Here is a 57671-nt window from a genome sequence, read left to right as displayed (position 1 = left end):
AAAAGGGATCTATGTTTACCAGGTATTCTGAATCTGCTGTAACATTCTCTTTTAAAGAGGCAGTATAACCATATGTACTTGGAGACCTAACCCAGTCTTCTCTATAAATATCCTCATTATCATACTTCCATGGTAATCCTGGGATAGCCACGGTATGATACAATCTGGGGTCTACATCATAATTATCTAAATTATTAAAATCGACATTGGTATCATTATAGCTCGAAAAAAGTGGTATACCCTCCTCGCTAACCTTAAATGCATTTACGAGGTTTTGACTGGGCTTATGAAAATCACAACACCCAATTCCCTGGGGTGTTGCTAGAACATCTGAATAATTCAGTCTACCATGAAGCGTCCCATCATTGTTAGAAAATTGAATAGAAAAAACCGCTTCAGTTCCATTCTCATAACTTCCCGGAAGAAAATTATGTGCAAAATCTGCTTCTAACTGATGCTGCCCAATCACTTGATCTGTAGCATCTAAAACCTGCTGTAGGGTTTGTTGATTAATATTTATAACGTTATGACTCTCATCTTGTTCATAAGCCTGATAGAGCCTTGTTTTCGCCAAATATGCATAGGCTGCCGTTTTATCCGCACGGCCAACTTCCGGCTGTTCTATTGGAAGACCTTCTGCTGCGGCTTCAAAATCAGTAGCGATGGCATTCCATAATTCATCATTACTTAAAAATCTATTCGAAATAGTTCCGTATTCCTCAACGGGAATGTCTTCTGTAATGTATGGCACATATTTGTACATGATTTTAAGCATGAAATAAAAATGGCCCCTTAAAAATTTCATTTCTGAAATCCGTGATTGCTTATCCGGGAACTCAGCCTCATCAATTTGATTTAAAGCAGCCAAAGCCTTATTAACCCTGGAGATAGCAATAAAACTGTTATACCAGAAGGCATCCAATTCTCCAAAATCTGGTCGAATATTTTCTGAGACTTCAAAAAAGTGAAATACTTGAATATCATTTGTACCACTACCTCCTTTATAGGCATCATCAGAACGTACATTCCCATATGGCCATAGGCTAAAAGGAATATCATAATGATCATTTCCCAGGGCAGCATAAGCTGATGTTACGAAGCCATCGATATTTTCAGGAGTCACCAATTGATCCTCTGATAAAACTGCATAAGGTTCCTCCTCCAGAAAATCTGAACAGGCTGAGGAGATCGTCAGAACCACTATGCCTAGTAAATATTTTAATTTCTTCATGATTAAGATTTTTTATTAAAGTGATAAGTTTAAACCTAGAGTTAGCGTAAGAGGCTGGGGATAACCCCATCCGGCATTTTCAGGATCAACCCCTGTAAAATCAGATGAAGTTATCATGAGTAAATTTTGACCACTCACGTAAAATCTGGCATTGCTGAATTTTAGTCTTTCAAGGAGATCTTCCGAAAGACTATATCCTACCTGTAGATTTCTAAGCTTTAGATATTGTCCATTCTCTACAAAATAGGTTGAAAAGCGGGATTCGGCATTTCTGTCTGTGGTAGTTAAGGCCGGAATAGAGGAATTGGAATTCTCCGGGGTCCAGGCATCCAAAAGTCGGGTGCCCTTATTCGACCCTACATCATCCACACTCCAGAAGTCTGTTTGGAATTTTCGACTATTTACTACATCAACCCTTCCAACTCCTTGCCAGAATGAGGTAAAGTCAAAGTTCTTATAACCTAAGGTGAAATTAAACCCGTAACTGAAATCGGGATGTGGCACTCCAATCCATGTTCGGTCATCATCTGTAATAACTCCGTCCCCATCTAAATCGCGATATCTGATACGGCCAAGACCTTTCCCTTGTTGTTCCGCAGAATTGAGCACCTCCTCTTCTGTAGAAAATATACCATCAGCAACATAACCGTACATTGAATTTATAGGCCTACCTAAGATATTATCCTCACCTCCATCTCCACCATAATTATTCTGAACTTCCTCTGGAAGATAAGTGATTTCATTTCTGTTCATTGAAATATTGGCTGAAATTTCATAACTGAAATCCCCTTCTGTTTTATCCCTGTAGGTCAATGCAAATTCCCAACCTTCATTTTCCATAGAAGCTCCATTCACCCATCTGTTTCCACCTTCACCAATTGTTCCTAAATAAGGAGGAAGTACTAGTATATCTTCAGTTTCTTTAAAGTAATATTCAATATTTCCAAATAGTTTATACCCAAAAAAACCAAAATCAAGTCCAACATTGGTTTGAGTAGTAGTTTCCCATTTCAGGTTGTCGTTCCCAATTTGAATGCCCCTGAAACCCGATGGCAATAAACCGGAACCTGCGCCTGTCAGGTCGTAAGCCGTTCCATAAGATGTTCCCCAGGTGGGATCCCCACCCGCATAATCTGATACGTATAAAGAATAAATAGCATTATTATCAATTTCCTGATTACCAGTTTGCCCCCATCCTAGACGAAGTTTTAAATCCGATAAAAATGAATAATTGTCTTGTATAAAGTTCTCTTCACTTATTCGCCAACCCGCAGAAAAGGCAGGAAAAGTTCCAAAACGATTATTTTCCCCAAATCTTGAAGAGCCATCACGTCGCAAAGTAGCAGAAAAGAGGTATTTTCGATCAAAGACGTAATCTAACTTACCGAAGAATGACAGTAAGCTATATGAAGTAGCAGAACCGCCATTATAGGCTTCTCCACTACCAGCATCCGGATACATATATTCCGGAGTTTCGAGTATAAAACCCTCTCTCCTTAAATTAATATTTTTATAATCATCCCTGAACATCTCTGTACCGGCAAGTAAGCTGAAATCATGGTCTTCCAGATTAAATTCATAAGTAGCTGTATTCGTCCAGGTCCATTTTAGACTTCTCCAGTCCTCAACATTTACCGCTGTCTCATTATTTTGTAAATAACCAGATTTATAACTTCTCTGAAGAGATCGTTTATAAAAATTGCTATAGTCCAAACCAAAATTCGTCCTTAAATGCAGATCTTCTATAATCTCTAAATCTGCAAAGGCATTTCCAAATACCCTATGATAATCATAACCATTGTCTTTATTATATTCCAATAAACGAACAGGATTTTGTCTGTCATTCATTCCTCCAACTGGTCCTCCCCAACCTTCTCCATCTACAGTTCGAACAGGAATAATTGGAGATGCTTTTAATGCAAGGTCAAGAACACCTGGATTAGTAACTTCGTGGGTTTTATTGAATGTAAAGTTTTCCCCTATTTCTAATCGCTCATCAAAGAATTTATAACTGCTATTCATCCGTGCCGAGATTCTGTTAAATTCCGTTGTCTTTACGATCCCTTCATTGTCATAATAGCCCAGGGAAAAAAGATAATTCCCTTTTTCGGTTCCATTAGTAACCGATAAATCATAGGATTGAGCAAAGCCTGTTTGGGAAATCTCATCAAACCAATCAGTATCTGAAGACCTTAAGGTCTGTTCCTCATCCAGGTATTCGGGCACAATTATATTGTTAAGTACCGCCTCACCATTATTATTATAATCCCAGTCAAACTGATATCTCAAATTATTAGTATTAGGATCTATACCATCGTTCACCTGTGATTGCCATAAAACCCGTCCATATTGCTCAGCGTTAAGAACTTCCTGCCGGTTGGCATAGGTGGAAGAAGACAAGTAGGTATTAAGATTAACCTGCATTCTTCCTTCTTTTCCCTTTTTAGTGGTAACTATAATTACCCCGTTAGATGCCCTTGAACCATAAATACTGGCAGAAGCGGCATCTTTTAAAACCTGAATAGATTCAATATCATTGGGATTCAACTCGTGCATACCAGCTTTAGTAGGGACTCCGTCAATTACATACAATGGGTCTGTATTGTTAAGAGTACCAACTCCACGGATTACAACCTGGGTATTAGATCCACTAGGAGAACCATCTGAAGTTATTTGAACTCCGGGAAGTCTTCCTTGCAAACCTCTTACGGGGTTTGGTTCTGGCTGTTTATTCAACTCATCCATATCAACTACAGAGACGGCCCCGGTTATATCAGTTCTCCTTTGAGATGTATATCCGGTTACAACAATATCTTCTAATTGCTCTGCATCCATAATTAACGAAACATCAATACTTGTTTGTCCATTCACTTCTATTCTTTGGGCCTGAAAACCCAAATAGCTGAAAACTAAAACACTTTGTGCATCAACATTTTCAATTGAATAATTTCCATCAAAGTCAGTTATTACACCTTTGGTGGTACCTTCCACCTGAATGGATACACCCGGCAAAGGCATTTGGTCATCCTGGGAAATTACTGTTCCCGAAATGTCTATTTCTTGTGCCCATACAGAAAGGGGTAAGAAAAAAAAGATTAATAGCTTATAATTCATGTGTTAGGATTTAATTTATTTGATTTATCTGAAGGTTTTCAAGGGTAAATTTATTATCGCCTTCAGCAGAAAAGTTATTAAAGGCCTGCTGCGGAAAAAAGATTTCGGTCATAACCGTGTGACCACCATCAAAGAAAAGTTCAATAGACATATTGTCTATTATTGCCCGAACTTCGAGATTTTCGGCATCCGAAAATCTTGGAGCAGTAGAAATCTTATTGGCAAAATTTTCGTTGAAATCCACTAATCCGGAATTACTTCTATCGATAAAGAATTCTTCCTTCCCGTGGTCGTAACCAAACTTCAAAACATCACCTTTTTCATTGCTAAGAGAGAATGTGTATTTCTTCTCCTGCAATTCTGGGATTTCAAAAAGTATTTCAGCTTGGCTTAAATCCAGATCTGCTGACGTAGCCAGGCTGGTGCTGTCCTTAATCTCTACCGAACTTTCTGAAATTCCTTCAGTACTATATTTTTCAAGTTCACGTACCGGCGTTGAAACAATTCGGTATGTATTCTCCTGTTGTGTAAGCTTAAGATCCCGTGGAAGGGTCATGGCACTCCTCCAGGTTTCGGTAGGAACTTCATTGGCGTATTGCCAGTTAGACATCCAGCCGATAAAAAGGTGGCGACCATCCTCTTCCGGAATATTTGACCAGGTTACCCCGGCATAATTATCTTTTCCGAAGTCTAACCAATAGTTGTGCTCTTCTCCCATGTTGGCAATAGATTCATCGGGAGTAAAAGTGGAACCATCAAAATCTCCAACAAAATACTGCGTGGCAGAGCCGCCGTTTGGTCCACCGGGATTAATGCTTACCAAAAGCACCCATTTTTCTTCATCGGTGTTATCTACTTCCATTTTGAAAAGATCTGGGCACTCCCAAACTCCGCCGTGGCCTCCCAGGTCCTGTCCGAAATCGCTTTCGTGTTCCCAATCTAGAAGGTTAGGAGATGAAAAAAAACTGATTCGATCCTGAACTGCCAGGGACATAATCCATTTATTTTCTTCTTCATACCAAATCACCTTAGGATCCCTGAAATCCCTGATTCCAGGATTACCCAGAACAGGATTATCTTCATATTTGGTCCAGGTTTCACCAGCGTCCAGGCTATAGCCGATTCCCTGGGTTTGAAAATCATCTTCTCCCTCCTGCTCTCTTTCAGCATTGTGATAGGTGAAAATCGCAATAACCGGCGGGGTTTCCCCGTCTCCCAGACCGGAAGTATTATCGTGGTCTACAACCGCACTACCCGAAAAAATAGTTCCGTTTTCATCGGGTTCCAGGGCAATAGGCTGCTCTTCCCAGTTTATCATATCGGTACTGGTGGCATGACCCCAGTGCATAGGCCCCCAAACATTATCATCGGGATTATGCTGAAAAAAGAGATGATAAGTCCCGTCGAGGTAAAACATCCCGTTAGGATCATTCATCCATCCAGATTTTGGTGTGAAATGGAAATCGGGACGAAAATCTTCGTCGGCCTGTACTACTGTATCATTTTCTGAGGGAGACTTCCCGGTCTCGCGATTTTTGCAAGACGTGAAGAGCATGCCTCCCAGGAAAAAGAAAAGTAAGCTTTGATAAATATATTTCATGATTTCTGCTTTGATTATTGATTTTTATATGAAAGTTCCCCGTTATCTTTTAATGCCAGTTCTTCGCTTAATTCTTCCAGAGATTTACCTTTGGTTTCCGGCATCATAAAGATCACAAAGAGAAGCTGTAGCACCATCATAAAGGCGAAAAATGCAAATACGTAACCCGCTCCAATAGTGGAAAACAGGAACGGTATAAGCGAAGGAATTATGGCCGCCAGCACCCAATGTGTTGAAGAGCCGAAAGCTTGTCCCGATGCCCGTAAATGATTCGGAAAAATTTCTGAAATAAAAACCCAAATCACTGCTCCCTGGCCAATGGCGTGTGCCGCAATAAACAGGAAGAGGAATATAGGCACCCAAAGTCCACCCCAATTAAGGAAAAATGCGGCTGCCACCAGTGAGAGAGAAATAATATAACCTATCGAACCTAAAAACATTAATTGCTTTCTCCCAAGCTTGTCTATTAAAAAAACTCCTAATAATGTAAACAGCAGGTTCACCACCCCTATTCCAATACTGCTTAATAAAGCTGTACTTGCACCAAGGCCGGCTTCTTCGAAAATTCTGGGTGCATAATAAAGGAAAGCATTTATCCCGGAAAGCTGGTTGAAAAAAGCCACCAAGAATGCCAAAATGAGCGGAAACCGATATTTTTTCATAAAAATGTTCTCTCCCGAAACTTTAGTCTCTGACTGCTGTTTTATTTCCTGCATTTTCGTCTCCAGGTCTGTATCGGGGTTTATCGACTGCAAAATATCAGCTGCTTCGGAATTTCTTGATCTGGAGATAAGCCACCTTGGGCTTTTGGGAATAAAAAGCACAAAAAGGAAGTAAATAAAAGCAGGAACTGCTTCAATTCCAACCATCCATCGCCAGGGTTCCTCCCCGGTATTTCTTAGTAAATAGTTAGAAAGAAAAGCGATTAAAATCCCTAAAACAATATTGAACTGGTACATAGAAACCAGCCTGCCTCGGTGTTTTGCGGGTGCTATTTCAGAAATATAAGTGGGAGCCGCAATAGTAGAAGCCCCAACCCCTAAACCACCAATAAACCGTAAAGCAGCAAAAGTGATAGGATCATTAGCAAGCGCCGATCCAAGTGCCGAAATAAAATAAAGCACTCCTATTATTAAAAGAGTATTTTTCCTTCCGAATTTATTGGTGGGAATCCCGCCAAAAATTGCTCCTACTACTGTTCCCCATAAGGCCATAGCCATTACTACCGAACCGTGGAAGGCATCGGAGGTCCCCCAAAGTGCCTGAAGTTGTTTATCGGCCCCGGAAATCACCACGGTATCAAATCCGAATAAAAAACCGGCTAAAGCTGCACTTATCGACCAGGCAAATATCTTGTTCATATCTCAATTTATTATCGTGATTACTAAAGTATATTTAAAATGACCCGGGAAATTCTAAGATCTAATCAAAAAGTTATAAAATCGTTAAGGAAGAGCAAATAAGCTTATAACTAACTGGATTAAAGCTGTTTATATCTTAGATTAAAAATTAACGATAACGTTATAGTTATAAATTTGATACACACTTTCCATTTTTGTTACCTTATATCAATAGAATTAAAAGGTAAAAAGTAACATTTTCTTAACTTCTATATTGTTTTGGAGAAACTCCGTATTTATTCTTGAAAGAAGTGGAGAAATATCCGGGAGAAGAATAACCTAATTGATAAGCAATTTCAGAAATATTCAGACTAGAATCCTGAAGCAAATTTTTAGCTTTAGCCAGTTTTTGGGAATTTATATATTCACTAATGCTTATTCCTAATATGGCCTTTACTTTTCGGTAAAGCTGAACCCTGGAAATGTGAAGTTGCTGGGCGAGGTCTTCAACGCTAAAATTGGGTTGGGCAATATTTTTTTCAATTAATGAATTTAAATCTTTGAGAAAATTCTGTTCAGAGGTGTTGAATTCTTCATCCTTAACCTCATCGATTTTATTGGTGTAGTAATACCGTAATTTTTCTCTGTTATATAACACTGAAATAATTGATTGCTCAAGAACTTCAAAATTAAAAGGTTTGGTAATATACATATCGGCACCCGCTTTCAGGGCTTTTAAACGGGATTCTTCGTCACTAAGCGCTGTTAAAATGAGCGTGGGAATATGGGAAGTTCGTAAATCGTTTTTAAGTTCGTGACATATTTCAAAACCGGATTTTTCAGGTAAATTCAGATCACAGATTATCACATCGGGAATTATTTCCAGGGCCTTTTCTATTCCGTCGGTACCGTCCGATAAATATACCCTGAAAAAAGGATGAAATTTTTTATATAAAAGTTGGGAAAGATCAGAATTATCTTCAATAATCAAAAGACACTCCTTGTTCTCATCTTCTACCGGTATAGGGAATTCAAGATTTTCAATTTCCTCATTAAGGATCGAATCCCCCTGGCCTGTTTTTAAGGATAATTCCTTTTCAGACACCTCATAATCTGTAAGGTGATCTTTACCTTTCTGCAGTGACACCTTAAATTCAGCACCTTGACGGGAAGTCACACTAATCTGTCCCTTATGTAATTCAACAAACTGCTTAGTGATATAAAGGCCCAGTCCCGAACTAACTTTTCCATTATTGGTAGCTTGGGTAAAAGGATCAAAGATGCGATGATATTCCTCCTTAGGAATCCCCAGTCCTGAATCTTTAATAGTGATCTCAAAAAGCTTTTCAGTTTCAGAAAGCTTAATAGAAATATTCCCGTTTTTGGGGGTAAATCTAAATGCATTCGAGAGAAGATTAAAAAAAACCTTATCCATCATATCCCTGTCTATATAAGCAACAGGATCTTTAACATTGGATGTAAGTTCAAGTGTAATAGATTTTCTTAGCGCTTCACTTTTGAAATCGGAATAAATACTTTCAATGAAATCGTGGAGATTTGTTCTTACCGGTTTTAATCTGAATGAATCACCTTCCAGTTTCCTAAAATCCAGCAATTCATTTATCAATCTTAATAAACGTTTGGAATTATTGATTATTAACTTGGTTTCATAATCAAAAGCTTTCAGACTCCCGGAAGAATTTTTCGCGATATTCTCTATAGAACTGGTAATTAAAGTAAGCGGTGTTTTGAATTCATGGGAAAGTGCGGTAAAAAAATTGATCTTACTTTCGTTAGATTCTTTTAGTTTCTGAGCAAAATCTTCGATTTGGTTTCTCTGCACTATAATTTTCTGGTTGTTCAACTCCAGCCTTTTCTTGCTTTTCTTGTTTTTATATAGAAGGTAAATACTCCAAAGCATTAGGAAAAAGAGAATAGCCGCCAGACCCATCATAATTTTCACAAGATTGTTCTGGGAATTATAGGTAGCAATTTGCTCTTTAATGGTGTATTGTTGGCGCGCAATATCGTTCTGTTGTTGGTTAATTTTATCAAATTGATTCTGCATTATCCCAACATTCACTGAATCGATAACCACAGTTCGCAAAATATTATTTTTGCCAACGCTGTCCCCGTCTAAAATTTGTTGCGCTAGTTTTATAGCTTCTGCACCCCCCGTGGGATAAAGTATTGTGGCATCCAAAATTCCCTCCTTCACTAATTGAATTCCTCCACTTGGTCCAAAAAGACCATCCACCCCTATAATTTTTATTTGGTCCTCAAGGGAGTAGTCCCGCGCTACCTCCCAGGCCCCCAAGGCCATTCGATCATTATGAGCAAAGATAAAATCGGGAATTACTTCATCTTCAAAAAGTGCAGCTAAAGCACTGGTAATAGAAGATTTTTCCCAATCGCCCTTAATCCTATGGGTAATTTTAAAATCTTTGGTGGCGTTTATAATATCTCTAAAACCCTTACTCCTCTCATGAGCCGGAGATGACCCTTCGGCACCGGTAAGCTCAAAAATTTCAGCACCGCTTTCCTCGCCAGATAGGATATACCGGGCTGCATTTGAACCAATTTCAAAATTATCGGCACCTAGATAGGCCGTATAATTACTGCCTTCAATCTTTCGGTCTATAATTATAGTGGGAATCCCGGCAACCATGGCCTTATCAATTACCGGAGTTATTGGTACGGACTGGATGGGAGAAACAATAAGGATATCTACCCCGGCTTCTATGAATTTTTCAATTTGTTCAATTTGCTTCTCAACATTGTTTCCGGCATCGCTTATTTCAAGTTCAATCTCAGGATGCATTGAGGCTTCCACCTGCATGGATCTATTCATTTGTTTCCGCCAATTATCGGTAGTCATGGCCTGGGAAAAGCCTATGGAATATTTCTGATTTTGGCTTTTATTATCGGTACAGGAAATTGAAAGGAAAAACAAGGCTATTAAAACAACCTTAAAAACATACTTCATATTAAACGGATATAAAATTAAATCAAAAACCAGCTCCCACGAAAAGCCGTAAGATAGAATTGAAAGGTATTGAATTTAATTTTTTTATAACAATTAAAATACATCCCTCTCAAATACGCTGATTTCAATGCGAAAAATAAAAAACAATCTCCCCCATTTAATTTATCAAATAATTTAAATTAAAACCACATTCCCGGCGAGACGGCTCTCTCGCTTCGCACCGTCGTCCGCCTAAAATATTTGAAACAAGTTGCATGAAAAAAGGTCTGGAGCAATCCCGACCTTTTTATTTGAATAAAAAAAGTAGTGCTACCAGTATATAATTAAGCAGCACTACTTATCATCAACCCCTAAATTAAAACTTAAGAATTATCATCTATTGTGGCATCGGGAGCATTCTTTTTTACCGATGCGATTCCGTTTTCCATAGCAGATACGCTAGTATACACCTCGCTGGTGCCTATTACCTGGCCATTGGTCGACTTCAGGTTAAATTTATGACCTGTGGATGTTTCTTTGCGTTCAAAGCGATCATCAGACTGGGAATTGGTACGAACAGATTCTATCCCATTCATACACGAAGGTTTTGCTTTGTAGCCTTCACTGCTTAAAATAACCTGGCCATTTCCGGCCTTTAGGTTAAAACGGAATTCCCCCGCTTTGTCTTTTTTAATCTCAAATTTACCCATAGTAGTAATTGGTTTTTAATATTCTTTTTAAAGATAATAAAATTGAGTAAATTAAAATCATTGCCAATGCTTTGATCCAAACTTACCAATTAGACTGTAGACTAAATCCGCTTCATATTCGCAACCAAAAAAAGCTACCGGCTAAAGACTACCAACTAACCAATCCGGCAAAACGGTTCTCTCGCTTCGCACCGCCGTCCGTCTGAATTTAGAAAAAAAAAATAAGCTTCCTTTAAAATACAACTATAACCCTACCTTATAAAAACTTACCTCTATACGGGGGATAAATTGTGTTAATTCTGTATTTTGGAGGGCACATCCTCGGAATCGAAAAAAACACAACAAGAATTACCATCACGAACAAAAATTATATAAAATGGATAAAACCCCTGAACAAAATCTAAAGGACCTTTCAATTACCTTAAATGAAGTTTCACAACCCATTGCAAGCTATGTAAACTGCGTACGAACAGGAAATTTATTATTCCTTTCAGGTAAAGGACCAATTAAAAAAGATAAAACCTATGTGACAGGAAAAGTAGGAAAAGACTTGACTGTTGAACAAGGAAATGAAGCTGCTCGATTAGTGGCAATTGATCATATTGCAGTTTTAAAAGACGAATTGAGAGACTTGAGTAAAGTAAAACGGATCGTGAAAGCTTTCGGTATGGTAAATTGCACCAGTGATTTCGTTGACCAGGCGAAGGTGATTAATGGATATAGCGATTTAATGTTTTCTGTTTTTGGTGAAAAAGGTCGACACGCAAGAAGTGCAGTAAGTATGCATACCTTGCCTCTGAATTTTGCCGTAGAAGTTGAATTAATCGTTGAAATTGAAGATTAAAATGAACATAAAGACTTATATAATTGACGCATTTACAACTGAGCTTTTCAAGGGAAATCAAGCAGCTGTTTGTTTACTTGAAAATGAACTGGATGAAACAACAATGCTCAATATAGCCAGGGAATTTGGGTTTTCGGAAACGGCTTTTGTTATAAAGCAAAACACAGCTTCCTTTTCCATTCGCTACTTTTCACCAGTAAAAGAAATTCCATTATGCGGACACGCTACTTTGGCTTCCTCCAAAGCAATTTTTACAGAGTTTAAAGAACTGTCCAGAATCATTTTCCAAACCCATTTTGGAGACACCCTGGAAATAAGTCAGACCAATGGAAAAATTGAAATGAAATTTCCTTTACACCAAATAGAGCCTACTGAGTATAATAATGAAATAAGAAAAGCTCTTGGATTAAATGAAATCTACAATTCCGGATATAATACATTTCACAATATGCTATTGCTGGAAATAGAAAGCAGCAGGGAACTCGAAAACCTACAGCCGAACTTTTCCGTCTTGCGTAATACTAAAACATCTCTAAGCGGAGTGCTTGTAACGGCAAAGTCTGTACGTGAAGACTTTGACTATGAATATCGATATTTCTTCCCCTGGTCTGGAGCAGATGAAGACCCTGTAACAGGTGGAGTTCAAAGTTTCTTGGCAAAATATTGGTCCGACAAACTAAAAAAAACAAAGATGAAAGCTTTTCAATGCTCAAAACGCACAGGAAGTATGGATGTTGAATTACTAGAAAATTCAGTACTAATTAGAAGTAATGCAGTCATATTTACATCAGGTATTTTGAACCTGACTTAATAAAAAAATAAAAACACTGCTAATAGAATAAAGGGCTCTGCCTATTCATTAATTTTCCAAATGAGTATTTTCCAAGAATTGATCAATACAGACCATTCCCAAACCACCATCATCATTCGTTTAATGGTAGGTGTGGTTTTTCTTTCAGAAGGCATTCAAAAATTCCTGTTTCCTACCATGCGTGGCCCTGGCTGGTTGCGGAGTCTGTTTAGGTCATCAAAGGAGCTGGTAAATGGTCGATGGACTTGATATTTCATAGCAGAAGTTAATAATGGAGAACGAACTAAAACGGGAGTTAAAAACACCGGGAGCCATTTTAATGGGCTTGGGTTCAATAGTTGGGACAGGCATTTTTGTAAGTATTGCCATTGCTACCCAAATTGCAGGTAGCGGCATTATTATCGCAGTCATAATCGCTGCTGTTCTTGCAGCTCTCAATGGCTTAAGCAGTGCACAACTAGCGGCCGCACACCCGGTGAGTCGAGGTACTTATGAATACGGAAACCGCTTCCTAAACTCTTATTTTGGATTTGCTGCCGGATGGATGTTTTTGATAGCAAAGTCAGCCTCTGCTGCAACAGCCGTATTGGGGTGTATCGGCTATTTATTTTATGCATTGGATGTAAACGCCGATCAAGTGCTCATCATAGGGGCAGGACTTTTGCTGCTTTTTCTGATGACATTACTTGTTTCCGGTGGCATTAAACGAAGCAATCAGGCTAACATACTAATTGTTTCAGCCACCCTATTAGGTCTCGCTTTGCTTGTAATCGTCAGCTTCTTTGTTAAGGGTTTTCCAGTTCAACCTATTATTGATTCTGTAAATGATACCTCCATTACTTCAATTCTATATGGGTCCGCCCTTATGTTTGTTGCATATACCGGTTATGGTCGAATTGCAACGCTGGGGGAAGAAGTATCCCAACCCCGTACTACCATTCCCAAAGCTATCATTCTGGCCATGCTAATTATTGTAATACTCTACCTTAGCGTTTCACTTACAGCCATTCAGGTGATGGGAGCCGAAGCATTTGGACAAACCGTCGAGGGAAAAGCAGCACCCCTGATGCTCGTTGCTCAGGCACTTTCAGTACCCATAATTGGATCTGTAGTCACTATCGCTGCCATTACTGCCATGTTAGGGGTATTACTTAATTTACTGCTAGGTCTGTCCCGGGTGATACTAAGTATGGCACGTAGAAAAGATCTACCCTCTAAACTGGGGAAAATAAATACCAGAAATCAAAGCCCTGCTATAGCTGTCTGGGTAACCGGAGGAATTATTGGCTTGCTGGTATTAAGCGGAGATGTTGTATTCACCTGGTCATTTAGTGCATTCACTGTATTGATCTATTACGCCATTACCAATCTTTCAGCTCTGAGGATGCCCTCAGAATTACGCTTATATCCTAGTTGGATTCCGGCTTTAGGATTATTTGGATGCTTGTTTCTCGCTTTTTGGATTGAGCCCACTTTTTGGATTGGTGGTCTTGTATTACTAGGTGCAGGTTTGATTTGGCATTCAATTGCTTTAAGATTGAAAGCCGCACACAAAAATTAATCTCTAACTAAATTCAAGAGATTTTCTATTGACGTTCACCTAAATCATACCCTCGACAGCAATATTTCCCACAGGCTTGAAGGGCTAGAATCTCCAGGAAGTAAATAAGACATTACCCTTTCCTAAAATCCCAGCGTCTAAAAACTAAAGACTAGTGAGGCTGAAAGAACCGGCGAGACGGCTTCCTCGCTTCGCACCGCCGTCCGCCTTAACTTTACCAATAAAAAAACTGGATTTCAGGGTTCAATACAATCTAACTTTATTCTCGAAAACCTGTTTAGCTATTGAATATCCAGTAGGCCACAAGTAGAACCCCCAACAGGTAAAATGATAAGAACAATATGAAAATAATTCTCGGCGCGTTTTTAGCTTTAGGCCCGGTCAGACTCCAGAAATTCTTCCAATTCCCCATAATCAGAAAAATATATTGTTGAACTTTAGAATTACAAAGATAATAATTTTAAGTTTATTTTAAGATTTTATTTAGGCTACAAGAACATTAATAATTCTCTTTGATAAATTTCAAATCCAGGTTAACACCCTAAATAACAACTTAATACTTGTGTTTGAAGTCCCGTTACAAACCTCATATTGACGTTTTCCTGTAAAGTTTTATCATTTTTATTAACTTTTATTTAAGATTTGTTTGTTTTTTATATCTTTATGGCCTGGTTTGAGTATAAATGTGAAGATCAGTCTTTTATACATTTTGATAAGAAGACTATTTCTTCAGTAAAAAAATTGCTATGAATTTCATTTTAATCGATGATGATCCGGTAACGAATCTAATCAACAAAAAGATTATTCAAATAGCCTGTGGAGATAAGGTGAATACTATCACTACCTTCTTGAATCCGGAGAAAGCCCTCGAATATCTCAATACGATTCCTTTTTATAAGACCGGGGAATACATCATATTTTTAGACATCAATATGCCTGAAATGAATGCGTGGCAATTCCTGGATTATCTTGGTAATCAGAATGAATTTAAAACCAATATTCTTTCCTCCTCAATAGCCAGGTTCGATATAAATAAGGCAGAAAACCATAAATTGGTAAGAGATTACATCTGCAAACCTCTTTCAGTACCTAAATTAAAACATATATACACCAATTCCTGGGAGACAAGCTTAAGTGCCTGAGATTTATCTAAAATCTTACCCATTTTTTAATTTCACCACCCACTGCAAATGGTAAAATCTTTCAAAAAAAAAGGTTCTCCTGTGTATCCCAACCAGCCAGGCTAGCTTTCTAGAATGTATTTCATACTTGGGTATAGATGCCTGGGAATAAATAATAGATAATACTCAATTTGGTATTCAAGAAAAGCAATCCTACAATTTTATAAACGTGTTGAAAAAGATATTAATCAAATTTAAAGTTATTATTTGTAAAAAATCACTGATATAAAAGATTTCAAACTATCCATAGTAGTCAAAAACACATATTAACCATTCATTTAACAGGTCCCCCTGGATACTAATGAGAATAATCGTACTGAGCTGCCTTCGCCACATCTCATCCTAACATAGATCACTCCGGCAGAGAAGAAGGTTAACAACCCTACTAGTAAGACGGCCATCTCTATATTTATAAGGTCAGAAATAACCCCTGTGAGAATAGCTCCTACTGCATATCCTAAATCCCGCCATAACCGAAAAATCCCAATACTTTTTGCCCTGTCCCTGGGGTGAGTATTTTCAGCTATGGTAGCCAGAAAGGTCGGGTATACCATAGCTGTTCCCCAGCCAAGGAGGCTCATTAAACCAACAAACAGCCACATGCTATTAGCCCATACTAATCCAATTAAGACAAGGGCTTGTAATAGCATCCCAACAAATAGCATGTCTTTTTTACAAAATTTATCGGCCATCCTTCCCGTAAATAATTGTCCTATACCCCAAACCGCCGGATAAACAGCTACCACAATTCCTATTTGCTCCAGGCTAAAGCCTCTGGTGGCCAGCAAGATCGGGAATAGCCCCCAGGCCATACCATCATTAAGGTTATTGATAAGCCCTGCCTGCGTAACAGACCCCAGGTTTTTATCTTTCCACGTGGTATCCCAAAAAATGTTCTTCAGTAATGAAACCTCACTGGTAGCTCCCTCTTTTTTGGCATGGCCATGGGTGTCCTTAATAAGGAATATACTGGCTAAAAGTCCCATGATCATTAAACCAATTCCCAGGTAAAAAGGATAAGGTCTTAGTCCATAGACATCTGCTATCCAACCGGTTAAATAGGCAACTACCCCAACAGCCAGATACCCCGCAAATTCATTAAGGCCCATGGCAAAGCCACGCTGCCGTTCCCCTACCAGGTCAATTTTCATCACAACAGTACTCGACCAGGCCAAACCTTGATTTATCCCTAATAATACATTGGCAGCTACAATCCAATTCCAGTTTTCTGCAAACATTAGAATAAAAGGAATAGGAATGGCAAAAATCCAACCTAAAACAAGAAGCTTTTTACGTCCGAATCTGTTGGCTAAAGCCCCCGCATAGTAATTAGCTATAGCCTTAACAATACCGAAAACCACAATAAATGAAAGTATGGCACTGGTGGCAGCTATGCCAAATTCTTTTTCTGCAATTTCAGGAAGAATACTGCGTTCTAGGCCCACCATACCCCCAACAAAGGCATTAACAATTACCAAAAGAGTAAACTGCTTCCAATTTTCTCTTAAGCCGTGTTCTATAGTATCTGTTTTCATATTTTCTCTGTGTATTTATTTTTTGTGAGCTCTTATTACCACAAAACCTCCATTGCCATATCCCTTCTGAGGCTCTTCAAATTTTTCCTCCTCAAGGTTTAAAAGTGTTTGCCAGTATTTGAATTCACTAAAACCTGCTTTTTCCAGTAGTTTGGTTATTTCTGGAACCTCATGGAAATGAGCCGACTTGTAATACGGGTTATTATTTTTATGCTTCTGATATTTTTTACCTAACGGACTTGACTTATCGATCATTCCGATGATTATCGTCCCTCCTGGTTTGGTGATTCGCCAGGCTTCTCTAAAAACCTGTTCTATATTTTGCAGAAAACAATCTACCGTAACCATTAAACTAAAGTCAAAAGAGGCATCAGGATAAGGCATATTTCCCCCTCTTCCAATCTGGACATCAATACCACGACTCATTGCTATAGCAGCCATATTTTCCGAAGGTTCTAAACCATATTTAATTCCAAGAGACTCTGCAAACCTGCCGGTACCTACCCCGATTTCAACAGCCTTTCCGCTATTTGGAATAGCGACTCTAACGGCTTCTAATTCAGAATAGAACCACTTTGCGTGTATATCAAACCAGTGATCATAATCCTCTGCCGCCCAATTGAATGCTTGAATTTGTTCCATAAATAGCTGTTTGTATTAATTACTCATTTCAACAGAAAAACCTTGGGATTTCCAATCAGGAAAGCCTTCTTTTAATCTTCTGGCATCAATTCCGTTTTTTCTTAATAAGTTTACTGCCTCATCAGCATAAACACATAAAGGGCCACGACAATAGGCTATGATTTTTACGTCTGAAGGAAGTTCTCCAAGCCGTTCAGATAGTTCATTTATAGGAATTGAAATAGCATTTGCAATATGTCCCCGATGATATTCTTCTCCGGGACGAACATCCAGGATCAAAGTATCCTTATCATAATTTCCATTATATAAATCCTCCATAGGAATAGGTGTAGGTTTCTGTCCTGAGCGATAAAAATTATTAACTAATTTTTCAGCCTCCGCATTCAACCTAAATCCCAAATCTCGCAGAGCACGCCAGGTTTTAAAAACCTCATCATTGGTAAGCCTGTAATAAATAAAATTTCCTTTCTTATCAATTTCCACAAGACGCGCACCTTTTAAAACCTGTAAATGCTGAGAAGCATTAGCAATGCTTAAACTGGTTTGCTCAGCTATTTTTTCAACCGAAAAAGGCCCTTGTGCTAATAGATCTACGATCTCCAATCTCCGGGGGTTGCCCAATGCCTTAGTTATCTTGGCTAACTCATTATAAGCCTGATCCTTAAAAACTCTTTTATCCATACCCTATTTCTTTGAATAGGCAAATATACAAAAAAGCCAATCTATTCAATTACTTTATTGAATAGTAGATAACTCAGCTAAATAATTTTTGAAGAGGCTTCTTTGCACTTTCGTTATAAAATGTGTGAAATATGTACTGTCAACAACAGCCGGTAAAGCGGTGCACGTTTGTCAAAGTTTTGCACAAAATTAATCCCTGTCTAAAGTCCAAAACTGCCGTCTCAAATTCCCGGCGAGACGGCTCTCCCGCTTCGCACCGCCGTCCGCCTGGTTAAAGGAGAATCACTTGATTTGGTTCTTACTATGGAAGTAGATAATAACTTGGGTTGTTTACTTCGGACTTTAAAAACACTTCCATTTATACTCTCTTTTTGAATTTTTCCTAATCCACTTTTAATAATTTCGATCTACATTTATTTCATACCAATAGGGATTTTCTATTATATTTAAGTACCTGTAATTAGATCAGGAGATTAATGCTTTAAAAAATGATGATAAACAATTTAAAATTACCTGGTTTAATTACCGGTTTATCAATTTTGCTTTCATTTTCATGTATACACAAACCTGAGAAACAACCAGGCTTTACCTATGATAATTCTTTCCAACAAATAAGCGATTCTCTACACTCCTGGACAAATTCACATACACCGGTAGGCGTTGAAGCACTGATCATTAAAAATGAAAAAGTATTATATCATAAGGCATTTGGTTTTAAAGATTTGGAATCTAATGTCCCTCTTGAAATTAATTCAATTTTCAGAGTGGCCTCTATGACAAAACCTATAACTGCAACTGGTATTTTAATTTTAAAAGAAAGAGGTAAACTTCAACTTAATGACAAAATCTCTAAATACATTCCTGCCTTTAAAAAAATAGCTGAAGATTCAATTACTATTGAGCATTTGCTAAGACATACTTCCGGCTATGGGGAATTTCAGATATGGAAAGATTATGGGGAGGAACTTAGAAAACTAAATAATATTCAGGAAGTGGTAGACATTTTAGCAGCCCGTGAACCAGTCTACCCTCTAGGTTTTGAAGAGTATAGTTCATTAAATACCATTTTGCTTTCCCGAATTATTGAAGTAAGTTCAGGAATGCCTGCCGAATTCTTTTTAAAAGAAAATATTCTTCAACCTTTAAAAATGAATGACACCTATTTATTGGAAGATCCACAAGCCGACTGGTTTAAGAAAATACCTAAAACCTATGGAGTAAAAAATGGGATTCCAGAGGTGTATTGGATACCAGGTTCTGATCCTTCTATGTATCCGTTCTTTCGTGGAGCAACAGGGGCAGCCACAACAGCTCATGATTATGCTAAATTTTTACAGCTTTGGTTAAATAAAGGCGAATTAAACGGAACTCGTATTCTCCAGGAAACTACCGTCGACCTGGCATTGGATAACAAGGGCAAAGCTATAGGTTTACATTGGTTTGTGCCTCAATCCCCAATTAAAGCTGATCTTTTTGGACATGCTGGATGGTATGGGACATCGGCATCAGGTTATCAAAATGATAATGCGATTGTTGTGTATCTAACCCAAACCTACAACGCACCAAAAATCGCAGAATTTTATGAAGTACTGGCATATTCAGGGATTCTCGAACACCCGGGCCCATTTGATATTCAAAAAGAATTACCAAAATTGCCTAACCAACCAAATGATGCTACCCTAAGAAAATATATAGGAAAATACAGAGCCATAACTCTGGACAGTATTCATTGGTCCGCTGTAATTGATAATCAGGAAGGGCATCTTCAGGCACATATCAGTAGCGATTTGGACTCATGGAGTGAAAGACTGGTAAATCTAAAACCTGATATATTCGCACCTGGCTATATCAATAAATCCACTCCATTTGCCATTTCTCCGCAAGTATTTTATGAATTCCAGGAACCGGGATCATTTAAGATCAGAGTTTTCGATCGTACAGAATTTAATTTTATTAAGCTGGTAGATTGAAACCTGCTAAGCAATTTCTACCCATTTTAGGCCAGATCACTTCCCCTTTCTATTTTTACTCGTCACTTTTGCAATCTTCCTTATCCCGGATACTACTGATATATTCTACTATCTTTATAGTGATATATCAAGTTGTACCACATTAAAAACAAATAAAATGAAAAGAACAATTCTATTTTTTGTAATACTGTTCGTTACCTATCAATCATACGGACAAAAACCAAGAGCCAGAGATTTGGGTGTTCCATTTGTGGGGGCAACTGGAGAATTTAATGCTATTACAGATGTTAAAGGAGTCGAGGTTGGATATAGCACTATTATTTCTGGGAATGGAGAAAATATAGTAGGTAAGGGTCCTGTAAGAACTGGAGTTACTGCAATATTTCCGAGAGGAAAAGCCAAAAAATTTAGTCCGGTTTTTGCTAATTGGTACAGTCTCAATGGAAATGGAGAAATGACAGGTACAACTTGGGTAACTGAATCGGGTTTTTTAGAAACCCCAATTATGATAACCAATACAAACAGTGTTGGAGTTGTTAGAGATGCAATATTAAAGTGGTATGTAGATACGGATTGGTATAACGGAGACGATTGGTGGTACACCTATCCTGTTGTAGCTGAAACTTATGATGGTTTCTTAAATGACATTTATGGGTTTCACGTCAAAGAAGAAAATGTTTTAGAAGCCATAAAAAATTCATCGAGCGGAAAGATTGCCGAGGGAAATGTTGGTGGTGGAACTGGAATGATGTGCTTAGGCTTTAAAGGAGGTACAGGAACTTCTTCCAGAGTTTTTAAAATTAAGGATTCAACGTATACCCTTGGAGCAATTGTTCAATCCAATTTTGGAGCCAAAAGAAACTTATCAATCGCTGGTGTCCCAGTTGGAATTGAATTAAAAGACACCTTAAATTACGTATTTAATGCGCCACCTAAATCAAGACGACAAGAAGGAGACGGTTCAATTATAGTTATTGTTGCAACTGATGTTCCACTTTTACCTCACCAATTAAAAAGAATAGCACAAAGAATTCCATTAGGTGTTGGAATTGTAGGCGGACGAGGAAGTAATGGTTCTGGAGATATCTTTTTAGCATTTTCTACGGCTAATGAGAATGCATTTAATCGGGATGAAGCAACAACCGTAGAATCAATGTCGAATGACCTGCTAATGCCTGTTTTTGAAGCAACTGTTCAGGCTGTTGAAGAAGCAATTATCAATGCAATGGTAGCTGCTGAAACAATGGAAGGAATTAATGAAAATAAAGCGTATGCATTACCTCACGATTTACTAATTGAAACGCTGAAGAAATATAATCGAATACAAGAATAACGTGGTACCACACTCTATAAGCGTAATGCGGGCGAAAGTGCTAAATTTAACCGAATGGAATATTAACAAACAAAAGTTAGACTGAAAGTGAAGTGCTTCTAATCCCGCACTACACTTATACTTGCCCGTTGGTCAACATTAAACGAACCGAATAATAAAATATCACTGAATGAAAATGAATAAAATTTTAAGAATATTATTGATGTGGTTACCTTCAGTGATAATTACCTTGTTTTATATTCCAAACGCTTTGGATAAAATGCTTAACTCAAATCAAACGGATAAAATTGTAACTAATAGTAGTATAATGATTGCTACTGGGATCTTTCTTTTAGTTTCAACAGCAATGTTCTTATACAAGAAAACAATACTAATCGGAACCTCTCTATTAGCCCTTTATATGACTTTTATAGTATTTATTCATATGTACAAAGGAAAACCTTATGAAGTAGCGATTTTACTTGTAATGGCGACGATATTTGCTTCTTATATTAGGAAACCACAACTATTTCATCCGAAACAAGAAGTGTAGATTTATGAGTCTGAATTAAAAATTGACAAACTGAAAAATGAAATATCTCCTCACCGGGCAGGAAACCGAAAGATTAAAATTTAGACTATTGAAACCGGAAGATTTTGATTCTTGGATGGGTTTATTTAAGGCAAAGAATATTGCCAAATATTTAGATCTTGACATCCATCTTTCAGAATCTGAATTGTGTAAGAAATGGTTCGATAAAGTATTTCACAGATATGAAAATGATTTGGGAGGAATGAACGTTCTTATTAACAAAAAGACAAACAAACTTGTGGGGCAATGTGGACTTCTGGTTCAAACTGTTGAAGAGATTGAGAGGTTGGAGGTAGGTTACGCAATCCTTCCTGAATTTTGGAATCAGGGTTTTGCATCTGAATCAGCAACCAAATGTAAGAATTACGCTTTTGAGAATCAATTCGCCGATTCCCTGATTTCTACCATACATATCGATAACTTAAGCTCTGAAAAAGTGGCCTTAAAAAATTGTATGACTTTCGAAAAAAGGCTGGGATCTTTCAATATTTTCCGAATAGACAGGCAGAATTGGAACAATTAATCAAGTGTACATCACCAAATCCTATTAAAAGCAAAAATCTTGAGTTTCCAATAAGACAGGTCTAAAATCAAAACTTCAGTACTTAAAAATAACGGCAGGTAAAGCGGTGCACGCTTGCCAAAGCTTTGCACAAAATTGCCGCCAAAACCGGTATTTTTTTCTCCGCTTCGCTACAAATAAAACCCCTTTAATTTCGGCACCATTTTCCCTGAGAAAATAGCGCCAAAATTAATTTGTCATCAATTTCACAAAGCTCCGGCCCCGTGCTCCAGGCATTCTTTTTTGAGAAAAAGAGTTCCTCCGCTGCGCTCCAAAACCCATTTCCTCAAAAAAATGCCTTCCTCCATGCTTCCGCGCCCTGCGGGCCTTTCGCAATGTCAAAAAAAGTCATCTGCTTAATGCACCTGAATAAACCCGTTGATCAGCTCTCAAAACTGATAAACTCCGATCTCCCCAATCTTTTTTTGCAACTATCCTGGTTTCCTGCTTCACCCGACGGGTCACCGGGTAAAGCCACAAATCAAACTTTTAAATCTGGTCATCCGGTAAAGAACCCGACCTTTTCTTGGAAAAGCTACTTTTGTTCCTCAACTGGCAGAAAAATCGGAAAACTTGGGAGAAACTTTGATTCCAATTAAAATAGAGCGAAACCAAAGACAGGAATTCCAAAATGACCTTATGGACATAACTGAACTTGGAGACATTGAAGAAAAATTAGTGTGCAATTAACCGGTGAGCTCACCAAAAATTACATATTTAATAATATTTTCTCATTTATTTTGAGATGTTGAAAACAGTCATGTACCTAGTTTACACCTCAAAAAATCAAAATCTTAGTATTTATGGGAACTGATAACTTCTGTATTGGAAAGTAAATTATACATTTTACTTGGTGCCAAATGATATAAAATGATACCAAATTTCTTTAATTCATAGGGTTTAGCAGCTGGCCGGCGATCCTTTCTTCAATATTTTCTGAATATCCGGTGACTTTCTTATTTGCTATAGTGATACTTTTTTTTCTAAGTTTTTGAGCTATCCAAAGATTTTTCAGAATTGGTTATTTCCTAAAAATGTTCGGCCATCTCTATATAATTAATCCAAAGCCTGAGATCGGCAAATGCTGAAAATGGAATTTTAAAAATGTCCTGTGACTGATAAAATTTACTTTAGATAAAACTAAAGCGCTTAGGAATTAAAGCTTTTTTTTCTTCAAAATAATGAGTGACTGAAGCTTTTAAACCCATAGTGTTCCAATCTTCAATATTCTGAACTTCCTCTTTGGGTAATACAAACGAACGCACTTTTGGTGTCCCCATCCTCGTGTCATAAAAGTTCTAGTTAAAGAACCTTTAAACCCAGGGGTGAGATTTGTCATTTTTTTTGAATAGAACAATAATTAGTTTTAAGTATGACAAATCATTCACCTTTAACATTGCTGGTCACAGCCACACTTTTCATTTTTGCCTCGCTTTCCTTACAAGCGCAACAGAATCTTACTGCTAAGGAGATCGTTAAAATGGCCGATGAAAACATGCGGGGAAAGACCTCAGTGGCCGATATCGATATTCAGATCATCAGGCCTACCTGGAAGCGGGAAATGAATATGAAAGCCTGGAGCAAGGGGGATGACTTTTCCATGATCCTGGTGAAATCTCCTGCCAAAGAAAAAGGCACTGCCTTTTTAAAGAGAAAGAAAGAGGTTTGGAACTGGATTCCTTCAATTGAGCGAACTATAAAATTACCACCCTCCATGATGTCACAAAGCTGGATGGGCACCGATTTCACGAATGACGACCTTGTGAAAGAAGCCTCAGCCGTAGAGGATTATGATCATAGCCTTTTGGGCCTGGAGAATTTAAGGACTAAGGAAACCTATAAAATCGAGATGGTCCCAAAACCGGATGCGGCTATAGTCTGGGAAAAGGTAATTGTTTGGATAGATACCCTGGACTTTTTACAGTTAAAAGCAGAGTTCTATGATGAAGACGGGGAATTGGTAAACGTGATGAATACAGAAGATATCAAAATCTTAGGAGGCAGAAAGGTCACCTCGAAAATTGAAATGCTCCCGGTGGATAAACCAGGTTACAAAACCCTGATTATTTACAGGGATATTGTTTTCGATAAAGAGATCGAAGACAACTTCTTTACCACTCGTAACATGAAACAATTGAAGTGATGTTTTTAAAGATCGCATGGCTGAATATCTGGCGGAATAAACGACGAACCCTTATTACCGCAACCTCGGTATTCTTCGCCGTATTGCTTGCTATCCTAACAAGATCTGTCACCATTGGAGTGTATGAAAACATGATTAGGAATATGGTGAGTTATTCTTCAGGTTATCTTCAGGTTCACCAAAAAGGTTATTGGGAGGAACAATCCATAGACAACACTTTTGAGCTAGATCCTGAGCTGAACCAAAACTTACTGCAACAACCCGGAGTCATCCAAATAATGCCACGTCTGGAGAGCTTTGCTCTAGCCTCTTTTAAGGATAGAACCAAAGGAGTTATGATTTTAGGAGTCGATCCTCAAAAGGAAAAAACGGTTAATAACCTCCATGAGAAAATTATTGAAGGGCGGTTTCTTGAAAATGAAAAGGAAAATGCCGTTGTAATTGGGGAAGGCATGGCCTCATATCTTCATTTAAATATTGGCGATAGTCTTGTAGTACTTGGCCAGGGATATCATGCCAGTAGTGCCGCAGGAAAGTACAGTATAAAAGGGGTTATAAGTTTGGGCTCACCTGATTTGAATGACAATATTGTCTATATGCCTATTAAACAAACCCAGGCAATGTATGGAGCTGAAAATCGTCTCACCGCTATCTCTATAATGCTAAAGAAATCGGCAGATCTTAGAGACCTAAAATCGAAGCTTGAGCCCCGGCTTGATCCGGCAAAATATGAGATTATGACCTGGAAGGAAATGATGCCGGAAATCGACCAGTTTATTGAAGCTGATAGTACCGGGCATTTAATTATAATAGGAATTCTTTATTTAATAATTTCTTTCGGGCTTTTCGGAACCCTGCTCATGATGACTTTCGAAAGATTAAGGGAATTCGGGATTCTCATAGCTATAGGCATGAAAAAACAGCTCCTAGGATTTATACTGCTGTTAGAATCGGTTATGATTTCTCTTATCGGTTGCTTTCTTGGTGTGATTGGGGCAAGCCTGGTGATCAGGTGGTTCACAAAATACCCTATTTATTTTACAGGAGAGCTAAAGGAAGTGTATCAGAATTATGGAATAGAACCTATTATCTTTTTTTCTGAAGATCACCAGATTTTAATTACTCAAACCGCAATAGTCATGTTTCTATCGGTTATCCTGGCTTTGTATCCGGGGATAAAAATAATGAGGCTTAAACCAATAGAAGCCATAAATAGTTAAAGATGTTGGTACAACTTGCCTGGCGGAATATTTGGCGCAATAAAACCCGAAGTCTTATTGTAATAAGTTCTATTGCCATTGGCTTATGGGCAGGTATTTTTATCCTGGCTTTCGCCTGGGGTATGTATAAGAATAATATTGATGAAACAGTTTTTAAACAACTTTCTCATCTTCAAATTCACCATCCTTTATTTTCCCAGGAGAATGATGCCAAATTCATTGTCCCCCAATCAAACGAAATTGTAGAAAAACTTAAAAGTCAGGCACAGGTTTCAGCGGTGAGTTCCCGGGTAATCACTTCAGGAATGATCTCTTCTACTACCACTGCACGAGGAGTTAAGATTATAGGTATAGATCCTGCTTCTGAAAAGAAACAGGTCAAGCTCCATGAAATTGTCTGGCAGGGAGATTATTTTGAAACAGGGAAAGAAAATGAGATTTTGATTGGAGAAAAACTGGCCAAAAAATTAAAGCTTAAGTTAAAAAGCAAAGTGGTGCTCACCTTCACTGATGTGAATTCTGAAATTATTTCCGGAGCTTATAGAGTTGGCGGAATATACCGTTCAGGAAATCTTTCTTTAGATGAGGTGAATGTTTATGTTTTGCGACCTCCATTTAGAGAAATTTTAGGCTTGAGTAAAAATGAAACAAATGAAATTGCGATCCTGCTAAAGAATGAATCAGTCCTTACACAGGTTAAAGAATTTGCCAAAAGTATCGCTCACGGTTTGAAGGTGGAAGATTGGAAAGAAATGGCGCCGGAGTTAAGACTGGTCATAGAATCTTTTAATCTCTATACCTATATTATTACGGGAATCATTCTTCTAGCCTTAACTTTTGGAATAGTCAATACCATGCTTATGTCGGTCCTTGAGCGCGTTCGGGAGTTAGGGATGCTCATGGCAATTGGCCTCAATAAGCTAAAAATATTCCTGATGATTATGCTGGAAACCCTTTATCTTTCTTTAATAGGCTGTCCCATAGGGCTTTTGATAGGTTGGTTGACAGTAAAATTACTAGGGAATTACGGGATAAACATTTCCATGTTCTCTGAAGGACTCACTACTTATGGTTTTAGTCCTATGATCTATCCGGCTTTAGACGGCCGGAATTACGTAATTGTAGCGGTTATGTGTTTGATCACGGCCTTGCTCTCAGCGATTTACCCGTCGTATAAAGCGCTTCAATTAAATCCTTCAGAAGCGATTAGAAAAATTTAAAGATATAAGAATATGGCTAAAACGATAATAGATGCGCATAACATCAGTAAAATTTACAATAAGAAAATGGTGCCGGTGAAAGCGCTGCAGGATGTACATGTACATATTGAAGCAGGTGAATTTGTTGCTTTGGTTGGCCCATCTGGGTCAGGAAAATCCACCCTGCTTAATATGATGGGAGGATTGGATAAGCCTACTTTGGGCACGGTAATTATTGATAATATTGAGATTACCAAATTATCAGAAAATAAATTGATCGATTTAAGGCTTCACAATATTGGTTTCGTATTTCAATCTTTTAACCTGATCCCGGTACTTACTTCAAAGGAAAATATAGGTTTTGTACTTCAACTTCAAAATGTTCCGAAGAAAAAAAGAAGACAGCGAGTAATGGAGTTGCTAAAAGAGATAGGGCTCGAAGATAAAATGGACAATAAGCCGGGTGAATTATCAGGCGGGCAACAGCAAAGAGTTGCCGTGGCAAGGGCTCTGGCTTCGAAACCCAAAATCGTGCTTGCCGATGAACCCACTGCAAACTTAGACTCGATTTCGGCTAATAAACTAATGGAGACCATGGCAAAACTGAACCGGGAAGAGAATATTACTTTTCTGTTCTCCACTCACGACCCCCGAGTTATTAAGAAGGCAAGAAGGGTAATCACCCTTGTTGACGGGCGGGTAGATTCCGATGAGGAGCAAATTCCAACATAAAATCATGGAAAAATGGAGATTATTTCTGGTTTTGATGATACTGGTATCATTCAATGTGAATTCACAGGAAGATTCGCCCAGGATCTCTTTACAGGGGTATATTAAAAACCTCCATGAATTCAGCTTTATTGACAGGCTGGACCAACTACAATGGACAAGTCTTATTCATAACCGACTTAATTTTGAATACTTCCCGAGTGATGAATTCAGTATAAGACTGGAAGTAAGAAATCGAGTTTACTACGGAGATGGTGTAAGAAATTTTCCAGGCTTTTCTAAAAACCTGGACTATGATCCTGGCCTGGTAGATCTTTCGGTTAACATATTTGACGAAGATAAGCTTGTTTTTAATACTCTTATTGATAGGGCACTGGTTAATTATACAAAGGCTAATTGGGATATTAGCCTTGGCCGGCAACGAATTAACTGGGGGATGAACCTTGCATGGAACCCAAATGACATCTTCAATACTTATAATTTTCTGGATTTTGATTATGAAGAGCGCCCCGGAAGTGATGCTATAAGGATCCAGTATTATACCGGAGATTTCAGCAAGATCGAACTAACCGCAAAGAGAGGAGAACAAAATGATGACTTTATTGCCGCCGGGATGTACAAATTCAATAAATGGACCTACGATATCCAGTTTTTGACCGGGGTGTATCAAAAGGACCTGATTATAGGAACAGGATGGGCAGGGAACCTTAAAGAAGCTGGATTTAAAGGTGAGATCTCCTATTTTGTACCCTATGAAGAATATCCCGGGAGTGAAAATGTAATGAGCGCTTCCATTTCGGTAGATTATGCTTTTGAGAAAGGTTTGTACGTGAATAGTTCTGTGCTCTATAATAGCTCTACGAATAACTCCCTTTCAACAATAGAAGATCTCATCCTGGCCAGGATAAATGCTAAAAACCTGATGCCTTTCAAATATTCATTTTTCATTCAACTTTCAAAGGAATTTACTCCCATTTTTTCCGGGGCGACTAATTTCATCTATTCTCCCACGAGACATTCCGTGATTTTTATGCCCTCTCTTGTTTATTCCCTGGCGACCAACTGGGAACTAAACCTAACAGGTCAGTCATTCTTGGAATTCAAAGATTACAAGACCCTGGGGAATAGTTTCTTCTTAAGGATACGATACAGTTTTTAAATAATAGTATTTGATAGATCGCTTTTCTGTGCTTCCAGAAATGCCCAAATCACTTGAGTAAGCCTTCATACTGGATCATTTTTCTTCAACTAAGCTGATAACGATCATAATTATAACCGTTCTTTCTTCCGAATTTTATACTATCAAAATCAATAACGAAAACCTTTTCTTAAGATCGGAAATAAAAAAGCTTTAACTATGAAGAATACTGCACCTCTGGGTGATTTGGAAATAGCACAAAAAGTAGAATTGCGCCATATTTCAAACATCGCTGAAAAAATGGGTTTGAGACCTAACGAAATCGAAATGTACGGGAATTACAAGGCTAAGATCCCACTGGACAAGATCGATAAAGAAAAGGTAAAAACAGCAAACCTCATCCTGGTTTCGGCGATTTCCCCTACCCCTGCAGGAGAAGGAAAAACCACTGTTTCAATAGGTCTTTCGGAAGCCCTGAACCGTTTAGGAAAGAAAACCACCGTAGTGCTAAGAGAGCCTTCTTTAGGCCCTGTCTTCGGGATCAAGGGTGGTGCCACCGGAGGCGGCTTTTCACAAGTACTACCCATGGAAGATATCAACCTCCACTTTACCGGAGATTTTTCTGCAATAGAAAAGGCTCATAATCTTTTAGCCGCAATTGTGGATAATAATTTGCAGAGCAAAACAAGAAACCTGGGACTTGATGCGCGTACCATTTCCCTTAAAAGGGTGATGGACGTTAATGACAGAGCTCTTAGAAATATAGTTATTGGTCTGGGGGGTACAGGCTCGGGAATCCCCAGGGAAAGCGGTTTTGATATTACGGCTGCTTCAGAGATCATGGCTATCATGTGTCTTGCTGAAGACCTTTCAGATCTTAAAAGAAGACTGGGAAACATTTTTATAGGATACACCTTCGACAAGAAACCTGTCTTCGCTCGTGATCTAAATGCTGAAGGGGCGATGGCTGCACTTTTAAAAGAGGCGATCAAACCTAACCTGGTGCAGACAATTGAAGGAAACCCTGCTATCATTCACCTCGGTCCCTTTGCCAATATTGCACAAGGAACCAACTCGGTGATTGCTACAAGGATGGGCATGAGCCTTTCAGACTATACCGTTACAGAAGCCGGATTCGGTTTTGACCTGGGAGCAGAAAAGTTTCTGGACATCAAGTGCCAAAGCGCCGGTCTTTCTCCAAAAGCCGTAGTGATTACCACCACTATTCGTGCTTTAAAATATCACGGAGGTGCCAGTTTGAGCAGTTTAACCATCCCTGATGTGGAAGCCTTGAAAAAAGGTCTTCCTAACCTGGAAAAACACCTTGAAAATGCAAAAGTCTTCAACCTTACTCCGGTTATCGCCATCAACAGGTTCATCTCAGACAGTGAGGAGGAAATTCAGATTATTAAAGATCTGGCAGATAAATTAGGAGTTAAAGTCGCTCTTGCCGATGGATGGGCGAAAGGTGGAGAAGGCGCTTTAGAGCTGGCACAAAAAGTCATTGAAGTAGTAGAAGGCAACAAAGAAAAATTCACTCCGCTTTACGAATGGGACTCGGCAGTGATCTCTAAAATAGAAAGCATCGCTAAAAAGATCTATGGGGCCGAAAAAGTTGAATTTGGTTCTAAAGCCAGAAAGGATCTTAAGAAAATCTATGATTTGGGAATGGAAAATCTGCCCGTGTGCATTGCCAAGACCCAAAAATCTCTTTCAGATAATCCTTCGCTCCTGGGAAGACCTAAAGGTTTTACCTTAAACGTGAGGGAGATCGAAATAGCCTCAGGCGCAGGATTTTTGATCCCCATTACAGGAGATATGATGCGTATGCCCGGATTACCTGGTGTACCTGCCTCAGAAAGAATTGATATTGATATGGAAGGAAATATTTCGGGGCTGATTTAAAGGGCAAGAATTATTTTCTTCTAAACAAAAGCGGAACCTAAAAAGTTCCGCTTTTTAATCCTAAAAAATAAGGTTGTGATTTAATTTTTTATCCGGAAACCAGAGAAATGATATTACAATATTTTTGTGTTATTTTAAGATTTTTCGGCCTTCCTCCTTATCTTTATAATCGTTTTTAATTAATCTATCTTCCACACTAATGAAAAAGCTATATTTTTTCCTGATACTTTCAGGATTTTGTCTTTCTGCTAAAGCCCAAACAATAACTCCCGAAAAATTGTGGGAGCTTGAACGAGTTTCTCCAATAGGTTTAACCGATGATGGGGAGCAGGTGATTTTTTCCAGCAGCTCTTACGATATCAATACCAACACCAGTAATTCTAAAACTTTTGTACTTTCTCTTAAAGGCGGGGAACCCACTCAAATAAAATCCTACGACAGTATTTATACAGATCCTAAAGTATCACCTTCAGGCGAATTTAAATTAGTGTCTAAAGAAATAAAAGTCGAGCCGGTTAGCGGGGAGGATTTTTATCCTGAAATGAAAAAATCTGAAGTTTATATTTATGATGATCTCAACTACAGGCACTGGGATACCTGGGAAGACGGAAAGTACAGCCATTTATTCATAAAGAATCTTTCTTCAGAAGAAGAATGGGATATGATGGAAGGAGAACCCCACGATACCCCGCAAAAACCATTTGGCGGTTCAGAAGATTATATCTGGAGCACTGATGGCAGCAAGGTTTATTATGTTTCTAAAAAAGTAAAAGGAAAAGATTATGCAATAAGCACAAATACCGATATCTATTCCTATGACCTGGCTTCAAAAACCACAACCAATCTAACTGACGACAATGAAGGCTATGATACTGCGCCTGCAGTTTCTAAAGACGGTACTCTTGCCTGGTTGCAAATGGACGAACCCGGATATGAATCTGATAAAAATGATATCATAGTTTTGAGAGATGGCCAAAAACTGAATCTCACCAAAGATTGGGATGGAACTGTGAGTAGCTTTCTGTGGAGTAAGGATGGGAAGAAGCTTTTCTTTATAGCTCCTACTATGGGGACCAAACAATTATTCGAAGTAAAACTTCCGAAAAAAGCTTCGGCTGAAGTTAAACAAATCACCAGTGGTCAGTTTGATATTACCGGAATGGCAGGCCAGGCAGATAACAGCATGGTGGTGACCAGAACAGATATGAATCACGCTTCAGAGATTTATCTGGTAGATCTGAAAACCGGAGAAATGGATCAGGTTAGCCACGCGAACGATAGTTTTTATGACGGAATTAAACTGAGCAAGGTGGAAAAAAGAATGATTCCTACCACCGATGGGAAAGAAATGCTAACCTGGGTGATCTACCCACCAGACTTTGACCCAAACAAAAAATATCCTACTCTTCTTTACTTACAGGGTGGACCTCAAGCTCCTTTATCTCAATTTTATTCCTTCAGATGGAACTTTCAGTTGATGGCTGCTAAAGGTTATATTATTGTTGCTCCCAACCGAAGAGGGATGCCCGGTTATGGTGTAGAATGGAACGAGCAAATAAGCGGCGACTGGGGAGGACAAAATATGGAAGATTACCTTTCAGCCATAGATGAAGTGAGTAAAGAAACTTTTGTAGATAAAGACAGACTGGGAGCTGTAGGTGCAAGTTACGGCGGGTACTCGGCTTTTTATCTTGCCGGTCACCATGACAATCGTTTTAAAACCTTTATTGCTCATGATGGAATCTTTAATACCCGTAGCATGTATGGTACCACAGAAGAACTGTTTTTTGTAAACAAAGATCTTGATGGTGCATACTGGCAAAATCCAACTCCCAAAGCCTATACCGAATTTAATCCTATTAATTATGTTAATAAATGGAACGCTCCCATCTTGATTATTCAGGGCGGTAAGGATTATAGGGTTCCAATTGGGCAGGGTCTTGAAGCCTTTCAGGCCGCACAACTAAAAGGTTTAAAAAGTAAATTGCTTTATTTTCCAATGGAAAACCACTGGATCTTAAGCGCTCAAAATGGGATCATCTGGCAAAGAGAATTCTTTAAATGGTTGGATGAAACCTTATAAGGTTAATACAATATTTTAATGCCTGGGAATTTGCCTCGGAATTAAAATAATTGTTAATACAACTGCCTCGTGAGCCAGCTTACGAGGCAGTTTTATTAAGATGGATACTAGTATCTTAGTTAAAAATGTTGGATACCAGAAAAAATTAGTTTCCAGCAAGAATTCTAAGTTTCCATTAAATTGAACTTACTCTAAAACTACCCCAACCCCTATTTTACCTAATAAATATGGGTTATGATCAATGATCAGAATATCATTGGCTTCACTAAGTTTTTGGAGGATCGCATACAATAGATCAATATCGGCGTAATGCAGTCCTGTGCTGGGTTCATCTAAAATATAAAGCGAATCGGTAACTTCGGCCTGCAGCCAGTTCAACAATAATAAGCGTTGTTTCTCCCCGGAAGAAAGAGATTGTACGGGCTGTTCTAAACTAAGATGCGCCAACCCGATTTCCTCTAACTGATCCAGGAGTTGGAGGCTTTTAGCAGGTAGTTTAGCCTTCTTCAGCCATTCTTTTAATTCTATGACATTAAAGGCAAGTACTTCTGCTATATTTTTCGTTTCAACAGTATGCGCCAATATATGTGCCTGATAGCGTTGCCCTTTGCATACTTCACATTTTTCAATGGCATTGGCGGCAATGTCAAGACTGGTCTCCACATAGCCTTTGCCTTTGCAGTTTAGGCACTGACTGCTCTTCGTTTTATAGGAGAAATCTTTGACTTTCAATCCGGATTCAGCTGCAAAGATTTTGCTGATGTCCTTCAATATATCTAAGTATGAAACCAGTAAAGTGGCCGCATGAGTATTTAGCTTTTTAGGCTCAAAATATTGCACACCTGCATAGTTTTTAGGAAAGTCTATGCTTTTACAATTCACAGGCTGCCCAGTCTCAATACTGGGAATCAGGATCTCTTTCACCAGGGTGGTTTTTCCTATACCTGATTTTCCTGTTAGGCCCGTGATGCCTCCAATGGGAAGGTTTAATGAATCCCTGACCAGCGTATGCCTGGCAAGCTTTCTAATGGTAATGAGCTCACTCCCCTCTTTAAGGTCAACCGCCTGGGTAGGTGCTTTCAAAAATGGATGACAATCGGGTTGTTTCAAAAAATCCTGAGGAGTCCCCTGGTACGTAATATATCCTCCCAACTTACCGGCTTGAGGACCGAGCTCCACCAACCTATCCGCCGACAGAATGATCTCCTTGTTGTGCTCAATCACGATGACCGTATTCCCTTTTTCAATAAGTTCTTTTAGAATATTGATCAGGTCGGGGATATTATCATTAGATAATCCTGCTGAAGGCTCATCTAACAGATAGGTAATACCTTTAAGCGGAGAATTTAATTGCTTGATAAGCGCTACCCGTTGGTTTTCCCCGCCGGAAAGGGTGGATGATTTTCGGGTTAGTTGCAGGTGATCTATGTGCAATTGCTTTGCTCGCTTGATGGTATTGATTAAATAAGTCTGAATGCTGGAGATGAGTTTTTGATCCACTTCCTCCTGACAATCATTAGCAGAAAGCCAGTATTCCAAAGCCTTAAAATCCATTGACTTTATATCGTGAATAGATTTTCCTCCAATTTGAAAGGCCAGTCGTTCCGGTTTTAATCCACTAGCCTTGCAATGACTGCATTCTCTATTAGAAAAGAGTGCGGTGAGCTGACTTATATTTTTATTCTTCCGGGTCTTGAAATATTCGTCTTGCAAGTAGTGGTAAAGGCCTTCCCACTTCATACTTAAGGCTTGCGTACCTTCCCGTGTTTTCGTCTTATAAAGCCAGTTGGTTTTCCATACTTTTTCACCTGCCCCGTGTAGTAAAATTTCTTTTTGTGAGTCGCTCATTTCCTTAAAAGGGGTTTCTAAAGTAAACCCATATTCTTCACCCACTTTTTTTAAGATCGCCATATGTTTACCTGCCGGGTCACCGTAATACCCCACTACTTTATTGTGCGCAAAGAGTCCGTTGGCAATGCTTTTATTCTCATCCAATACGAGTTTGTTGAGGTGGGGCAGGAGTTCCTGTCCAAATCCCTCGCAAACTGTACATTTCCCCAATTCGTGATTATTAGAAAAATGACTGGCTGATAATTCCTGACCTTCATACTGCGCCTTTCTCGAAAAGGCAAAGCGCAAGATCTTATCAATCCCCGTTTGCTTTGCTATATCAGAACGCTCTGTAAAGCTCTTTTCCTTCCGCGTTATGCAAATGGTAGGCGTAAGCCCTTCAATATGATTAACCTCTAGCTGAAAATTCACGCCTACCCTGGATTGCTGATAACTCGAAAACTGTTTGGTCATTTCCTGCAGCCCGAAACCGTGCAGCGTATCAATTACCAATGAAGATTTACCAGAACCGGAAATTCCAGTGACCACGCTAAGATGATGCCTGGGCAAATCTAAATTGAGGTCTTTGAGATGATGCGTGCGAGCCCCCCTTATGGAGATCATATCCCTGCGCTGATTTGGCACTTCTTTCAGTTCAGGCAACTCAGCTTTTAAAGCATTATCCACCAGGATATCGCAGGAAGCTTGAAAAAGTGGATGATTTTCAAAACAAATAATACCTGCTGTTTGTTGCTTCAGTTGGTGCAAAGCCTCCAGCAGCTGTCTCACATTTTGCTGATGCAAACCAATGCTGGGCTCTTCCAGCAATAAAAGTGTTTTTTTTGATTGTTTAGCAAAATGCTTTGTAAGTTTAATCCGCTGCGCTTCCCCTCCAGACAAGGTGTTGGAGGCTTGTCCCAGTTTGATATAACCAAGTCCTAACTGCAGCATTAAAGACAGGATTTCTTTGATTTTCTTTTCCCCGGAAAAAAAATCATAAGCTTCTTCAATGCTTAGATTATAAATGTCGGCGATATTTTTTTTACTCCATTGTACTCTCAGCACCTCAGGCTTAAAACGCTTACCATTACAGGTAGGACAAACCTGGTTAATTGTGCCCATCACATTCATAGAAAGAGTGATAACGCCAGCCCCTTCACAGGCCTCGCATCTACCGGTTTTATTATTAAAAGAAAAGGCTCCTTTGCCAAGATTCAAGGCTTTCGCTTCCGGTGTTTTCGCCAGTAGATCCCTTATTTTATTGGCTAAGCCTGTATAGGTAGCAGGATTGCTTCGAGGGGTTTTTCCAATCGGTTGATCTGATACCGTGAGAAGACTCAAGTCCATCTTTTTACCAAAACGGGTGAGGCTTTCAATAATCTGAAGCGTTTTTCTACTCACTACAATCAACTCCCCCGGTTGAGGCTGAAATGAATCTGCTGTTTGCTGTTTTGGTTGCTTCTCAGATTGGGATGTTTCTTTGTGCAATTCGGCTAAGGTGTAACTCGATAATTCTTCCTTATTTAAAAAGTCCTGGACGGGTCCATTAAAGATCAATTCTCCCCCGTGCACCCCTGCTTCCGGGCCTAATTCCACTATCCAATCTGCAGACTTTATAAAATCTAAGTCATGCCCCACCACCATAACCGTATTTCCTCTTCGAATGAGTCGGTGCAGAATATGGAGTAGATATTTTTGATAGTCTAAAGACAAACCGATAGAGGGTTCATCAAATACATAAAGGATACCTTGCAGGCTGCTGTTTACCTGCCTGATCAATTTGATACGCTGGGCATCACCGGAAGAAATATCAGTACTCGGAGTACTCAAGCGATATTCTTCCATTCCAAGTTGTATCAGGTCGTACAATTGGGTGCAGGCCTTATCGACTAATACCTTTTCCCCGGCTGTGTAATCCTGAGATTTCAGCCTATCATATAATTCGCCCAAGGAAAGCTCCATCCAGTCCTTAAAATTGAGACCTTTCCATTCATATTTTAGATGTTCTGCCTTAATACGGGCTCCTTTACAAGCGGGACAAGTTTTGGAACTGGCAAATTTCAGGATATTAGGATTTCTATCCCTTCTTAAAATGTCTTGCATTATAGGAAGCATTCCTTTATAAAATCCTTCTTCACGGGGCTTTGCTTTAATTCCTTTCCATCTAAGCCTGGATTCCAGGCCGTGTTTGCCAAAAAATACTTTTATGCGGTCACTTCCGTTTAAGACCACATCCTGTTGTTCGGCTGTGAGTTCCTTCCACGGTATATCCACGTTAAAACCGTGCGCCTCACAAACCTTATTTAATTCTTCTACGGTGATCTGGGAATAGACAATATAGCCATTGGGCAGGGTTGTGGTAATAGCACCTTCCCTAAGGCTTTTATTTTCATCTCCCACCAATTTATCAAGGTCGATATATTCCGCCTCTCCAATGCCACGGCATAGCTCACAGGCTCCTCTCGGGTGATTGAAAGAAAATAATGACTTACTCATAGTTTCGGCAGCCGAATAGCGCGCAAATAAAATTCTGAAGACAGCTGTAAGCTCAGAGAGTGTACCAAAAGTAGTACTGATAGACTGAAAGCGTTTCGACTGCTCCACCTTGATTACCGGTGGGAGGTCTTGAATATCATCTACTTCAGCGGTGGGTATTAATTGAGCATTTTGCTGGTTAAAGGCAGGAAGACTCTCTAAAAAATAGCGGTAGCCTTCATTCGCAATAATGTCCATTGCCAGAGATGATTTCCCCGATCCCGATAGCCCCGTCACCACAATCAGTTGATTTTCAGGAATACTTAAATCAATGTTTTTAAGATTATTTTGATGGGCATTAACTATATGCATAAAGGCTTGTTGTTTCTTTTTTTGAAAAATAAATATAGAAAGATATTAAGGCTTCAAAGTGATTTTTCAGGAAAACAAAGCATAAGATTCATCTTTCCTTAACTCAATTTTTTCAGCAATAAGCAAAACTAAGGATAGTAAGATGACGAGAGAAATTCTGCTAAAATAATAATTGAAATCTATAGGAATACGCACAGAAGGGCGGTAAAGTTTGAAAGAAAATAATTAACTTCCTCAATAAACAAGATCTAAACTGGCATCCCTACACTACCTACCTGGGTACTACAAGACAGTAAGCCAGCTTTAGAAAAGACATCTTTAAAATAATGACATTAATATTATGAAAAGTATCATCTTAAATAATGGGATTGAATTACCGATGGTAGGATTCGGAACCTATAAAGCTACAGCAAAGGAGGGCATTGAAGCAGTCTCCACCGCAATCTCAAATGGCTATCGTCTAATCGATACCGCAGCAAAATACGTAAATGAAGAGGCGGTTGGAAAAGGAATTAAAGCCAGTGGTGTTCCCAGAGAAGATATTTTTATAACCACTAAATTATGGCGTGAAAATCTGGGATATAGATCGACTAAAATAGAGTTTGAAAAATCTCTCAAGCGACTCAAGATAGATTACCTTGATTTATACTTAATACATTGGCCGGCAAATGCTAAAAATTACGACAACTGGCAAAAAACCAATGCTGATACCTGGCGGGCAATGGAGGAATTGCAAGCCGAAGGGAAAATAAGATCAATAGGAGTAAGCAATTTCTTCCAGGAACATTTAGAAGCTTTATTTCAAACCGCCAGGGTGATACCGGCTATTAATCAAATAGAATTTCACCCGGGTTACTGGCAAAAGGATTTAGTAGCATTTTGTAAGAGTCAAAATATTGTAGTCCAGGCATGGTCGCCTTTGGCAAGAGGAAAGGTATTTGGGAATGAAACCTTGCAGGCAATTGCCAAAAAACACAACAAATCTGTTGCCCAGGTGTGCCTGAGGTGGATTATTCAACATGAGGTAATTGCCATTCCAAAATCCACTTCTCCGGAAAGGATTAAAGAAAATATCAATCTCTTCGATTTTGATCTGACTAAAACAGAAATGGAACAAATCAACAAGCTCCCCGAAATGGGTTTCAGCGGTGAATTGCCTGACATCTGGCCAGGCAGACTTTGATCTAATAAAATATTGGCAACAAAGAGCATAGCCTTCCAATCCACCAGACTCCAGACGCATCAGGCTGTGCCCTACTCCACCAAATCCCTATTATAAAGAGCCTATGCCTTTAATAGCCTATGCTATATCTGCTTTACACAACTGCTTAAACATCTTGTCCAGGCATTTTATTTAAACCTAATAAATCTTTATTTTCGAGCTTTTGAAAAGCAAAGCTCATGAAAGACGATAAAGTGATCCATTATATCAAAGATGTTTTAAAAAATATACCGACCGACTGGTTGAAGCTAACCACTCACAGACTGGATATTTACGATGAAAGTTTAGCCAAGACTCAATTCCTGGAAGAGTTTGAGGCCCTGTACCGGGTCAATAATTCAAATACATCGGCTCTATGTAAATTACCTACTGCTTTCGACTATATCCGCTTAGGCCACCCCTTATCTTCGGTACTGGAATGGGGTATTGCTCAATTAAATGATCTAAAACCGGAAAACGTGATCGGTTTTTCCTCGATGACCATGCCGGTATTAGCCGTGCTAAGAAAGAATCTCTTCGAGCATAAAAACACACAAATTGTCTATTCCGGCGAATTACCCAATTATTTTGATATTGAAGCAGTGCGCCGTGTTTATGGATACGATTTTGAATTAAAGCAGGTGGATAATGCCGAAGATATCTCCGATTTTAACGGCAGTACAATTTTCATTTCCCAACAGGCCAACATGGGCAGGGCTGAGCTTAATCCAAGAATTGACTTTGTCATAAGCCTGCACCCTCCCCTGGGAAGTGTGATAATGGTAAACGGGAAACAAAATGAAACTTATGTTTCAGAAATTCAGCATGTACGAAGAAGAGAGAGCATTGCGATGACCCCGGCCGATTCTTTTTCGGCGCTGCAGCAGCTCGTTGGAGAATCCCCTTCAGCTAAAAAGAAAAGTAATGCAGAGACCAACAAAGCAAAGGTTGTAGGTTCGGTTCAGAAGATTACCGCAACAAATTCAAAAGTGCTGCTTGGTTCCTGTGGGCTCTCTGTTCAATATGCTATCATGATGGGGCTTATTGACGAAGCACTGGAAAAGCACCAGGGAAAAGAAATCAAATTTATTGTTCCCCCAAACTGTTATGGCGGAACAAACGACCAGGCAAGGCGTGTTGCTGCCTGCTTAAAAAATGTAGAAGTGATGGATCTACCGGTTGATGGGGATAAGGATATGGTTCAGAGTACCGATCAGGTGCTGGCCCAGGTTGCAAAGGAAGGTGCCGTACCATACATTATTGCTGAAATTCCAACCAACCCCAGAGTTGAAGTTCCCGACCTGGAAAAGTTAAGAGCTGTTTTAAGCAAAAGCCGAAAAACTAAAACCGGTGAAAATGCTATCGCTCCCGTTTTTATTTTGGATCAAACATTTTGCCCTAACCTACAATTTTTAAAACCAGACGGAATATTCTCAGAGATCAGGACCATTTCATATGTAAGTGGATCTAAATTTCCAAGCGGCGGGAAATGTACTGCCGGTTATTGTGTGGCCAATGAAAAGGCTGAAAGCTTAATGTCATCCATCGAAAAACATCTAAAACTTTGCGATAATGAAGCTACAGCTCTTCAGGTAGAAATACTGGCAGAACAGTTACCTTCCATGAATCAGAGGATTGAGGCTGCTTATAAGAATACCCGTGAATTTGTAAACTTCATCAAAGAGATACTACCTGCTGCAAAGATTAATTTTGTTTCAGAAGACTTGGCTCAACAGGGATTTACACCTTCTGTGTTTTCACTGGACCTACCTACAAAAGGGAATACAGCTGAAGAGAGGGAGGCTTATAAAAGAGCTTTAAACCAAAAACTCATCAACATGATGATTACGGAAATTCCCAATGAAAGCAAATATTGTGTGAGTTATGGACAGTTAAAAGGATGTTATTGGACGATACCCGCCACATCTACCCAGGGAACCACCAAAGAAGACGATAAAGATTATATCGCCCGGGTTTCAGTATCTCCTGATTTGGACCTGGAGCAGCATAAAAAAGTCTTTTCAGACTTTGTTGAGCAAATTTAATCCTTGCGGAGGTATGGAACACCTCCGCTCTTACTTAAAAAAATTCCTGTCCAGTAGGTTAAATCCTTTTAGTCTAAGCCGCTTCCCCGAAGCCGGAAACTAATAATTTTCTTCTTACCTTAGAATGTCTCTTTCTCTATTAGCTGGTTAAAAATCGGAAATGGGAATAATAATATTTGTGTAAATTTAGAATTAAAGTAGTCTGAAACAATGAATATTAGCGGCTTGAATAGAGTGAACAGTATTTTAATTTTTATTATGCTTGTGCTTTTCGGGCTTTACTTTGGAGCCAGTGTTTTAATTCCTCTTACATTTGCGATCTTTCTTGCTGCCTTAATTTTACCACTGGCGCTTTTTTTAGAAACCAAATGGAAGATGAGCAAACCCGCATCTTCTTTTTGGTGCACGCTGGTTATTTTTATCGGCTTGGGCGCCTTACTCTTTTTACTGGTTCATCAGCTGGGGATTGTCCTGAAAGAATTAATTGATACCCGCGATGTTATTGTCAATTTTTTGAAGGACCTGCAGCAAAGCATAGTTGGAAAAACCGGGATCTTTGAGTCTCAGGATGTAGATGTATTTCCCGCCGATTTCACCAGTGTGCTCAGCACTATTAGGGAGGAACTTACCTCCTTTCTCACCAATATTTCAGATATCCTGTTAAAGCTTCTGGTGGTACACGTATATCTGTTTTTACTATTACTAAACCGCGATAAGCTGGTAGAGTTTCTTTTGATGTACACTTCCGAAGGAAAAAAGGATCAAACCTTAAAAATCATTCAAAAAACCCGAAAAGTTTCATATCACTACTTTTGGGGGCGGCTTAAGGTTATGAGCTTGCTGGCGGTGATGTATTTTATAACCTTTAGTATTTATGAGCTCCCGTTTACCGGCCTGTTGGTACTTTTTGGGACGCTTATAACCGTTATTCCTTTTATAGGACCTTTTATAAGCGGGCTTCTGCCTATCCTGGTTATGTTTATTTTCGGGGATACTGCCCTGGAAATAATTTCCTTCGCGGTAATCGTCATGATCATTCAACTCATAGAAAGTTATGTTCTGGAACCGATAATTATTGGAGAAGAAGTTCAGCAGAGTCCGCTGTTTGTGATCCTGGCCATATTTACCGGAGGCTTATTATGGGGTGGTGCCGGACTTATTTTATTTGTGCCCATTTTCGCTATTCTTAAGATCATATTCGACAATTCTGAACCTCTGAAGCCTGTAGGGTATCTTATGGGTTATGAAAGGCACGGGGCTAAAGAAGGCATTCTGGATAAACTGAAAAGAAAGCTGTCAAGGTAGTTTTCTAAAATCTTAATAGGTTTTTTGCCTGGAGCATAAGTTTAAAAGCCAATATTAGCCTTCGCGAGATTCTGGGTTTGAGGTTGGTTTTGGGTTACCTGAAATTTTCGATTCTGAGTTCTCAGATTCCACAAGCTTAGAAATAATAAGATTCTTCCTATAAAAAAAGGCCGCCCTGGGCGACCTTTCATTCTAGAAGGGGCAAAACTCTTAATCTATTTTTACAAATTCGCCTTCACTGTTAAATTCCAACTCTACATCATTAGTAAGTTCAATTTCATGGGCTTTCCTGTCTTTCTCCCAACTTTTCACCTGGGAATCGGGATAATTTTCCTGCAGATATTGAGCAAGCTTTTCAGGTAGAGCCTCTAATGGAAGACTCTCCTCTCCTTTACTGTCAATTTCCAGGGCATTACCATTTTCATCAAAATCAATTTCGATGCCGTTAGAAAGACGAACTTCAAATTTTTCATCTTCCCAAACTTTCCATTGGCTATTTTCTTCAACCTCGGTTATTAAGTCCGAAGAAAAATATTCACTTATATAATTTTGGGCTTTCTCCGGGAGTTTTGAATTATTTGTCTGTGCAAATACACTCAGTGAGAAAATTGTGAATACTGCTGTTACAATTAGTTTTTTCATAACTTGTTTTTTTTAAATTCCTGACAAAGTAAAGTTCAAAAACTGGAAGGAATTGGGAATGGCTGAAGTTGGAATCCTAAATCTTTCCCAATTTCAAATTTAGGTTTGTATCTATGAAGATCCTTATTATAGAAGATGAAAAAGAGATGCGCCGCAATATGCGCGAAACCCTGGAAAAAGAACAGTTCCTGGTAGAGACTGCTGAGACTTATAAAGAGGCGGTGAACAGAACCGGGGTTTATAATTACGACCTTATCCTTCTGGATATAGGGCTTCCCGACGGGAATGGGCTGAAGCTTTTTGAGCATTTAAAAAAGAATGGGTACACAGATTCATTAATTATAGTATCGGCAAAAGACTCCTTAGACGATAGAATAAATGGTTTAAACCTGGGGGCAGACGATTACCTTCCAAAACCTTTTCATATGGCCGAACTCAATGCCCGGGTGAAAGCGGTTTTGCGCCGTAATAAATTAGACGGTGCCCAGGTTCTGGAGATCGGCAATCTTAAGATCAATCCTGAGCGGCACCTGGTGCATATTGAAGATCAGGAACTGGAACTGAACCGAAAGGAATTTGATGTGCTTTTTTACTTATGCACCAATAAGAACCGGCTGGTAAGCAAATCGGCCCTGGCAGAACATGTTTGGGGCGATTATATAGATCAGGCCGATAACTTCGATTTTATCTATTCCCAAATAAAGAATCTTCGGAAAAAACTGGCAGAAGCCGGGGCAACAATCGAAATTAAGGCGGTCTATGGCATAGGTTATAAGCTGGTAATACTATGAAATTACTCAATTACACCACCGGCCATTTAGCCGTAATACTTATATTCTTGCTGGGGATATGGGCGGTTATCTTCTATTTCGAGATACTGGATGAGATCTATGATAGTATGGATGACGGGCTGGATAACCAAAAAATTCTCATTCTCAGGAAAGCACGTCAGGATCCATTTTTATTGCAAAAAAGTGAATTTGAAGACGGTAATTATATCATAACCCCTACCACCGCAAACATTAGCAAAACTTATAAAGATTCTTACCGCGATACCCTGATGTACATGGAAAACGAATCGGAGTACGAACCGGTAAGACTCCTTGAAAGTGTTTTCAGGCAGGATGGAAACTATTATAAGATTAAGGTAGTTACCTCTATGGTTGAGGAAGATGATCTAAGAAAAGAACTCTTCATTTCCCTGTTATATTTATATGCAGGTTTGATATTAACCATCTTATTGCTTAACAGATATTTCCAGAAACGCACCTGGAAACCTTTCTATAAAGTGGTGAAAAACCTGGAAAATTTTAATATCGTTAAAGATTCTAACATTGAAAAGGAAGAAACCAATATTGAAGAGTTTAAGCTTTTAAATAAGCAAATTGGGAGGTTGCTGGATAAGACCGTGCAGAGTTACCGCAGCCAGAAAGAATTCATTGAAAATGCCTCCCACGAATTACAAACTCCCTTAGCCGTGAGCATTAATAAATTAGAGCTGATGGCAGAAAATAATGATCTACCGGAAAAGGCTATGGAAGAACTGGCTGTAGTCCTAAGCAGCTTAGAAAGGCTTACCCGCCTTAACCGGTCGCTATTATTGCTGTCCCGGATAGAAAACCGGCAATTTGATAAATCAGAAGAAATCAACTGGAACAATCTTATCAAGCAGTTCCTAATAGAATTTAAGGACCTCAGCAATTTTAAGAATCTGCAAATAGAGTTCGAAGAGGAAGAAGAAATCAGCAATAAGAGCAACAAGGACCTTGCGGGCTTGCTTATCTCTAATCTTCTCAGAAATGCGATATTGCACTCCCCTGCTGAAAGTAGAATCGTCATACGCGTTAAGTCCAGGGAAATACAGTTTGAAAATCCCGGTAATAAAAGTTTAGATCCCACTACCATCTTTCAGCGCTTTACCGGGTCGAACAAGAAAAGTTCTACCGGTTTAGGCCTCGCTATCAGTAAAACTATTGCAGAGGCCCTGGAGATCCAATTGAGCTATGAATTCCGACAGGATAAACATCTCTTCAGGGTGAAATTTTAAACTTCCCAATTCTTTACAGATTTCCATTAGATCTTAGCTCAAAAATAACAAGATGAGGTTTAATCAGAGCTTATTGATAGTTTTTGCCATGGGTTTGATTTCCTGTGATAGCGATGACTATCCCTATGCTAATATTCCTTCAGTAGTTTTAAATAAATTCGAAATGCACTACCCGAAGGCTCAGGAGGCAGATTTTAAAAAAAAGGATAAGCTTTATGAAGTTTCTTTTGAAATTGAAGAGGTAGACTACAAAGCAGATATTGATGAAATAGGAAGTATTCGCAGAGAAAAATACGAAACCGCGATCAATGAATTTCCAAAAGAAGTTACCGGGGAATTGCTAAAAACATATGATACGGTTAAACTGAAAAAACCCGAAATACTAAGAAATGCAGATGGGGTTTATTTCCAGGTAAAACTGGACCGGTTGTTCAAAGATGAATTGATTGTATTGGATAAAGAAGGTAAAACATTACCTAATATTAATTACTGGAAATAAAGGTTTGAGATGAACAGAATAGTATTTGGAATCGTAGGCATTATTTTCCTCATAGTGGGACTCTTAACTTACAAAATTTCGGGTGAGAATGAGGGTTTAAGCTTTGATGCTTACAGCATAGAGGAAAAATGGGAATTACCCGAAGAATTAAATGAGATCTCCGGAATTACATGGCTGGGGAATGATCTGCTCGCCTGTGTTCAGGACGAAGACGGGATAGTATTTATCTATAACCTGAAGAGCTCCCAAATAGTAGACCGAATAGAATTTGGAGAATCGGGGGATTATGAAGATATAAATCTCTTTAATGAAAAACTTTATGTGCTTAGAAGTGATGGCCTGGTATTTGAAATTTCCAGTTATAAGCAAAACCCCCAGGTTCAAAAATATGTCACTCCCGCTAACAAAATTAGCGGCATCAACCTCGAGGGTCTTAGTGCCAATCCTGACGGAAATATTCTTTTAATGGCTGTTAAGGAACGTAAAGACGCTGATGACAGAAAGGAGGTATTTTCCTTTAAACCCGGCTCGAAAAAACAGTCTTCGGAAGCATTTTTCAGCATAAACCTGGAAGACCCAATCTTTAAGGATCTAAAGGGAAGGACTAAAAACCGGTTTAGTCCGGGTGCAATTGAGTTGCATCCAAAAGATGGAAAAATCTATATTCTAGACGGAACACGCCCAAAACTGCTGATAACAAATTCCGCAGGAAAAGCATTAAAACTTCTTAAGCTGGATTCCAAAGATTTTCAGAATCCGGAAGGTCTTAGCTTTAGTTCAGACGGCGACATCTATATTTCCAATGAGGCTGAAGGAAAACCTGCCAATATTTTAAAGATTTCTATCAACGAAAAATAAGCTGCAATAATCCCCAAATTTATCAGAATGAGTAATATGATTTCCGGGCAAGCTCCGCGTAAAAAAAGTAAAATGCCCCTGTATATTTCCGCAGGAATTATCTCGGCCGTATTGCTAGGCTATTTTTTCATTCCCGGAGTACGGGAATTTTTACAGGAAGCCTGGGCGGTTTTAACCAGTGATGATAATGCCCGCATTAAAGCATGGGTTTCAGATTTTGGATGGTTCGGCCCCCTGGTATTAGTCATTGCTATGATAGTGCAAATGTTCTTATTGGTGATACCCAGCATCGCCTTAATGGTAGTCTCCATTTTAGCCTATGGTCCTGTTTGGGGTAGTCTTATAATCTTAGCCGCAGTTTTTGCTGCCTCTACCGTAGGCTATACCATTGGAAGATTTTTAGGCCCGGTAATAGTACAGAAGTTAATTGGAAGAAAATCAGAAAAAAAGATCGGGGATTTTATTGAAGATTATGGGTTTTGGGCGGTTATCGTCACCCGGTTGAATCCGTTTTTATCAAATGATGCCATTAGTTTCGTTGGAGGAATATTGAGAATGGGCTATTGGAAGTTTATTGGGGCTACCCTGGTGGGAATCGCTCCTCTTAGCCTATTTATAGCAATAATAGGAGAAAGCACCAGCGAATTAAAAACAGGTTTACTTTGGGGTTCGGTGGTGAGCCTTATCCTTTTCTTATTATACGTTTATTGGGATAAACGCAAAAGAAAATCCTAAAGCTTCGCTATGAATAAAGTTACACTCAGGTTCATAATCATCTTTGTTTTTTTGGCAGGTTTTGCTGGGCAGGCGCAGGCCCCGGGGGAATTTTATTATGAAAGTGAATTTGATCTAAGCTTTCCGGCAAAAAAGAACTGGAGTATAGATCTTAGCTTCGGAAACAGGGGCATGCTATTAAGAAGAGAAAACGGCACGAAAACGGCCGGATATCAACATAGTCATATAGAATTCAGCCAGTTTACCAATTACAATTTTTCCGAAGCCGCTATCATTAGTTTGGGATTGAGATACCGATTCAAAGAAATATTTGATGCTACTGAAGCCGATGAGTTCCGGATAATTGAACAATTAGAACTGGAGAACGCCAAAGCACCATTATCCCTTTCTCAGCGCTTTAGGTTGGAACAGCGTTTCAAGAAAAAAACCGAACATCGGCTAAGGTATGAACTGGGATTTTCCAGGCCTATTAACCAGGTTTGGAGTTTTGGAATAGATACGGAATTCCTCTACACTATGGCAAAACATTTTAAGCCCGAGGCTGAACAAAGATTTTCCATTGGCCTGGAAAACGAAGCCTTTAAAAACCTGGAATGGGAAATAAGCCTGGAATACCGACTGGAAAATTATACCCGAGATCTTACCCATGAGCTTTTTATGGTTTCGGGGGTTAATTTTATCTTAGATTAGAATCCGATTTCTAAAACAAATTGAAGGCTTTGGAAGCCTTGCAGGCTAATCTTGGAGCCTTCCCTTAGCGATATCAAATGCCAGGATGGATACCACAAATTAAAATTCCTTAGTTTTATAATCTAATGATTCCGTGATAATTGCGATTTCATCCAACCTAAAGATTCAATATGCCTATAAAAAAAGGTACTAAAAGTCAGCATGACCACAATAATTCTTTGCTGAATTCTAAGCGGCCAAAGTTCAGGGAATATTATATGGAAAAAATTCATGTGGATAAGTTAAGAGAAGATTCAGTGCCTTTTGTAGAGTTGGAAGAAAAGGAATTAAAGAAAGTGATGACTCAGATAAAGGCCAATGCACAAAAAGAATTTTATAAAGAATTAAAAATTCTGGGAATATCAATATTAATCACTGCAGTCATTTTAATCTACCTTAATGATTATTTGAATCAGCTATTTTAAAGCCGGTTTAAGATCCAGCAAGTCCCTTAAAAAAGTTGATCTATAATTATCTATAAAAATGTAAATTGAGAACTCAAAATAAATTAAAATGAAATTTAAACTAACATCCAGAGATTTTAAATTTTTTATTCTTGGCCTGCTGGCAGCTTTTGCATTTTCAACAATCTATAATTGGGAAGAGAATGTAGAATCTTTCAAGAAAGGATATGCAGATGGTCGCCAGGACTACGAACTTTCCAGAGAAAAATAAAGATATTCCCATAGTCTTATCACTTTTGGAGGGGTCTCAATTTTATTGGGGATTTGTAGCTGGGGAAAACGGACTGGAAGTTTAATTTCAGAGAAGTATTTTATTTTTCTTAAGTTTAAGCTTCTTAAAACCAATCTATATGAAAAACATATTAGTGGCCATAGACCGGAAAAAAGAGGCAGAACAATTAATAGCCCGGGCGGTGGAAATCGCAAAACTTTCAAAAGCGAAAATCTGGATCATTCATGTAACCGAACCTGATCCGGATGATTTTCTTGCGCGGGAAGCTGGTCCGCAGTATGTCTATGATAAGAGATCGAAGAAACGCAAAGAAGAAGCCGCGACCATTCAGCAATGGGTTGAAGAGATTAATAAAGACAAGGAGGTAGAAGCAGAAGGACTTTTAATTGAAGGGCCGGTAGTTAAATCTCTCCGCAATATCACAGAAGAGCATCATATAGACCTGGTGGTGGCCGGGCACCGGAAGAAGAATTTTCTCTATAGCCTCTTCACCGCCAATAAGAAAAAAGACCTTGTTGATGAACTAAAGGTCCCTTTATTAGCCGTTCCTTTAGTTTAATCTCCAAAGAGTAAGAACTAAAAACACCTCCGGGCCGGAGGTGTTTTTAGTTTTATAAAATTGAGAAGTTTTCTGTCTTCTTCAATTAACCGGAAGGAAGCGCTTATCCCGTAGTATCGTCTACACTAAGCTCAACTCTAAAGGAGTCCTTCACTATATCATCATCTTCGGCTAAAACCGGTAGATCCAATTCCTCATCGGGAGTAAATTCAAAAATTTTGTCGCCATCATCGGTATGGAGTACCACCCAAAGCAATTCGTTACCTTCTATTTCCGTATTTTCCTCCAGGTCAAGTTTAAGATCGGTATAGGTATCTGGTTCAATATATCGGGGAACCGAAAGTCTGCTGTTTAAATCGGGGGCTCCTGCTGCATCAGAATAAATCACCACCCAGCCGGGATGACTATTAACTACAGCGCTTATATTGAGTTTCCTGTTCTGTTCCAGTTCCTGATCCTCTGCAAGCACGCTACCTGTTGGGTCCGGCAGATCAACAATAAAAGAATGAGCCACCATACTTCCTGAGGAGGTTAAAACAGGGACATCAGCCAGATTGCTCGCACTGTATTCAAAAATCATATCGCCGTCATCCACATGCAAATTAACCCAAAGCCTTTCCCCTTCCACGAGCTCTGTCTTATTTTTTAATCGGATGCTAAATTCCTCATAATCCCCTGCCTTCACATATTCCGGCATAGAAATTATCTCAGTCATCAAGGGCTCATTATCCCCATTGTCTTTTCTTACGACGATCCACCCATCTTTACTAACCGACAAATCCTCTACCATCACAATTTCCCCATCCAGAGGTTGATCGGGAAGCCTAAAACTACCCGTTGGCACCACAATTGGGGAAAGCTCATCATCATCGTCGCTGCAGGAAGTAAAACCCACCAATACAGCAAGCATGAGCACCAACAAAATCTCCTTTCTAAACCACATGACACTTAGTTTTGAATTAAAAGTTCTATTTGAATAACAGAGTTCACAAGGGGAGGTAACTAATACTTTGCTATTAAATATATCCCTTATTAAGCACAGGAAAAATGATATATGTCACTCTTAAATAGCGGGTTTCCGCAGTTTATTAATTCGTTGAGTAGCGATGCTGTGAGCTTAGCTTTTTGGGATGAGATACCGGATAGAATCTGAGGGTGGGGCGTAAAAAAAGGGTTTAACTTTATCTGTTAAACCCTTTTAGGAAAATTATTTAAGATTGATATAATATCTAGGCTTTCAGTTCTTCCTGGGCTTCGGTTGTCTCTGTTTCTATGGCTGTAGTTTCCTCTGTTTCCAAGTCTTCTTCTGAAGTTTCAGAATCCAGGACATTGAATTTCTCCAGTTGTTCTTCTTCCCCGGTAAAATATGGGAATACGTCCAGGATGGGAGATTCGGTGATCGAGGGGATGCTGTAGTCGCCCATGGTATCTTCCATGGCTTTGGTGGTATTCTCAAAAGCCTCTTTCACATCGTTGGCCTGTACCAGCAGGTAAATATTGGTCTTCTTTTCTTTCCCGCTCTCTTCATCAAGGGCTACTAAAGAAACCTTTGATTTAAACCACCTGTCGGAATTTTCGAAGGGGTGAACCTCAGAAAAATTGGCGACTTTTATATTCATGATCCTGAAATCTTCGCTGGTATAAGCGGTCATTTCTTCAGTGATCCTGGATTCTGCCTCTGTAAAGGATACCGCATCCAGCAAATAGGTGTCGGTGCTTACTTTCTGCTCTCCTGTCTCGTGTGTTTTTTTGTATTTCACCTTACATTCATACCAAGTTACGCTCATATCATTTTTTTTAGGGAGCCAAAAATAGAATTAATATCAGGCCTGCAGAAGTATCCTGCGAAGAGATATTCACAAATTTATTTTTTCAGTTTCAGGCTATATTTCTTCTTGCTACTGAAGGGAGCTCTTTTGGCGAAAAACTAACCGGGATTTTTTTAAAGAAACTTTACAATTTAGGATTGGTATTTTGGAGAGGATTTAGACCATGTTTTAAGATTTATAAACTACCGGAAGCTGAGTAACTGAAAGTTTTATTTTACTATCTCAAGTAAAGTTCAAAGAAGCTATTCCTGGGTAAAAAACATTACTTTTTTTTTAAGATTTAATTGTCTTTTAAGCTTTTTTTTAGTAAATATGTTAATCCTTTCGAACAACACCCTACCTATTTTTCGGAATGATCAAAGTTTGTAAACTTTTCTGTTCAAAATTTTAGCACAAAAAAAGGAGATATATAAATATACCTCCTTGAATGTTTTCACAACGGAATAATCCTTATTGTGAATTGCTTCAGAATTGTCATACAATAATAACTAAAAAAAATCATACCTGCAATCTTGTTTTCATTAGGAAACAAAAAATTGATGGTTATAACTTACCGAAAATCATAGTATATGAAAAGAATTTTAGGACTGGATTTGGGGACAAACTCAATTGGATGGTCACTTATAGAACAGGATTTTGATAAAAAAGAGGGTAGAATTTTAGGAATGGGCACAAGAGTAATCCCAATGAGCCAGGATATTCTAGGAAAATTTGATAGCGGAAATTCTATTTCTCAAACCGCAGAAAGAACTGGGTATAGGGGAATGCGCCGATTGAATGAACGCTATCTTTTACGCCGCCAACGTATTCATCGTGTATTAAATGTATTAGGATTTCTTCCTCATCATTATGCTGAAGCGATTGATTTTCACAATAAGTTAGGACAATTTCTTCCGGGAAAAGAAATAAAACTTAATTACAGATTAAACGGAGGTCCGAAACATCACTTTATTTTCCAGGATTCTTTTGAAGAGATGGCGAGGGAATTTAAATCAAAACACCCCGGTTTAAAAATCCCGTATGACTGGACAATATATTATCTGCGTCAAAAAGCTTTAAGGAAAAAGATATCTAAAGAAGAATTGGCCTGGGTGATTCTTAATTTCAATCAGAAGCGAGGTTACTATCAGTTACGTGGCGAGGAAGAAGAAGCGGATAAAAATCAGGAATATGTTTTATTAAAAGTAAAGGAATTAATAGATACCGGTGAAGCCGTAAAAGGCAAACCTCTCTATAAAGTGGTTTTTGAAAATGGTTGGGAATACGACCGCGATATAACCAAAACTGAAGATTGGGAAAACCAGGAGAGGGAATTTATTGTTACTACAAAAACAAATAAAGATGGGGGTGTCATACGCACTTTTAAAAAGGTGGATTCTGAACAAGATTGGATTGCAATAAAAAAGAAAACCGAACAAAATATTGAAGAATCCAATAAAACAGTAGGGCAGTTTATTTACGAGACTTTACTTGACAGGCCTAGTCAAAAAATCCGGGGGAGCTTGATAAAAACCATCGATCGGAAATACTACAAAAATGAACTAATTAAAATATTAGAAGCGCAAAAAGATTTCCACGCAGAATTGCAAAGTGAAGATTTATATCAAGAATGTCTGAATGAATTATACCCTAGAAATGAGTCCCATCAAGCTAACATAAAGGATAAGGATTTCACCTATCTTTTTGTCGAAGATATTATCTTTTACCAACGCCCCTTAAAGACCAAAAAATCTACCATCTCCAATTGCGCTTATGAAAAAAGGTATTTCAAAAAGGATGGAGAAATTCAGGAAAAACCTTTAAAAGGAATTCCAAAGTCCAACCCACTTTATCAGGAATTTAGATTGTGGCAATTTATTCAAAACCTTAAAATCTACAAGAAAATAGCTAATGGAAAGGAAAAAGCTAAAATTGATGAAGATGTTACCAGGTCTTTATTACCTGATTCCGATTCAGTAGTTCGTTTGTTTAATTTTTTAAACAACAGGAAAGAAATCGATCAAACCCAATTGCTGAAATACTTTTCAGATTTAAAATTAATTTCAAAACAGAAAAAAGATGCCTCTGATTACCGATGGAATTATGTAGAAGACAAAAAATATCCTTGCAATTCAACCAGGTCGGACTTTTTATCCCGTTTGAAGAAAGTTAAAGGTATTCCGGAAGATTTCCTTTGTAAAAAAGTAGAGAAGGAATTATGGCATATTGTTTATTCTGTAAAAGACAAAAAAGACTTTGAAAAAGCTTTGGAAACTTTTTCTAAAAAGAGGAATCTCCCGGAAGAAGATTTTGTAGAAAATTTTAAGAAAATACAGCCTTATCCTAATGATTATGGCGCTTATTCTGAAAAAGCAATTAAAAAGCTATTGCCCGTAATGCGAATGGGGAACTACTGGAAAGAAAATTCAGTTACTCCTGAAGTTAAACAACGTGTTGACGATATTTTAGAACGTCTCGAGACCATACATTTCGAAAAGGATAAAATTGAAACTGTTGCGGATGATGCTTATAAAAAGCAAGTCTTGAAAAGCTTTATTAGGTTTGAAGACAAAGCAAATCCATATGAAGGATTAAATACCTACCAAGCTTGTTATGCGGTTTACGAACGTCATTCAGAAGTTACTGAAATCATCAACTGGAAATCGCCGAAAGATATTGATCAATATCTTAATGAAACTTTCAAACAGCATCTACTTAGAAACCCTATAGTGGAACAGGTGGTTACTGAAACGCTTCGTGTGGTCAGGGACATTTGGAAACATTACGGAAATAGCCAAAAAGACTTTTTTTCTGAGATTCATCTTGAACTAGGCCGGGAAATGAAAAATTCAGCAGATAAAAGACAACGGTTAAGTAAACAGAATACGGAACGTGAAAATACCAATCAACGCATTAAAGCGCTTTTGGAAGAACTGCAAAATGAAGGTTTAGAAGCCGTAAAACCTTATTCTCCCAACCAGCAGGAAATTCTAAAACTGTATGAAGAAGGCGTGTATCTTAATGCAAGATACGATATGGTTAGTGAAGACGAAATAGAAGCCATTCGCAAGAAGAACGCTCCTTCGAAAAAAGATATACTGCGTTATAAATTATGGTTGGAACAAGGCTATCGTTCGCCATACACAGGGGAAATAATTCCGATGAGTAAACTTTTCACTACCGATTATCAAATTGAACACATCATTCCTCAATCCCGATTTTTTGATGACTCTTTCAATAACAAAGTGATTTGCGAAAGTGCTATAAATCCGTATCCATACAAGGATAACCAAACCGCTTACGAGTTTATAAAAAATAGCCGCGGCTGCGTAGTACCTGAATTAACAAAGAACGGAAAGGAATGCACCATTTTTTCAGTAGAAGAATATGAAAATCACTGTAAAAGTTATTTCAGAAAAAACCGTACAAAGCTCAAATATTTGTTGAGCGAAGACATCCCGGAGGGTTTTATTAATCGCCAACTCAATGACAGCCGATATATCAGTAAATTTATCAAAGGACTGTTAAGCAACATTCTGCGAGAATCTGATGAAAGAGAAGCAACAGTAAAAAATCTCGTGCCGGTAAGTGGCGCGATTACCAGTGATTTAAAACAAGATTGGGGTTTGAATGATAAATGGAATGAACTTGTTGCCCCACGTTTCAAACGGATGAACGAAATTACCAATTCCAGGGATTATGGCTATTGGGATAATAAAATCAATGCCTTTAGAACACAAGTTCCAAAAGATATTGAAGCTGGTTTTAGCAAAAAACGAATAGATCACCGCCACCACGCTTTAGATGCCTTGGTAATTGCTTGTACCACGAAAGATCATATTAATTACATTACTTCAATTAATACAGAAAGAAAGAATCACAGGTTAGTTAAGAAACTTCGAGAAACGAAAAAGATAACTTTAGGTGGCAAGGAAAGAATAGTTGCTAAATCCTTTAAAAAACCGTGGGAAGGTTTTACTATAGATGCCAAAAATGCTTTGGAAGATATTGTAATTAGTTTTAAGAAGAATATTCGGGTCATTAACCGCACAAATAACAAGACCTGGCAATGGGAAAAGAAAAATGGGCAATGGAAAAAAGTTTTGCAACCCCAGAAGGGTAAGAATTTTGCTATTCGAAAGTCTCTTCACAAAGAAACCGTTTCCGGGTTGATTGACATACCTACTCCAAAGGGAAAAGTGGCAACCGCTACCCGAGCAAATATTTCTAACATTAAGAATCACAAGCATATTGATAAGATTACTGATAAAAGCATTCAAAAAATCTTACGAAATCACGTCAAAAATTACTTCGATGAAAAAGGCAAAGAAGATTTCGAAGCAGCATTTAGCCCTAAGGGAATTACCGATTTAAATAGAAATATTAAATCATTAAATAATGGGAAAAAACATCAACCCATTTATAAAGTAAGGCAATATGAAGTGGGAAGTAAATTCAGCGTTGGTGAGCAAGGAAATAAAACTGATAAATACGTTGAAGCCGCAAAAGGCACCAACCTTTATTTTGCCGTGTATTGGGATGAAAAAAAGAATAAACGAAATTTTGAAACAATTCCATTAAATGAAGTGGTGGAACATCAAAAACAAATGGCTCACATCCCGATGAAGCAAAAACAGCCTATTCCTATAGATCGTACAAAAGGAAAGTTTTTGTTTTATCTTTCTCCGAATGATTTGGTATATGCCCCAAGTCAGGAAGATATAGCTTCAGATATTATTTCTGAAAATTTGAATAAAGAATATATATATAAAATAGTAAGTTTTACAAACAAGAGGCTATATGGTGTTCCTGTTACCGTTGCTAAATCCATTGCAAATAAAACAGAGTTTACTCAATTAAATAAAATAGAATTTATTCAAGAAAAAAACTTGTGTTGGAAACTTAAAGTTGATCGATTAGGAAATATTCAAGAAGTAATTAAATGATAAAACGCTGCCTCATCTTCAAAATCCTAATTACCTAGGAACTAGAAATAGGCAAATGAAGGCTTAAGATACCGCAAAATAATACTGAATCTTTTGATAAAACTTCAAGGTGTACTAATTGAATAAATTAAAATTGGAAGATTATAAAGCCATACTGAGTCCAAAGCACACCTATCACGTCTATAATAGGGGTATTGGTGGTGAGCTATTATTCCTTTCTAATGAGAATTATCGGTATTTCCTACGTAAATATGATAATTACATAGCACCGGTGGCAGATACATTTTGCTATTGCTTAATGCCTAATCTTTTTCATTTTTTAATCCGAATTAAAGAGGAGAAGGTCTTAAAAGAATTTTTTAAGGATAAAATCAAAAACCCGGATTCCAGTATAGACCTGACAGGTTTTGAAAACCTGTCAGGTCTGGTCTCCCGCCAATTCAGTAATTTTTTTAATGCCTACTCAAAAGCATTTAATAAACAACACCATAGAAGTGGGAATCTATTTTCAAGACCATATAAGCGAAAACTCATTAGTGATGAAACTTACCTAAGAAAAGTGATTCATTACATTCATTTTAATCCGGTTATGGCCGGCATTGTGGATAGCTTAGAAAATTGGGAGTATTCCTCTTATGGAAGCATAATTTCCAATAAGAAAACGAAGTTACAAAAGAAGGAAGTTATTAGCTATTTCGATGATTTAGAAAATTTCAAATTTTGTCATCTATATCCTCCAGAATTAACAGGAATAGAATAAGCCTATATAATTTAGGCAATTGAGAGAAGATTAGAAACTAATAATATGATAAAACGTACACTCTTTTTTGGAAATCCGGCTTATCTCAGTACTAAAAATGAGCAGCTGATAGTTTCTTATCCCGGGGAAGGAAAAGAAGATAAAACTGTTCCCATTGAAGATATTGGGATGTTGGTTTTGGAAAACCCGCAAATCACATTGACCAACGGACTAATTACCAAACTCATTCAAAATAAAGCGGCGGTCGTAAATTGCGATAAACAGCACCTACCCTGCTCTATCTTACAACCCCTGGTGGGACATACCGAACAAGCCGAACGATTTTCAGCTCAACTTAGCGCAAGTATTCCTTTAAAGAAAAATTTATGGCAGCAAACCGTTAGCGCTAAAATAAGCAACCAGGCCCAGCATCTTTTCCGTAGAAATAAAAACCATAAAAAACTTGCTCGTTGGGCGGGAGAAGTAAAAAGCGGTGATACCGAAAATCACGAAGCCGTGGCCGCAGCCCATTATTGGCAAAACCTTTTTGATATCGATGGTTTTACCCGGTATAGACACGGCGATCCTCCAAACAATTTGCTAAACTACGGTTATGCGATTCTAAGGGCAATAACCGCAAGAGCACTTATAAGTTCAGGGCTTTTACCCGGAGTGGGCATCTTTCACCATAACAAATACAATGCCTTTGCCCTAGCCGATGATATTATGGAACCCTACCGTATCTATGTTGATGTTTTAGTTTATGAATTGGTGCTTGCGGAAAAAAATATTGATGAGCTAACCACCGACTTGAAATCCCAACTTTTAAGAATTCCTGCGCTGGATGTTTTTATCGATGGCAAATGGAGTCCGCTAATGGTGGCTTTAAGCCGAACTACAAATTCCCTGTATGAATGTTTTGCAAACCTCAGCCGAAAGATCCTCTATCCGGTGTATCAATAGCACCGGTCTCCTGCGGTTTGCCACAAATCGGGACAAATGGAAGATAAATTTTCACGTTTAAATCAATACCGCAGTATGTGGGTACTAGTATTTTTTGATCTCCCAACAGAAACCAGGGCTGAGCGAAAAGCAGCAGCACGTTTTAGGAAAGATT

The 57671-nt window shown here is 38.5% G+C and carries 45 protein-coding genes and 1 pseudogene (1 of these 46 running past the window's edge); 32 read left to right on the top strand and 14 right to left on the bottom strand.

What is annotated here, in order from left to right:
* From BUW93_RS13610 to BUW93_RS13585, 6 genes are all read right to left on the bottom strand, one after another.
* Positions 1-1231, bottom strand: the 5' portion of a protein-coding gene (locus BUW93_RS13610; protein WP_081212285.1) for a RagB/SusD family nutrient uptake outer membrane protein. Its footprint begins 464 nt before the window's first position; the window shows 1231 of its 1695 coding nt (coding positions 1-1231); the start codon lies at positions 1229-1231; its stop codon lies off the left edge, out of view.
* Positions 1232-1246: 15 nt separating this feature from the next.
* A complete protein-coding gene (locus tag BUW93_RS13605) occupies positions 1247-4345 on the bottom strand; it encodes a SusC/RagA family TonB-linked outer membrane protein (protein WP_081212284.1) in 3099 nt (1032 codons plus the stop codon).
* 10 nt (positions 4346-4355) lie between these two features.
* Complete coding sequence (locus BUW93_RS13600) at positions 4356-5945, bottom strand: glycoside hydrolase family 32 protein (RefSeq protein WP_081212283.1); 1590 nt, start codon at positions 5943-5945, stop codon at positions 4356-4358.
* A 14-nt stretch (positions 5946-5959) separates the two neighbouring features.
* Complete coding sequence (locus BUW93_RS13595) at positions 5960-7306, bottom strand: sugar porter family MFS transporter (protein WP_081212282.1); 1347 nt, start codon at positions 7304-7306, stop codon at positions 5960-5962.
* Between the two features lie 241 nt (positions 7307-7547).
* The gene (locus BUW93_RS13590; RefSeq protein WP_081212281.1) at positions 7548-10271 is read right to left on the bottom strand and encodes a substrate-binding domain-containing protein; all 2724 of its coding nucleotides are present in this window, start codon (positions 10269-10271) and stop codon (positions 7548-7550) included.
* A 362-nt stretch (positions 10272-10633) separates the two neighbouring features.
* On the bottom strand, positions 10634-10960 hold the full coding sequence (locus BUW93_RS13585; RefSeq protein ID WP_081212280.1) for a YegP family protein: 327 nt from the start codon (positions 10958-10960) through the stop codon (positions 10634-10636).
* Positions 10961-11336: 376 nt separating this feature from the next.
* Here BUW93_RS13585 and BUW93_RS13580 point away from each other — a divergent pair, with 376 nt between their 5' ends.
* The 5 genes from BUW93_RS13580 to BUW93_RS13560 all read left to right on the top strand — a co-directional run bounded on the left by BUW93_RS13580 (position 11337) and on the right by BUW93_RS13560 (position 15318).
* Positions 11337-11804: a RidA family protein gene (locus BUW93_RS13580; RefSeq protein WP_081212279.1), complete on the top strand. Its 468-nt coding sequence runs from the start codon at positions 11337-11339 to the stop codon at positions 11802-11804.
* Between the two features lies 1 nt (position 11805).
* Positions 11806-12615, top strand: coding sequence for a PhzF family phenazine biosynthesis protein (locus BUW93_RS13575; protein ID WP_081212324.1), 810 nt, complete (start codon positions 11806-11808; stop codon positions 12613-12615).
* A 60-nt stretch (positions 12616-12675) separates the two neighbouring features.
* Positions 12676-12864 (top strand): hypothetical protein, encoded by a 189-nt coding sequence (locus BUW93_RS15120; protein WP_232778368.1) that lies wholly within the window; start codon positions 12676-12678, stop codon positions 12862-12864.
* Between the two features lie 22 nt (positions 12865-12886).
* Positions 12887-14176 carry an APC family permease gene (locus BUW93_RS13565; protein WP_081212278.1) on the top strand — a complete coding sequence of 430 codons (1290 nt, stop codon included), beginning with the start codon at positions 12887-12889 and terminating at the stop codon, positions 14174-14176.
* Between the two features lie 746 nt (positions 14177-14922).
* Positions 14923-15318 (top strand): response regulator, encoded by a 396-nt coding sequence (locus BUW93_RS13560; protein WP_081212277.1) that lies wholly within the window; start codon positions 14923-14925, stop codon positions 15316-15318.
* 317 nt (positions 15319-15635) lie between these two features.
* Here the strand turns inward: BUW93_RS13560 and BUW93_RS13555 are convergent, their stop codons facing one another.
* Genes BUW93_RS13555 through BUW93_RS13545 form a run of 3 tightly spaced genes read right to left on the bottom strand, consistent with a single transcriptional unit; the run spans position 15636 to position 18215 of the window.
* The gene (locus tag BUW93_RS13555) at positions 15636-16892 is read right to left on the bottom strand and encodes an MFS transporter (RefSeq protein ID WP_081212276.1); all 1257 of its coding nucleotides are present in this window, start codon (positions 16890-16892) and stop codon (positions 15636-15638) included.
* Positions 16893-16907: 15 nt separating this feature from the next.
* Positions 16908-17534, bottom strand: coding sequence for a class I SAM-dependent methyltransferase (locus tag BUW93_RS13550; RefSeq protein WP_081212275.1), 627 nt, complete (start codon positions 17532-17534; stop codon positions 16908-16910).
* Between the two features lie 15 nt (positions 17535-17549).
* Positions 17550-18215 carry an ArsR/SmtB family transcription factor gene (locus BUW93_RS13545; protein WP_081212274.1) on the bottom strand — a complete coding sequence of 222 codons (666 nt, stop codon included), beginning with the start codon at positions 18213-18215 and terminating at the stop codon, positions 17550-17552.
* Positions 18216-18703: 488 nt separating this feature from the next.
* Here BUW93_RS13545 and BUW93_RS13540 point away from each other — a divergent pair, with 488 nt between their 5' ends.
* The 4 genes from BUW93_RS13540 to BUW93_RS13525 all read left to right on the top strand — a co-directional run bounded on the left by BUW93_RS13540 (position 18704) and on the right by BUW93_RS13525 (position 22612).
* Entirely contained in the window at positions 18704-20185 is a 1482-nt protein-coding gene (locus tag BUW93_RS13540) for a serine hydrolase domain-containing protein (protein WP_081212273.1), read from the top strand.
* A gap of 157 nt (positions 20186-20342) precedes the next feature.
* Complete coding sequence (locus BUW93_RS13535) at positions 20343-21518, top strand: DmpA family aminopeptidase (RefSeq protein WP_081212272.1); 1176 nt, start codon at positions 20343-20345, stop codon at positions 21516-21518.
* Positions 21519-21687: 169 nt separating this feature from the next.
* On the top strand, positions 21688-22050 hold the full coding sequence (locus BUW93_RS13530; RefSeq protein WP_232778367.1) for a hypothetical protein: 363 nt from the start codon (positions 21688-21690) through the stop codon (positions 22048-22050).
* A 37-nt stretch (positions 22051-22087) separates the two neighbouring features.
* Positions 22088-22612 (top strand): GNAT family N-acetyltransferase, encoded by a 525-nt coding sequence (locus tag BUW93_RS13525; RefSeq protein WP_081212271.1) that lies wholly within the window; start codon positions 22088-22090, stop codon positions 22610-22612.
* A gap of 1169 nt (positions 22613-23781) precedes the next feature.
* Here BUW93_RS13525 and BUW93_RS14975 read toward each other — a convergent pair.
* Complete coding sequence (locus tag BUW93_RS14975) at positions 23782-23931, bottom strand: hypothetical protein (RefSeq protein WP_157893337.1); 150 nt, start codon at positions 23929-23931, stop codon at positions 23782-23784.
* A 92-nt stretch (positions 23932-24023) separates the two neighbouring features.
* Here BUW93_RS14975 and BUW93_RS13515 point away from each other — a divergent pair, with 92 nt between their 5' ends.
* From BUW93_RS13515 to BUW93_RS13485, 7 genes are all read left to right on the top strand, one after another.
* Positions 24024-24794 carry an outer membrane lipoprotein-sorting protein gene (locus BUW93_RS13515; RefSeq protein ID WP_081212269.1) on the top strand — a complete coding sequence of 257 codons (771 nt, stop codon included), beginning with the start codon at positions 24024-24026 and terminating at the stop codon, positions 24792-24794.
* Positions 24794-26014: an ABC transporter permease gene (locus tag BUW93_RS13510; protein ID WP_081212268.1), complete on the top strand. Its 1221-nt coding sequence runs from the start codon at positions 24794-24796 to the stop codon at positions 26012-26014. Before BUW93_RS13515 ends, BUW93_RS13510 begins: the two co-directional genes overlap by 1 nt.
* A gap of 2 nt (positions 26015-26016) precedes the next feature.
* Positions 26017-27234, top strand: a complete 1218-nt coding sequence (locus BUW93_RS13505; RefSeq protein WP_081212267.1) for an ABC transporter permease — start codon at positions 26017-26019, stop codon at positions 27232-27234.
* Between the two features lie 12 nt (positions 27235-27246).
* Positions 27247-27945, top strand: a complete 699-nt coding sequence (locus BUW93_RS13500) for an ABC transporter ATP-binding protein (protein ID WP_081212266.1) — start codon at positions 27247-27249, stop codon at positions 27943-27945.
* Positions 27946-27949: 4 nt separating this feature from the next.
* On the top strand, positions 27950-29101 hold the full coding sequence (locus BUW93_RS13495) for a hypothetical protein (RefSeq protein WP_157893336.1): 1152 nt from the start codon (positions 27950-27952) through the stop codon (positions 29099-29101).
* A gap of 198 nt (positions 29102-29299) precedes the next feature.
* Positions 29300-30985 carry a formate--tetrahydrofolate ligase gene (locus BUW93_RS13490; protein WP_081212264.1) on the top strand — a complete coding sequence of 562 codons (1686 nt, stop codon included), beginning with the start codon at positions 29300-29302 and terminating at the stop codon, positions 30983-30985.
* A gap of 199 nt (positions 30986-31184) precedes the next feature.
* A complete protein-coding gene (locus tag BUW93_RS13485) occupies positions 31185-33068 on the top strand; it encodes a S9 family peptidase (protein ID WP_081212263.1) in 1884 nt (627 codons plus the stop codon).
* Between the two features lie 186 nt (positions 33069-33254).
* On the opposite strand, the gene BUW93_RS13480 is transcribed toward BUW93_RS13485, so the two are convergent.
* Positions 33255-37745, bottom strand: a complete 4491-nt coding sequence (locus tag BUW93_RS13480) for an excinuclease ABC subunit UvrA (protein WP_081212262.1) — start codon at positions 37743-37745, stop codon at positions 33255-33257.
* A 340-nt stretch (positions 37746-38085) separates the two neighbouring features.
* Here BUW93_RS13480 and BUW93_RS13475 point away from each other — a divergent pair, with 340 nt between their 5' ends.
* The 3 genes from BUW93_RS13475 (at position 38086) to BUW93_RS13465 (ending at position 42296) form a co-directional block, all read left to right on the top strand.
* A complete protein-coding gene (locus BUW93_RS13475; RefSeq protein WP_081212261.1) occupies positions 38086-38928 on the top strand; it encodes an aldo/keto reductase in 843 nt (280 codons plus the stop codon).
* A 218-nt stretch (positions 38929-39146) separates the two neighbouring features.
* Positions 39147-40991: a PLP-dependent aminotransferase family protein gene (locus BUW93_RS13470; RefSeq protein WP_081212260.1), complete on the top strand. Its 1845-nt coding sequence runs from the start codon at positions 39147-39149 to the stop codon at positions 40989-40991.
* Between the two features lie 210 nt (positions 40992-41201).
* Positions 41202-42296, top strand: a complete 1095-nt coding sequence (locus BUW93_RS13465) for an AI-2E family transporter (RefSeq protein WP_081212259.1) — start codon at positions 41202-41204, stop codon at positions 42294-42296.
* Between the two features lie 210 nt (positions 42297-42506).
* On the opposite strand, the gene BUW93_RS13460 is transcribed toward BUW93_RS13465, so the two are convergent.
* Positions 42507-42938 carry a PepSY-like domain-containing protein gene (locus tag BUW93_RS13460; protein ID WP_081212258.1) on the bottom strand — a complete coding sequence of 144 codons (432 nt, stop codon included), beginning with the start codon at positions 42936-42938 and terminating at the stop codon, positions 42507-42509.
* Between the two features lie 113 nt (positions 42939-43051).
* Here BUW93_RS13460 and BUW93_RS13455 point away from each other — a divergent pair, with 113 nt between their 5' ends.
* The 9 genes from BUW93_RS13455 to BUW93_RS13420 all read left to right on the top strand — a co-directional run bounded on the left by BUW93_RS13455 (position 43052) and on the right by BUW93_RS13420 (position 49061).
* A complete protein-coding gene (locus BUW93_RS13455) occupies positions 43052-43729 on the top strand; it encodes a response regulator transcription factor (RefSeq protein WP_081212257.1) in 678 nt (225 codons plus the stop codon).
* Complete coding sequence (locus tag BUW93_RS13450) at positions 43726-44985, top strand: sensor histidine kinase (protein WP_081212256.1); 1260 nt, start codon at positions 43726-43728, stop codon at positions 44983-44985. The genes BUW93_RS13455 and BUW93_RS13450 overlap by 4 nt, the downstream gene beginning before the upstream one ends.
* A 52-nt stretch (positions 44986-45037) precedes the next feature.
* Positions 45038-45484, top strand: a complete 447-nt coding sequence (locus BUW93_RS13445; protein ID WP_157893334.1) for a hypothetical protein — start codon at positions 45038-45040, stop codon at positions 45482-45484.
* A gap of 9 nt (positions 45485-45493) precedes the next feature.
* Positions 45494-46342: an SdiA-regulated domain-containing protein gene (locus BUW93_RS13440; protein ID WP_081212254.1), complete on the top strand. Its 849-nt coding sequence runs from the start codon at positions 45494-45496 to the stop codon at positions 46340-46342.
* Positions 46343-46414: 72 nt separating this feature from the next.
* Positions 46415-47077, top strand: coding sequence for a TVP38/TMEM64 family protein (locus BUW93_RS13435; protein ID WP_232778366.1), 663 nt, complete (start codon positions 46415-46417; stop codon positions 47075-47077).
* 9 nt (positions 47078-47086) lie between these two features.
* Positions 47087-47767: a DUF2490 domain-containing protein gene (locus BUW93_RS13430; RefSeq protein ID WP_081212252.1), complete on the top strand. Its 681-nt coding sequence runs from the start codon at positions 47087-47089 to the stop codon at positions 47765-47767.
* A 257-nt stretch (positions 47768-48024) separates the two neighbouring features.
* Positions 48025-48231: a hypothetical protein gene (locus BUW93_RS13425; RefSeq protein WP_157893333.1), complete on the top strand. Its 207-nt coding sequence runs from the start codon at positions 48025-48027 to the stop codon at positions 48229-48231.
* An 88-nt stretch (positions 48232-48319) separates the two neighbouring features.
* A complete protein-coding gene (locus BUW93_RS14970; protein ID WP_157893332.1) occupies positions 48320-48481 on the top strand; it encodes a hypothetical protein in 162 nt (53 codons plus the stop codon).
* 139 nt (positions 48482-48620) lie between these two features.
* A complete protein-coding gene (locus BUW93_RS13420) occupies positions 48621-49061 on the top strand; it encodes a universal stress protein (RefSeq protein ID WP_081212250.1) in 441 nt (146 codons plus the stop codon).
* Between the two features lie 103 nt (positions 49062-49164).
* Here BUW93_RS13420 and BUW93_RS13415 read toward each other — a convergent pair whose 3' ends face one another.
* Both BUW93_RS13415 and BUW93_RS13410 read right to left on the bottom strand, forming a co-directional pair.
* Complete coding sequence (locus BUW93_RS13415) at positions 49165-50004, bottom strand: DUF7282 domain-containing protein (protein WP_081212249.1); 840 nt, start codon at positions 50002-50004, stop codon at positions 49165-49167.
* 286 nt (positions 50005-50290) lie between these two features.
* Positions 50291-50848 (bottom strand): DUF4494 domain-containing protein, encoded by a 558-nt coding sequence (locus tag BUW93_RS13410; RefSeq protein WP_081212248.1) that lies wholly within the window; start codon positions 50846-50848, stop codon positions 50291-50293.
* Positions 50849-51459: 611 nt separating this feature from the next.
* Here BUW93_RS13410 and cas9 point away from each other — a divergent pair.
* The 4 genes and pseudogenes from cas9 to BUW93_RS15115 form a co-directional block, all read left to right on the top strand.
* The gene (gene cas9, locus BUW93_RS13405) at positions 51460-55815 is read left to right on the top strand and encodes a type II CRISPR RNA-guided endonuclease Cas9 (RefSeq protein WP_081212247.1); all 4356 of its coding nucleotides are present in this window, start codon (positions 51460-51462) and stop codon (positions 55813-55815) included.
* A gap of 118 nt (positions 55816-55933) precedes the next feature.
* Positions 55934-56575 carry a hypothetical protein gene (locus BUW93_RS13400; RefSeq protein ID WP_232778365.1) on the top strand — a complete coding sequence of 214 codons (642 nt, stop codon included), beginning with the start codon at positions 55934-55936 and terminating at the stop codon, positions 56573-56575.
* 45 nt (positions 56576-56620) lie between these two features.
* Complete coding sequence (gene cas1, locus BUW93_RS13395) at positions 56621-57517, top strand: type II CRISPR-associated endonuclease Cas1 (RefSeq protein WP_081212246.1); 897 nt, start codon at positions 56621-56623, stop codon at positions 57515-57517.
* A 36-nt stretch (positions 57518-57553) separates the two neighbouring features.
* Positions 57554-57671: pseudogene (locus BUW93_RS15115) on the top strand (CRISPR-associated endonuclease Cas2); the annotation flags it as partial.

This window comes from Salegentibacter sediminis, from assembly GCF_002078605.1.
In the GTDB taxonomy this organism is placed as follows: Bacteria; Bacteroidota; Bacteroidia; order Flavobacteriales; family Flavobacteriaceae; genus Salegentibacter; species Salegentibacter sediminis.
This window is presented reverse-complemented; position numbering and strand designations above follow the sequence as displayed.

Excerpts from the sequence above, each read along its gene's own strand:
- BUW93_RS13505 (WP_081212267.1), top strand. The coding sequence starts at position 26,017 with ATGTTGGTACAACTTGCCTGGCGGAATATTTGGCGCAATAAAACCCGA.
- BUW93_RS13460 (WP_081212258.1), bottom strand. The coding sequence starts at position 42,938 with ATGAAAAAACTAATTGTAACAGCAGTATTCACAATTTTCTCACTGAGT.
- BUW93_RS13545 (WP_081212274.1), bottom strand. The coding sequence starts at position 18,215 with ATGGATAAAAGAGTTTTTAAGGATCAGGCTTATAATGAGTTAGCCAAG.
- BUW93_RS13510 (WP_081212268.1), top strand. The coding sequence starts at position 24,794 with ATGTTTTTAAAGATCGCATGGCTGAATATCTGGCGGAATAAACGACGA.
- cas9 (WP_081212247.1), top strand. The coding sequence starts at position 51,460 with ATGAAAAGAATTTTAGGACTGGATTTGGGGACAAACTCAATTGGATGG.
- BUW93_RS13410 (WP_081212248.1), bottom strand. The coding sequence starts at position 50,848 with ATGAGCGTAACTTGGTATGAATGTAAGGTGAAATACAAAAAAACACAC.
- BUW93_RS13565 (WP_081212278.1), top strand. The coding sequence starts at position 12,887 with ATGGAGAACGAACTAAAACGGGAGTTAAAAACACCGGGAGCCATTTTA.
- BUW93_RS13455 (WP_081212257.1), top strand. The coding sequence starts at position 43,052 with ATGAAGATCCTTATTATAGAAGATGAAAAAGAGATGCGCCGCAATATG.
- BUW93_RS13500 (WP_081212266.1), top strand. The coding sequence starts at position 27,247 with ATGGCTAAAACGATAATAGATGCGCATAACATCAGTAAAATTTACAAT.
- BUW93_RS13595 (WP_081212282.1), bottom strand. The coding sequence starts at position 7,306 with ATGAACAAGATATTTGCCTGGTCGATAAGTGCAGCTTTAGCCGGTTTT.
- BUW93_RS13430 (WP_081212252.1), top strand. The coding sequence starts at position 47,087 with ATGAATAAAGTTACACTCAGGTTCATAATCATCTTTGTTTTTTTGGCA.
- BUW93_RS13490 (WP_081212264.1), top strand. The coding sequence starts at position 29,300 with ATGAAGAATACTGCACCTCTGGGTGATTTGGAAATAGCACAAAAAGTA.
- BUW93_RS13425 (WP_157893333.1), top strand. The coding sequence starts at position 48,025 with ATGGAAAAAATTCATGTGGATAAGTTAAGAGAAGATTCAGTGCCTTTT.
- BUW93_RS13525 (WP_081212271.1), top strand. The coding sequence starts at position 22,088 with ATGAAATATCTCCTCACCGGGCAGGAAACCGAAAGATTAAAATTTAGA.
- BUW93_RS13590 (WP_081212281.1), bottom strand. The coding sequence starts at position 10,271 with ATGAAGTATGTTTTTAAGGTTGTTTTAATAGCCTTGTTTTTCCTTTCA.
- BUW93_RS13550 (WP_081212275.1), bottom strand. The coding sequence starts at position 17,534 with ATGGAACAAATTCAAGCATTCAATTGGGCGGCAGAGGATTATGATCAC.
- cas1 (WP_081212246.1), top strand. The coding sequence starts at position 56,621 with ATGATAAAACGTACACTCTTTTTTGGAAATCCGGCTTATCTCAGTACT.
- BUW93_RS13580 (WP_081212279.1), top strand. The coding sequence starts at position 11,337 with ATGGATAAAACCCCTGAACAAAATCTAAAGGACCTTTCAATTACCTTA.
- BUW93_RS14970 (WP_157893332.1), top strand. The coding sequence starts at position 48,320 with ATGAAATTTAAACTAACATCCAGAGATTTTAAATTTTTTATTCTTGGC.
- BUW93_RS13445 (WP_157893334.1), top strand. The coding sequence starts at position 45,038 with ATGAGGTTTAATCAGAGCTTATTGATAGTTTTTGCCATGGGTTTGATT.
- BUW93_RS13585 (WP_081212280.1), bottom strand. The coding sequence starts at position 10,960 with ATGGGTAAATTTGAGATTAAAAAAGACAAAGCGGGGGAATTCCGTTTT.
- BUW93_RS13535 (WP_081212272.1), top strand. The coding sequence starts at position 20,343 with ATGAAAAGAACAATTCTATTTTTTGTAATACTGTTCGTTACCTATCAA.
- BUW93_RS13515 (WP_081212269.1), top strand. The coding sequence starts at position 24,024 with ATGACAAATCATTCACCTTTAACATTGCTGGTCACAGCCACACTTTTC.
- BUW93_RS13435 (WP_232778366.1), top strand. The coding sequence starts at position 46,415 with ATGCCCCTGTATATTTCCGCAGGAATTATCTCGGCCGTATTGCTAGGC.
- BUW93_RS14975 (WP_157893337.1), bottom strand. The coding sequence starts at position 23,931 with ATGGGGACACCAAAAGTGCGTTCGTTTGTATTACCCAAAGAGGAAGTT.
- BUW93_RS13560 (WP_081212277.1), top strand. The coding sequence starts at position 14,923 with ATGAATTTCATTTTAATCGATGATGATCCGGTAACGAATCTAATCAAC.
- BUW93_RS13450 (WP_081212256.1), top strand. The coding sequence starts at position 43,726 with ATGAAATTACTCAATTACACCACCGGCCATTTAGCCGTAATACTTATA.
- BUW93_RS13555 (WP_081212276.1), bottom strand. The coding sequence starts at position 16,892 with ATGAAAACAGATACTATAGAACACGGCTTAAGAGAAAATTGGAAGCAG.
- BUW93_RS13575 (WP_081212324.1), top strand. The coding sequence starts at position 11,806 with ATGAACATAAAGACTTATATAATTGACGCATTTACAACTGAGCTTTTC.
- BUW93_RS13465 (WP_081212259.1), top strand. The coding sequence starts at position 41,202 with ATGAATATTAGCGGCTTGAATAGAGTGAACAGTATTTTAATTTTTATT.
- BUW93_RS13540 (WP_081212273.1), top strand. The coding sequence starts at position 18,704 with ATGATGATAAACAATTTAAAATTACCTGGTTTAATTACCGGTTTATCA.
- BUW93_RS13495 (WP_157893336.1), top strand. The coding sequence starts at position 27,950 with ATGGAAAAATGGAGATTATTTCTGGTTTTGATGATACTGGTATCATTC.
- BUW93_RS13530 (WP_232778367.1), top strand. The coding sequence starts at position 21,688 with ATGAAAATGAATAAAATTTTAAGAATATTATTGATGTGGTTACCTTCA.
- BUW93_RS13475 (WP_081212261.1), top strand. The coding sequence starts at position 38,086 with ATGAAAAGTATCATCTTAAATAATGGGATTGAATTACCGATGGTAGGA.
- BUW93_RS13470 (WP_081212260.1), top strand. The coding sequence starts at position 39,147 with ATGAAAGACGATAAAGTGATCCATTATATCAAAGATGTTTTAAAAAAT.
- BUW93_RS13480 (WP_081212262.1), bottom strand. The coding sequence starts at position 37,745 with ATGCATATAGTTAATGCCCATCAAAATAATCTTAAAAACATTGATTTA.
- BUW93_RS13485 (WP_081212263.1), top strand. The coding sequence starts at position 31,185 with ATGAAAAAGCTATATTTTTTCCTGATACTTTCAGGATTTTGTCTTTCT.
- BUW93_RS13420 (WP_081212250.1), top strand. The coding sequence starts at position 48,621 with ATGAAAAACATATTAGTGGCCATAGACCGGAAAAAAGAGGCAGAACAA.
- BUW93_RS13440 (WP_081212254.1), top strand. The coding sequence starts at position 45,494 with ATGAACAGAATAGTATTTGGAATCGTAGGCATTATTTTCCTCATAGTG.
- BUW93_RS13605 (WP_081212284.1), bottom strand. The coding sequence starts at position 4,345 with ATGAATTATAAGCTATTAATCTTTTTTTTCTTACCCCTTTCTGTATGG.
- BUW93_RS15120 (WP_232778368.1), top strand. The coding sequence starts at position 12,676 with ATGAGTATTTTCCAAGAATTGATCAATACAGACCATTCCCAAACCACC.
- BUW93_RS13600 (WP_081212283.1), bottom strand. The coding sequence starts at position 5,945 with ATGAAATATATTTATCAAAGCTTACTTTTCTTTTTCCTGGGAGGCATG.
- BUW93_RS13415 (WP_081212249.1), bottom strand. The coding sequence starts at position 50,004 with ATGTGGTTTAGAAAGGAGATTTTGTTGGTGCTCATGCTTGCTGTATTG.